General features: G+C 39.6%; 57 protein-coding genes (1 of these 57 running past the window's edge). 29 read left to right on the forward strand and 28 right to left on the reverse strand.

Annotation, left to right across the window (positions count from 1 at the left end):
* Positions 1 to 92 precede the first annotated feature (92 nt).
* Both dnaK and JMN32_RS10755 read right to left on the reverse strand, forming a co-directional pair.
* The gene (dnaK, locus tag JMN32_RS10750; protein ID WP_202856340.1) at positions 93 to 2,015 is read right to left on the reverse strand and encodes a molecular chaperone DnaK; all 1,923 of its coding nucleotides are present in this window, start codon (positions 2,013 to 2,015) and stop codon (positions 93 to 95) included.
* A 176-nt stretch (positions 2,016 to 2,191) separates the two neighbouring features.
* Positions 2,192 to 2,839: a collagen-like protein gene (locus JMN32_RS10755; RefSeq protein ID WP_202856341.1), complete on the reverse strand. Its 648-nt coding sequence runs from the start codon at positions 2,837 to 2,839 to the stop codon at positions 2,192 to 2,194.
* Between the two features lie 243 nt (positions 2,840 to 3,082).
* Here JMN32_RS10755 and JMN32_RS10760 point away from each other — a divergent pair, with 243 nt between their 5' ends.
* The 3 genes from JMN32_RS10760 to JMN32_RS10770 are packed head-to-tail and all read left to right on the forward strand — an operon-like array spanning position 3,083 to position 5,663.
* A complete protein-coding gene (locus JMN32_RS10760) occupies positions 3,083 to 4,663 on the forward strand; it encodes a peptide chain release factor 3 (protein ID WP_202856342.1) in 1,581 nt (526 codons plus the stop codon).
* 20 nt (positions 4,664 to 4,683) lie between these two features.
* The gene (locus JMN32_RS10765; RefSeq protein ID WP_202856343.1) at positions 4,684 to 5,364 is read left to right on the forward strand and encodes an RluA family pseudouridine synthase; all 681 of its coding nucleotides are present in this window, start codon (positions 4,684 to 4,686) and stop codon (positions 5,362 to 5,364) included.
* Positions 5,364 to 5,663, forward strand: coding sequence for a DUF6787 family protein (locus JMN32_RS10770; RefSeq protein WP_202856344.1), 300 nt, complete (start codon positions 5,364 to 5,366; stop codon positions 5,661 to 5,663). Before JMN32_RS10765 ends, JMN32_RS10770 begins: the two co-directional genes overlap by 1 nt.
* A 221-nt stretch (positions 5,664 to 5,884) precedes the next feature.
* Here the strand turns inward: JMN32_RS10770 and atpC are convergent, their stop codons facing one another.
* From atpC to JMN32_RS10830, 12 genes are all read right to left on the reverse strand, one after another.
* Positions 5,885 to 6,133: an ATP synthase F1 subunit epsilon gene (gene atpC / locus JMN32_RS10775; protein WP_202856345.1), complete on the reverse strand. Its 249-nt coding sequence runs from the start codon at positions 6,131 to 6,133 to the stop codon at positions 5,885 to 5,887.
* 79 nt (positions 6,134 to 6,212) lie between these two features.
* Entirely contained in the window at positions 6,213 to 7,721 is a 1,509-nt protein-coding gene (gene atpD / locus JMN32_RS10780; RefSeq protein WP_202856346.1) for a F0F1 ATP synthase subunit beta, read from the reverse strand.
* A 128-nt stretch (positions 7,722 to 7,849) separates the two neighbouring features.
* A complete protein-coding gene (locus tag JMN32_RS10785) occupies positions 7,850 to 9,064 on the reverse strand; it encodes a sensor histidine kinase (protein WP_202856347.1) in 1,215 nt (404 codons plus the stop codon).
* 113 nt (positions 9,065 to 9,177) lie between these two features.
* Positions 9,178 to 10,455: an ABC transporter permease gene (locus JMN32_RS10790; RefSeq protein ID WP_202856348.1), complete on the reverse strand. Its 1,278-nt coding sequence runs from the start codon at positions 10,453 to 10,455 to the stop codon at positions 9,178 to 9,180.
* Complete coding sequence (locus JMN32_RS10795) at positions 10,452 to 11,363, reverse strand: ABC transporter ATP-binding protein (RefSeq protein ID WP_202856349.1); 912 nt, start codon at positions 11,361 to 11,363, stop codon at positions 10,452 to 10,454. The genes JMN32_RS10790 and JMN32_RS10795 overlap by 4 nt, the downstream gene beginning before the upstream one ends.
* A gap of 174 nt (positions 11,364 to 11,537) precedes the next feature.
* Positions 11,538 to 12,431 carry a hypothetical protein gene (locus JMN32_RS10800; protein ID WP_202856350.1) on the reverse strand — a complete coding sequence of 298 codons (894 nt, stop codon included), beginning with the start codon at positions 12,429 to 12,431 and terminating at the stop codon, positions 11,538 to 11,540.
* Between the two features lie 112 nt (positions 12,432 to 12,543).
* Positions 12,544 to 13,656 carry a molecular chaperone DnaJ gene (gene dnaJ, locus JMN32_RS10805; protein WP_202856351.1) on the reverse strand — a complete coding sequence of 371 codons (1,113 nt, stop codon included), beginning with the start codon at positions 13,654 to 13,656 and terminating at the stop codon, positions 12,544 to 12,546.
* Between the two features lie 20 nt (positions 13,657 to 13,676).
* Positions 13,677 to 14,303 (reverse strand): nucleotide exchange factor GrpE, encoded by a 627-nt coding sequence (locus tag JMN32_RS10810; RefSeq protein ID WP_202856352.1) that lies wholly within the window; start codon positions 14,301 to 14,303, stop codon positions 13,677 to 13,679.
* A 117-nt stretch (positions 14,304 to 14,420) separates the two neighbouring features.
* On the reverse strand, positions 14,421 to 15,413 hold the full coding sequence (gene obgE, locus JMN32_RS10815; RefSeq protein ID WP_202856353.1) for a GTPase ObgE: 993 nt from the start codon (positions 15,411 to 15,413) through the stop codon (positions 14,421 to 14,423).
* Positions 15,414 to 15,421: 8 nt separating this feature from the next.
* The gene (locus JMN32_RS10820) at positions 15,422 to 16,006 is read right to left on the reverse strand and encodes an adenylate kinase (protein ID WP_202856354.1); all 585 of its coding nucleotides are present in this window, start codon (positions 16,004 to 16,006) and stop codon (positions 15,422 to 15,424) included.
* Positions 16,007 to 16,052: 46 nt separating this feature from the next.
* Positions 16,053 to 16,580: a hypoxanthine phosphoribosyltransferase gene (gene hpt, locus JMN32_RS10825; protein WP_202856355.1), complete on the reverse strand. Its 528-nt coding sequence runs from the start codon at positions 16,578 to 16,580 to the stop codon at positions 16,053 to 16,055.
* A gap of 83 nt (positions 16,581 to 16,663) precedes the next feature.
* Entirely contained in the window at positions 16,664 to 17,596 is a 933-nt protein-coding gene (locus tag JMN32_RS10830; RefSeq protein ID WP_238354432.1) for a zinc-binding metallopeptidase family protein, read from the reverse strand.
* Positions 17,597 to 17,709: 113 nt separating this feature from the next.
* Here JMN32_RS10830 and upp point away from each other — a divergent pair, with 113 nt between their 5' ends.
* From upp to JMN32_RS10845, 3 genes are all read left to right on the forward strand, one after another.
* The gene (gene upp / locus JMN32_RS10835) at positions 17,710 to 18,354 is read left to right on the forward strand and encodes a uracil phosphoribosyltransferase (protein ID WP_202856356.1); all 645 of its coding nucleotides are present in this window, start codon (positions 17,710 to 17,712) and stop codon (positions 18,352 to 18,354) included.
* An 8-nt stretch (positions 18,355 to 18,362) separates the two neighbouring features.
* On the forward strand, positions 18,363 to 19,316 hold the full coding sequence (locus JMN32_RS10840) for a calcium/sodium antiporter (RefSeq protein WP_202856357.1): 954 nt from the start codon (positions 18,363 to 18,365) through the stop codon (positions 19,314 to 19,316).
* 72 nt (positions 19,317 to 19,388) lie between these two features.
* Positions 19,389 to 19,799: a hypothetical protein gene (locus JMN32_RS10845; protein WP_238354433.1), complete on the forward strand. Its 411-nt coding sequence runs from the start codon at positions 19,389 to 19,391 to the stop codon at positions 19,797 to 19,799.
* On the opposite strand, the gene sdaAA is transcribed toward JMN32_RS10845, so the two are convergent.
* The 3 genes from sdaAA to rho form a co-directional block, all read right to left on the reverse strand.
* Positions 19,796 to 20,710, reverse strand: a complete 915-nt coding sequence (gene sdaAA, locus JMN32_RS10850; protein ID WP_202856359.1) for an L-serine ammonia-lyase, iron-sulfur-dependent, subunit alpha — start codon at positions 20,708 to 20,710, stop codon at positions 19,796 to 19,798. The two genes, JMN32_RS10845 and sdaAA, sit on opposite strands and share 4 nt — an antisense overlap.
* 68 nt (positions 20,711 to 20,778) lie before the next feature.
* On the reverse strand, positions 20,779 to 21,585 hold the full coding sequence (locus tag JMN32_RS10855; RefSeq protein WP_202856360.1) for a sulfite exporter TauE/SafE family protein: 807 nt from the start codon (positions 21,583 to 21,585) through the stop codon (positions 20,779 to 20,781).
* Between the two features lie 113 nt (positions 21,586 to 21,698).
* Positions 21,699 to 23,369, reverse strand: coding sequence for a transcription termination factor Rho (rho, locus tag JMN32_RS10860; RefSeq protein ID WP_202856361.1), 1,671 nt, complete (start codon positions 23,367 to 23,369; stop codon positions 21,699 to 21,701).
* A 325-nt stretch (positions 23,370 to 23,694) separates the two neighbouring features.
* Here rho and serS point away from each other — a divergent pair, with 325 nt between their 5' ends.
* Complete coding sequence (gene serS / locus JMN32_RS10865) at positions 23,695 to 24,969, forward strand: serine--tRNA ligase (RefSeq protein WP_202856362.1); 1,275 nt, start codon at positions 23,695 to 23,697, stop codon at positions 24,967 to 24,969.
* On the opposite strand, the gene JMN32_RS10870 is transcribed toward serS, so the two are convergent.
* Complete coding sequence (locus JMN32_RS10870; protein ID WP_202856363.1) at positions 24,962 to 25,696, reverse strand: tryptophan-rich sensory protein; 735 nt, start codon at positions 25,694 to 25,696, stop codon at positions 24,962 to 24,964. The two genes, serS and JMN32_RS10870, sit on opposite strands and share 8 nt — an antisense overlap.
* 243 nt (positions 25,697 to 25,939) lie before the next feature.
* Here JMN32_RS10870 and JMN32_RS10875 point away from each other — a divergent pair, with 243 nt between their 5' ends.
* Both JMN32_RS10875 and JMN32_RS10880 read left to right on the forward strand, forming a co-directional pair.
* Complete coding sequence (locus JMN32_RS10875; RefSeq protein WP_202856364.1) at positions 25,940 to 28,084, forward strand: prolyl oligopeptidase family serine peptidase; 2,145 nt, start codon at positions 25,940 to 25,942, stop codon at positions 28,082 to 28,084.
* Positions 28,085 to 28,130: 46 nt separating this feature from the next.
* Complete coding sequence (locus JMN32_RS10880) at positions 28,131 to 28,592, forward strand: GNAT family N-acetyltransferase (RefSeq protein WP_202856365.1); 462 nt, start codon at positions 28,131 to 28,133, stop codon at positions 28,590 to 28,592.
* On the opposite strand, the gene JMN32_RS10885 is transcribed toward JMN32_RS10880, so the two are convergent.
* Together JMN32_RS10885 and JMN32_RS10890 are read right to left on the reverse strand one after the other, a co-directional pair.
* The gene (locus JMN32_RS10885) at positions 28,589 to 28,966 is read right to left on the reverse strand and encodes a DUF1987 domain-containing protein (protein WP_202856366.1); all 378 of its coding nucleotides are present in this window, start codon (positions 28,964 to 28,966) and stop codon (positions 28,589 to 28,591) included. The genes JMN32_RS10880 and JMN32_RS10885 overlap by 4 nt on opposite strands.
* A 134-nt stretch (positions 28,967 to 29,100) precedes the next feature.
* A complete protein-coding gene (locus JMN32_RS10890) occupies positions 29,101 to 29,403 on the reverse strand; it encodes a DUF4286 family protein (protein WP_202856367.1) in 303 nt (100 codons plus the stop codon).
* A 105-nt stretch (positions 29,404 to 29,508) separates the two neighbouring features.
* On the opposite strand from JMN32_RS10890, the gene JMN32_RS10895 reads away from it, so the two are divergent.
* Complete coding sequence (locus JMN32_RS10895) at positions 29,509 to 30,984, forward strand: MltF family protein (protein ID WP_238354434.1); 1,476 nt, start codon at positions 29,509 to 29,511, stop codon at positions 30,982 to 30,984.
* Positions 30,985 to 31,036: 52 nt separating this feature from the next.
* Entirely contained in the window at positions 31,037 to 31,486 is a 450-nt protein-coding gene (locus JMN32_RS10900) for a hypothetical protein (protein ID WP_202856368.1), read from the forward strand.
* On the opposite strand, the gene JMN32_RS10905 is transcribed toward JMN32_RS10900, so the two are convergent.
* Genes JMN32_RS10905 through JMN32_RS10920 form a run of 4 tightly spaced genes read right to left on the reverse strand, consistent with a single transcriptional unit; the run spans position 31,475 to position 35,118 of the window.
* Positions 31,475 to 32,812, reverse strand: coding sequence for an FAD-dependent oxidoreductase (locus tag JMN32_RS10905; RefSeq protein ID WP_238354435.1), 1,338 nt, complete (start codon positions 32,810 to 32,812; stop codon positions 31,475 to 31,477). The two genes, JMN32_RS10900 and JMN32_RS10905, sit on opposite strands and share 12 nt — an antisense overlap.
* 2 nt (positions 32,813 to 32,814) lie before the next feature.
* Positions 32,815 to 34,083, reverse strand: a complete 1,269-nt coding sequence (gene kynU / locus JMN32_RS10910; RefSeq protein WP_202856369.1) for a kynureninase — start codon at positions 34,081 to 34,083, stop codon at positions 32,815 to 32,817.
* A 28-nt stretch (positions 34,084 to 34,111) separates the two neighbouring features.
* Positions 34,112 to 34,591 (reverse strand): methylated-DNA--[protein]-cysteine S-methyltransferase, encoded by a 480-nt coding sequence (locus JMN32_RS10915; protein WP_202856370.1) that lies wholly within the window; start codon positions 34,589 to 34,591, stop codon positions 34,112 to 34,114.
* A complete protein-coding gene (locus tag JMN32_RS10920; RefSeq protein ID WP_202856371.1) occupies positions 34,591 to 35,118 on the reverse strand; it encodes a 3-hydroxyanthranilate 3,4-dioxygenase in 528 nt (175 codons plus the stop codon). The genes JMN32_RS10915 and JMN32_RS10920 overlap by 1 nt, the downstream gene beginning before the upstream one ends.
* A gap of 165 nt (positions 35,119 to 35,283) precedes the next feature.
* Here JMN32_RS10920 and JMN32_RS10925 point away from each other — a divergent pair, with 165 nt between their 5' ends.
* Both JMN32_RS10925 and JMN32_RS10930 read left to right on the forward strand, forming a co-directional pair.
* Entirely contained in the window at positions 35,284 to 36,072 is a 789-nt protein-coding gene (locus tag JMN32_RS10925; RefSeq protein WP_202856372.1) for an SDR family oxidoreductase, read from the forward strand.
* 43 nt (positions 36,073 to 36,115) lie between these two features.
* A complete protein-coding gene (locus tag JMN32_RS10930) occupies positions 36,116 to 37,558 on the forward strand; it encodes an aldehyde dehydrogenase (RefSeq protein ID WP_202856373.1) in 1,443 nt (480 codons plus the stop codon).
* 18 nt (positions 37,559 to 37,576) lie between these two features.
* Here JMN32_RS10930 and JMN32_RS10935 read toward each other — a convergent pair whose 3' ends face one another.
* Together JMN32_RS10935 and JMN32_RS10940 are read right to left on the reverse strand one after the other, a co-directional pair.
* Positions 37,577 to 38,326: a tetratricopeptide repeat protein gene (locus JMN32_RS10935; protein ID WP_202856374.1), complete on the reverse strand. Its 750-nt coding sequence runs from the start codon at positions 38,324 to 38,326 to the stop codon at positions 37,577 to 37,579.
* Position 38,327: 1 nt separating this feature from the next.
* Complete coding sequence (locus JMN32_RS10940) at positions 38,328 to 38,906, reverse strand: RNA polymerase sigma factor (protein WP_202856375.1); 579 nt, start codon at positions 38,904 to 38,906, stop codon at positions 38,328 to 38,330.
* 277 nt (positions 38,907 to 39,183) lie between these two features.
* On the opposite strand from JMN32_RS10940, the gene JMN32_RS10945 reads away from it, so the two are divergent.
* The 4 genes from JMN32_RS10945 to JMN32_RS10960 all read left to right on the forward strand — a co-directional run bounded on the left by JMN32_RS10945 (position 39,184) and on the right by JMN32_RS10960 (position 45,643).
* Positions 39,184 to 40,875, forward strand: a complete 1,692-nt coding sequence (locus JMN32_RS10945) for a C1 family peptidase (RefSeq protein WP_202856376.1) — start codon at positions 39,184 to 39,186, stop codon at positions 40,873 to 40,875.
* 112 nt (positions 40,876 to 40,987) lie between these two features.
* The gene (locus tag JMN32_RS10950; RefSeq protein ID WP_202856377.1) at positions 40,988 to 41,533 is read left to right on the forward strand and encodes a hypothetical protein; all 546 of its coding nucleotides are present in this window, start codon (positions 40,988 to 40,990) and stop codon (positions 41,531 to 41,533) included.
* A gap of 49 nt (positions 41,534 to 41,582) precedes the next feature.
* Positions 41,583 to 44,480, forward strand: coding sequence for a CHAT domain-containing protein (locus JMN32_RS10955; protein WP_202856378.1), 2,898 nt, complete (start codon positions 41,583 to 41,585; stop codon positions 44,478 to 44,480).
* A 101-nt stretch (positions 44,481 to 44,581) separates the two neighbouring features.
* Entirely contained in the window at positions 44,582 to 45,643 is a 1,062-nt protein-coding gene (locus JMN32_RS10960; protein WP_202856379.1) for a hypothetical protein, read from the forward strand.
* A 75-nt stretch (positions 45,644 to 45,718) separates the two neighbouring features.
* Here JMN32_RS10960 and JMN32_RS10965 read toward each other — a convergent pair whose 3' ends face one another.
* Complete coding sequence (locus JMN32_RS10965) at positions 45,719 to 46,138, reverse strand: nucleoside-diphosphate kinase (protein ID WP_202856380.1); 420 nt, start codon at positions 46,136 to 46,138, stop codon at positions 45,719 to 45,721.
* 191 nt (positions 46,139 to 46,329) lie between these two features.
* On the opposite strand from JMN32_RS10965, the gene JMN32_RS10970 reads away from it, so the two are divergent.
* The 12 genes from JMN32_RS10970 (at position 46,330) to JMN32_RS11025 (ending at position 56,603) form a co-directional block, all read left to right on the forward strand.
* Positions 46,330 to 47,358 carry a DHH family phosphoesterase gene (locus tag JMN32_RS10970; RefSeq protein WP_202856381.1) on the forward strand — a complete coding sequence of 343 codons (1,029 nt, stop codon included), beginning with the start codon at positions 46,330 to 46,332 and terminating at the stop codon, positions 47,356 to 47,358.
* Complete coding sequence (locus tag JMN32_RS10975; RefSeq protein WP_202856382.1) at positions 47,359 to 48,306, forward strand: FKBP-type peptidyl-prolyl cis-trans isomerase; 948 nt, start codon at positions 47,359 to 47,361, stop codon at positions 48,304 to 48,306.
* Positions 48,307 to 48,309: 3 nt separating this feature from the next.
* Positions 48,310 to 48,786: an FKBP-type peptidyl-prolyl cis-trans isomerase gene (locus tag JMN32_RS10980; protein ID WP_202856383.1), complete on the forward strand. Its 477-nt coding sequence runs from the start codon at positions 48,310 to 48,312 to the stop codon at positions 48,784 to 48,786.
* Positions 48,787 to 48,792: 6 nt separating this feature from the next.
* Positions 48,793 to 49,377 (forward strand): non-canonical purine NTP diphosphatase, encoded by a 585-nt coding sequence (locus JMN32_RS10985; protein WP_202856384.1) that lies wholly within the window; start codon positions 48,793 to 48,795, stop codon positions 49,375 to 49,377.
* Between the two features lie 4 nt (positions 49,378 to 49,381).
* Positions 49,382 to 49,999, forward strand: coding sequence for a uridine kinase family protein (locus JMN32_RS10990; RefSeq protein ID WP_202856385.1), 618 nt, complete (start codon positions 49,382 to 49,384; stop codon positions 49,997 to 49,999).
* Between the two features lie 54 nt (positions 50,000 to 50,053).
* A complete protein-coding gene (locus JMN32_RS10995) occupies positions 50,054 to 50,419 on the forward strand; it encodes a hypothetical protein (RefSeq protein WP_202856386.1) in 366 nt (121 codons plus the stop codon).
* A gap of 93 nt (positions 50,420 to 50,512) precedes the next feature.
* Positions 50,513 to 53,524, forward strand: a complete 3,012-nt coding sequence (gene secDF, locus JMN32_RS11000; RefSeq protein WP_202856387.1) for a protein translocase subunit SecDF — start codon at positions 50,513 to 50,515, stop codon at positions 53,522 to 53,524.
* A 158-nt stretch (positions 53,525 to 53,682) separates the two neighbouring features.
* Positions 53,683 to 54,207, forward strand: a complete 525-nt coding sequence (locus tag JMN32_RS11005; RefSeq protein WP_202856388.1) for an STM3941 family protein — start codon at positions 53,683 to 53,685, stop codon at positions 54,205 to 54,207.
* Positions 54,208 to 54,662: 455 nt separating this feature from the next.
* Entirely contained in the window at positions 54,663 to 55,043 is a 381-nt protein-coding gene (locus tag JMN32_RS11010; RefSeq protein ID WP_202856389.1) for a hypothetical protein, read from the forward strand.
* Positions 55,044 to 55,172: 129 nt separating this feature from the next.
* Positions 55,173 to 55,568, forward strand: coding sequence for a transposase (locus tag JMN32_RS11015; protein WP_202856390.1), 396 nt, complete (start codon positions 55,173 to 55,175; stop codon positions 55,566 to 55,568).
* Between the two features lie 37 nt (positions 55,569 to 55,605).
* Positions 55,606 to 55,995, forward strand: coding sequence for a hypothetical protein (locus tag JMN32_RS11020; protein WP_202856391.1), 390 nt, complete (start codon positions 55,606 to 55,608; stop codon positions 55,993 to 55,995).
* A 2-nt stretch (positions 55,996 to 55,997) separates the two neighbouring features.
* Positions 55,998 to 56,603 (forward strand): transposase, encoded by a 606-nt coding sequence (locus JMN32_RS11025; RefSeq protein WP_202856392.1) that lies wholly within the window; start codon positions 55,998 to 56,000, stop codon positions 56,601 to 56,603.
* A 305-nt stretch (positions 56,604 to 56,908) separates the two neighbouring features.
* Here JMN32_RS11025 and JMN32_RS11030 read toward each other — a convergent pair whose 3' ends face one another.
* Positions 56,909 to 57,671: the 3' portion of a TrkH family potassium uptake protein gene (locus JMN32_RS11030; protein ID WP_202856393.1), read on the reverse strand. The gene runs 692 nt beyond the window's last position; only the last 763 of its 1,455 coding nucleotides appear in the window; its start codon lies off the right edge, out of view; it ends in the stop codon at positions 56,909 to 56,911.

A 57,671-nucleotide genomic window follows, 5' to 3' on the forward strand; every position in this document is an offset into this window, starting at 1 on the left:
CAATTCTAAAAACATCTAAATCTGTTGAAAAAGAAAACCGTCCCAAAATGACTTTTGAGACGGCCTCCTTAACCTTAATTCAAGTAAGCAGATTACTTTTTATTGTTATCGTCTACTTCTTCAAATTCTACATCAGATACATCTCCTTCAGATCCTGCATCTGCCTGACCTTCAGCATTTGCTCCTGCTCCCCCAGCCTGATCAGCACCAGAAGCTGCATACATTTCCTGAGCCGCACCTTCCCAGGCTTTGTTTAGGTCTTCCATAGCTTTTTCTATGGCATCAACATCCTGAGCCTGATGTGCTTTCTTCAATTCTTCAAGAGCACCGTTGATTTTAGTCTTGTTATCATCAGAGAGCTTCTCTCCATACTCTTTCAACTGCTTCTCAGTTTGGAAGATCAATGAATCCGCAGCGTTGATCTTGTCGATCTTTTCTTTTGCTTGCTTGTCAGCTTCAGCGTTGGCCTGAGCTTCCTGCTTCATTTTTTCGATTTCTTCATCGGTCAAGCCTGAAGAAGCTTCGATTCTGATTTTTTGCTCTTTACCTGTACCTTTATCTTTTGCAGAAACATTCATGATACCATTAGCATCGATATCGAACGTTACTTCAATTTGAGGCACACCTCTTGGAGCCGGTGGAATTCCGTCAAGATGGAATCTACCGATCGTTCTGTTATCTCTCGCCATTGAGCGCTCTCCTTGTAGTACGTGAATTTCTACAGAAGGCTGATTGTCAGCGGCAGTTGAAAATACTTCAGATTTCTTTGATGGAATCGTAGTGTTCGCTTCTATTAATTTGGTGAACACACCTCCCATAGTTTCGATACCTAAAGAAAGTGGAGTGACATCAAGGAGAAGTACATCTTTAACTTCACCAGTAAGTACACCACCTTGGATTGCAGCACCAATAGCTACTACTTCGTCAGGGTTCACGCCTTTTGAAGGTTTTTTCCCGAAGAACTTCTCAACCTCTTCCTGGATTTTTGGGATTCTTGTTGAACCACCTACCAAGATTACTTCATCAATGTCAGAAGGGCTAAGGCTTGCATCTTTAAGAGCGACCTTACAAGGCTCCATGGATCTTTTGATCAGATCATCAGCAAGCTGCTCAAATTTTGATCTTGTTAGTTTCCTTACCAAGTGTTTTGGCACACCGTCAACGGGCATGATGTATGGTAAGTTGATTTCAGTTTCAGTAGAGCTTGATAACTCTATTTTAGCTTTTTCTGCAGCTTCTTTCAATCTCTGAAGAGCCATAGGGTCTTTTCTAAGATCTACATTCTCGTCATTTTTGAATTCGTCTGCCAACCAGTTGATAATTACCTGGTCAAAATCATCCCCACCCAAGTGAACATCACCATTGGTTGATTTCACTTCAAATACGCCATCACCAAGCTCAAGGATTGAGATATCAAAGGTACCACCACCAAGGTCATACACAGCGATCTTCATATCCTTATCTTTCTTGTCAAGACCATAAGCTAAAGCAGCAGCCGTAGGCTCGTTAATGATCCTTTTTACTTCAAGTCCGGCAATTTGACCAGCTTCTTTAGTGGCATGACGTTCAGCATCATTAAAATAAGCAGGTACGGTAATTACCGCCTCTTTAATTTCTGTTCCCAGGTAATCTTCAGCAGTAGACTTCATTTTCTGAAGGATCATTGCTGATATTTCCTGAGGTGTATAGTGTCTGTCTCCTATCTTAACTCTTACGGTATCATTGTTACCTTTTTCAAGAGAGTATGAAACAGCTTTGCGCTCTTCGCTTACCTCAGTGTACTTTTTACCCATAAATCTCTTTACAGAGCTGATGGTGTTATGAGGGTTAGTAATAGCTTGCCTTTTCGCAGGATCTCCCACCTTTCGCTCACCTTTTCCATCGTCAAGAAAAGCGACAATCGAAGGAGTTGTTCTTCTACCTTCGCTATTTGGGATTACCACAGGCTCATTTCCCTCCATCACGGCAACGCAAGAGTTGGTTGTTCCTAAGTCAATTCCAATAATTTTTCCCATGATAAATTCTTATTTATTAATATTCAGTTTCAAAAGATTTTATTCGTTATCAATAGTTTATCAATGGTTATGCCAAATGAAATAATGTGACAGATTGGCAGTGTTGGCGGTGAATATTAATTAAAAAAGCCCTGCTCAAATATTTGAGCAGGGCTTTTTTAATTATGTTTCTTGATTTATAGTTTTTCAAAAACTATAACATCTACCTCTCCTGAAACATTAAGCGCGTTACCGGTTTCGTTAGATGCAGCAGCCATAGTAAAAGAAAATTTGAATTTTAAATTATTTGTGGTTTCATCAAAGTTGTAGTCAGTAATTTCAGCAGTTGTTGGAGTTCTGAAAATTTGCTGAAATACTTTCAGATCAGTAGTGACAATATTTTTACGGAAGTAGAATGAAGATATCTTAAATGTTTTGCTTTCACTTTGCGCATCCGTTACATCAAAACTTATTTGCATATATGAGTCTTGATAAACATCGTCTGGAGCGCTTAAAAAGCGTTCAACTTTAAAATTGTAGTCAGTGCCTTTGGTAACAATATTATAGCTTGCAAGGTCATCCACCGCAGTAAATTTGAAGTCGGATGTATCTTTAAATGCAATCTCATCTGAGCGGGTTCCATCCAGAAATACCCTGATATTGCCATATTTAACAAGCTCATCAAACCCTACACCATTTTCGCCATCCACACCGTTTTCGCCATCTACTCCGTTAGTGCCATCAGCTCCATCTGTCCCGGCAGGGCCGGGTTCCCCATCTTCGGCACAATTAACCAGTGAAATGCTCATTATTACAACAAAAAATAAATAGAATAACTTTTTCATAAAGTAATTAATTAAAAAATTAGAAAAAAACTTACTTGATTAGATGTAATATGGGGGCTGCAAATTTAAATAAAAATAGAGAAAAATATAGATGACTTAACTTTTTTGAATGTCCATAACAGATTATTTGGCTGAAAGTCATTAATATATGGAAGGATATTGGCAATTGAGATGCTTAGAAATTCTTTCAGAAACCTAAACTTAAAAGTAAACATGTAACTTTGCAGCTTCGAAATTTATAATATGGCATTAAAAGAAGAAATAGCAAAGCGAAGGACATTTGGGATTATCAGTCACCCGGATGCAGGAAAGACAACACTAACAGAAAAACTGCTGCTTTTTGGAGGAGCGATACAAACTGCCGGGGCGGTGAAGTCAAATAAAATAAAAATGCATGCCCGTTCTGACTGGATGGAGATAGAAAAGCAGAGAGGTATATCAGTGGCTACTTCCGTCATGGGCTTTAACTATAATGGGAAAAAGATAAACCTGCTGGATACCCCTGGTCACCAGGATTTTGCCGAGGATACTTACCGTACGCTAACTGCTGTTGACAGTGTGATCATGGTAATTGATTGCGTAAAGGGTGTGGAGATCCAGACAGAAAAGTTAATGGAGGTTTGTCGTATGCGTAAAACCCCCGTGATATGCTTTATTAATAAGCTCGATAGAGAAGGGCGTGATCCATATGATTTGCTTGATGAGATTGAGGAGAAACTTGATATTAAGGTAAGACCTTTAAGCTGGCCAATCAGTATGGGTAAGACTTTTAAGGGTGTTTATAGTCTATATAATAAAACGCTACATCTTTTTCAACCTAGTAAAACTAAGGTGGAAGGGGATGGTATGACCATAAAAGATATCAATGACCCATTTATTGATAAGGAAGTAGGGGAGAGCTATGCTAATCAGCTTCGAGAAGATGTAGAGCTGATAGAAGGTGTCTATCCTGAGTTTGATGTTGATGAATATTTGGCAGGAAATGTTGCCCCCGTGTTTTTTGGGAGTGCAGTTAATAATTTTGGAGTTAAAGAACTTTTAGATTGTTTTATTGACCTAGCTCCGGCTCCAAAATCAAGGGAGACCGAAGAAAGAGTTGTCGCTCCTGATGAAAACAAATTTTCAGGTTTCATTTTCAAGATCCATGCAAACATGGATCCAAATCACCGGAATAGAATTGCCTTTATTCGAGTGTGCTCTGGAAAATTTGAAAGAGGGACTAATTATTATCATGTGCGGGCTGATAAAAAAATCAGATTTTCGAATGTAACGGCTTTTATGGCTCAGGAGAAGGAATTGGTAGATGAGGCGTGGCCGGGAGATATCGTTGGTTTGTATGATACCGGTAACCTAAAAATAGGTGACACTATTACGGAAGGAGAGAAGGGAGTTTATAAAGGTATACCCAGTTTCTCACCAGAGATATTCAAAGAAGTGGTGAATAAGGATGCTATGAAAACCAAACAGTTGGAGAAGGGTCTTAATCAATTGATGGAGGAAGGTGTAGCTCAATTGTTTTCATATGAGCTAGGGTCCAGAAAGGTTGTGGGAACTGTTGGAGCACTTCAATTTGAGGTAATTCAGCATCGCTTGAAGCACGAGTATGGTGCCTCTTGCGATTTTATGCCTATGAACTTGTACAAGGCTTGTTGGATAAGTAGCAAAGATAAAAAGGCGCTCAATGCATTTGTTGATTCCAAATACAGACACATTGCCAAAGATAAAGATGGAAAACTTGTCTTTATGGCAGAGTCACGTGCCTGGCTTACCATGGTGCAGGACAATTTCCCTGATATAGAGTTTCATTTTACATCGGAGTTTTAAATAAATTAGAGAAGAGGTTCATGCTTACCAAAAAAGATATATTATATGAAGACAATCACCTGTTGGTTGTTAATAAACCAGCAGGACTGCTCGTTCAGGGAGATAAAACAGGGGATGTAACACTTGCTGAAGAAGGTAAGGCCTATATTAAAAAAGAATACAATAAGCCTGGAGCGGTTTTTCTAGGCGTTATTCATCGGCTTGACCGCCCAGTAAGTGGTACTGTAGTAATGGCCCGAACCTCTAAAGCCCTTGAAAGAATGAATAAGGCTTTTAAGGAACGACAAATAGAAAAAACCTATTGGGCAATAACAACACACCGCCCTCCCAATACTCAGGGAGAGCTTGTTCATTGGCTAAAAAAGAACACAAAGATTAATAAAGCGGTTGCCTCTAATAAGCAGGTCAGTGGCTCACAAAAGGCCATATTGAATTATAAGTTGATCGGTCGTATTGCTGAATATTATCTACTCGAGATTAAGCTGATGACTGGGCGGCCACACCAGATTAGGGTACAATTGGCGAAAATCGGCTGCACTATTATGGGAGATGTGAAGTATGGAGCTAGTAAACCCAGCAAGGATGGTAATATTTATTTACATTCCAGATCAGTTTCTTTTGAGCATCCTGTGAAGAAGGAAAAAATGTCCTTTACCGCGCCGGTGCCAAATGATCAGATTTGGAAACTATTTGATAACTAATGAGGAAACCCGGCTGGTTAGATAAGTTGGAAAGGAGATGGAATGTGACAACAATCCAGGCTATTGTTATTTTAATTGTTTTTGCGTGCACTGGCTTTACTGTATTGTTTTTAAAGGAACCCATTTTATCACTAATAGCAGAAAAGGAAGATAGAAATTGGGTCTTTACCTTGTGCTATTATTTACTTATCCTGCCTGTTTATAACACCATTCTACTGGTTTATGGATTTCTGTTTGGTCAGTTTAACTTTTTCTGGGAGTTTGAGAAACGAATGTTCCGCAGAATGTTTGGGAAGTAGAGACTCTTCTGGTATTGCGGTTCAATAAGGTCGGCTCATGGTGTATGGGGCTGTTTTTTATGTGCTTCTTCTGGGTAGAACTTAAAAAGTTATTAGGTTTGGTGATTTCGCTGAGAAAACAATTAATGCCTCCATGTAAGGACTGATGCTTTGTAAATAAAAAGGCTGTTTAGATGTTTCTCAACTTCTAAACAGCCTTTTCAAAGCTTTATATTAAAAATTTACTCTCCAATCAAACCGTCGGCGAGTAAAACTATTTTATTATTAAGCACCTCGACAACACCCCCGGATATTTCCACGTTGTGTTTCCCTTCTTTGTTTTGATAAGTCACAGTACCCTTGCCTAGGCTACTTACTAAAGGGGCATGGTCATTTAAAACTTGAAATGAGCCGTCAACACCTGGAAAAGCAATAGCATTGACTTCTCCTTCATATACTTTTTTAGCAGGTGTAACTATTTCTAAAAACATATGACAAAATTTGGTTTAATGGTCCGTTAAAAGACCTGATAAAAAAGTGTGAGGTTAATCACCTCACACTTACCAGAATTTATTTTTTGGTTTCAGCGAGCATTTTCTCACCTTTCTTAATAGCATCTTCAATTGAACCCACAAGGTTAAATGCCATTTCAGGAAGATGGTCAAGCTCCCCATCCATAATCATGTTGAAGCCTTTGATAGTATCTTTGATGTCAACAAGAACACCAGGGATACCTGTAAACTGCTCTGCAACGTGGAATGGTTGAGAAAGGAATCTTTGTACCCTTCTCGCTCTGTGTACAACTTCTTTATCTTCATCAGAAAGTTCGTCCATACCAAGGATGGCGATAATATCCTGAAGTTCTTTATATCTCTGAAGAATCTCTTTAACTCTTTGCGCGCAGCCATAGTGCTCATCACCTAGTACATCTGCACTAAGAATTCTTGAAGTAGAATCCAATGGATCCACAGCAGGATAGATACCTAGCTCAGAAATCTTTCTTGAAAGTACCGTTGTAGCATCAAGGTGAGCGAAGGTAGTAGCAGGAGCAGGGTCAGTCAAGTCATCCGCAGGTACATAAACAGCCTGTACGGAAGTAATAGATCCCTTTTTAGTTGAAGTAATTCTTTCCTGCATAGCACCCATTTCTGTAGCCAATGTAGGCTGGTAACCTACCGCAGAAGGCATACGACCAAGAAGAGCTGATACCTCAGAGCCTGCCTGAGTGAAACGGAAGATGTTGTCAACGAAGAAAAGAATATCTTTTCCTTGCCCTTCCCCGTCTCCATCACGGAAGTACTCTGCAAGGGTAAGACCAGACAATGCTACTCGAGCACGAGCACCAGGAGGTTCATTCATCTGACCAAATACGAAGGTTGCTTTTGATTCTTTAAGTTTTTCCTGATCAACAAGACTAAGATCCCATCCGCCTTCTTCCATAGATTTTGTGAATGCTTCACCGTAAGTTACAATACCAGATTCGATCATCTCACGAAGAAGGTCATTACCTTCACGGGTTCTTTCACCTACACCAGCAAATACTGATAGACCAGAGTATGCTTTCGCAATGTTGTTGATTAACTCCTGGATAAGTACGGTTTTACCTACACCTGCACCACCGAAAAGACCAATTTTACCACCTTTTGAGTAAGGCTCGATAAGGTCAATTACTTTAATACCTGTGTAAAGCACCTCAGTTGAAGTAGAAAGGTCTTCAAATTTAGGAGCTTGTCTGTGTATTGGTAGTTTTGTGTCGCCGGAGGGTTGTGCAATACCGTCAATGGCTTCACCAATTACGTTGAACAGTCGGCCCTTGATATCATCACCTGTAGGCATGTTAATAGGAGCGCCAGTATCAATAACTTCCATTCCTCTGATCAAGCCTTCGGTACTTTCCATGGAGATGGTTCTTACTCTGTCTTCTCCAAGGTGTTGCTGGCATTCCAATACCACTTTTTGTCCGTTTGCTTTGGTTACCTCTAATGAATCAAGGATATTAGGTAATTTAGCACCCTCAGCATCAAAGCTAACGTCTACTACGGGGCCGATTACCTGGGTAATTTTACCAATATTTGCCATCTTTTATTGTTTTATAGAAATGATTTAGTGCCTCGATAATTTCAGTCCGCAAACCTACACGTAAATTATCCATAAAGCAAAGCTAAGGTGCCTTTTTTAAGTCTAAAGTTAATCTAATGGCTTTTGGCTCAGGTGTGTAATACAATACGGAAGGTAGTGCCTTGGTTTTCTTCTGATGATTTGACAAAAATCTTTCCTTGGTGATAAATTTCAATGATCCTTTTTGCAAGTGTCAGGCCCAAACCCCAGCCGCGTTTTTTTGTGGTAAAACCTGGGCTAAAGACTTGTCTTATTTTAGATTTTGGTATTCCTTTTCCAGTGTCTGTTATATCCACAAACACACGATGGTCACTACCTTTTAATATATAGATGTTGATTGACCCTGAACCACTCATAGCATCAACGGCATTTTTGCATAAATTTTCGATTACCCACTCAAAAAGAGGGGGGTTGATCATAGCAGTGATCTGTGGTGTTAATGAGTCAACAGTCATGTTGACTTTTGGGGAGATTCTGGGCTTTAAGTAATCAATGATATTTTTGATCAGTACTTCAACATTTTCCTCAGAAAGCACTGGTGTGGAGCCAATGTTGGAAAACCGCTCAGTAATTACCTGCAATTTTTTTATGTCTTTATCTAGTTCGTCAAACAGATTCTTATCTTCTATCTGAGCCTGATCTTTGAAGTATTCTACCCAGGCCATTAGAGATGAAATAGGGGTGCCTAGCTGATGGGCGGTCTCCTTAGCCAGGCCAACCCATACGCGATTTTGCTCAGCGGCTTTGGAGTAGTTGAATATTAAATATACTATAAATGCAAATAACGAAATGACTGATAGCTGTACATAAGGGTAATAGATTAGTTGGGTAAGTAGAAATGAGTTTTTATAGTAGACATACTGGACTTCGTATATTTCATTGGTATTCGGGTCTTTTAACCTGACCTCTATGGGATCATAAGTGTCTCTCATTTCTTCCAACTCTTCATACAATTGTTGATTCATTTGCACCTGAGATGCAGAAGAATCAATTTCTATATTACGATGTCCTGTAATTTCTCCATTTTCAGTAATTAGTATAGTAGGGATGGAGTTATTTTCAAATAATATCTGGTCAGTGATAAAGTATATGTTATTATCAAGGCTTTCATTTGCTGTATATTCCAGCGCCTTAGCAAAAAGTTCGATTTGTTTTCGCTCTCGTTCCTTTAACTGGTCAACTAGTATGTCTGTATAATATATGGAGGCAACGCTTATAAGTACAGACACTACTAAAACGATCCACTTGATCTTGGATTTATTGTAATAGATATCAATGCCAGTTGCTTTGTTTGTTTTAGCCATAGATGCCCCTAAAGTTGATCAAAATAAAATAAAAAAACCGGATAATAAACATTATCCGGTAACGACAGGCTGTCTTTGCAATTGTTCTGGTTGGTGTAGTTCATTGATATTTGTTAGTTCTTCATCATGAACCACTTGGCCAGGGTTTTGTAATTTACCTTAACACCATGCATAAGGATACCTACCCTGTAAATCCTGCCAGCCATCCAGGTGGTGAATATAAATCCAAGCACCAACAAAACCATGGATAGTGCCAGTTCCCAGGCAGGAACACCAAATCCGATACGGCCCATCATAGCGATAGGTGAAGTGAATGGAATAATAGATAGCCAGAAGCTAACGTTCCCATCGGGATTGGTAATAATGCTTTGCATACCTATGATGCCCGCAATGAGCGGTATCATGATTGGAAACATGAATTGCTGCGCTTCTGAAGGGGAGTCTACAGCAGAACCGGCAGCAGCAAATAAAGCGCCGTATAACATATACCCCCCGATAAAGTAAAAAATAAAGGTGAGGATAATCTTTGTAAACGGAATATTAGCAAGCAAACGCAAAAATTTTTCTGATGTTTCGACATCTGCTCCTTGTATGGCAGCCTCATGAGGTATTTCTAAGCCCAGCAGGCCTAATACTGTTGTAGATAAAATAGCTATGAGTACTACCCAAATTAGCACCTGGAAAAGGCCTACTGACGCTACTCCCAATATTTTGCCAAGCATCAACTGGAAAGGTTTGACAGTTGAAATGATTACTTCTACAATTTTGCTGCTTTTTTCTTCAATTACGCCTTGCATTACCTGTCCCCCATAGGCAAACATGAAAATGTAAATTAGAAATCCTGTAAAATAACCTATGGCAAATGAAATTCCAGCATCGCTTTCCTTTTCCTCTCCTTCTGCGATGTTTACAGATCGCAGGTCTACCTTGGTTTTTAGTTTGTCAAGTACTTCTTTGTCAATATTGTAAACTTGGAGCTTGTCATCCTTTATTGCATCCTCTATCTCATTTTCAATATCTCCAATGGTGGAGAAGCTCGGGTTACTTTTGGCATAAAGAACGAAGCCTTTCGGGGACTCAATGTTAAACTCAGGTATATATAATAGACCGTAATCTTCAGATTCAGCAAAGGCTGTTTTTGCTGTTTCCAGATCTCCGGTGACTTTAACGAACTCATACTTATCTGTGTTTTCAAAATTGAATGAGCCTTGTTGGTCCAAAACATGGATTACCTGAGCATTTGCATTCTCAGATTCTTTTTTCATCACATAACCTATCCCACCTATTAATGCAGGAAAAATCAGAGGAACAAGAATGGTTGCTATTAGAAATGACTTTTTCTTAACTCTGCTCAGGAACTCTCTTTGTATAATTAGAAACGTTTTGTTCATTTGTTACCTCCTACTTTAGAAATGAATATTTCGCTGATACTTGGAATTTTCTCAACAAATGAGTGAACTTCCGTGACTGCAACAAGGCTTTTGAGTAATTCATTTGGGCTTGTTTCACCAGCTATTTTCACAATGCTTTTATAAAAATTTTCATGTAGTAAGTTGTTGTCGAGTACTTTAAAGCTATCAGGAAGTGACCCATTGAGTGCTCCCTGATGTTCCACTATGTATGTGTTTGATTTGTAGGAGTGCTTGATATCCTTTTTAGAGCCTTCCAGTATTAACTTTGAGTTATTGATCAGGGCTATATGGTCGCAAAGCTCTTCTACTGACTCCATTCGGTGAGTTGAAAATATAATAGTACTACCTTTATCACGAAGTTCGAATATTTCTTCCTTTATCAGGTTGGCATTTACCGGATCAAAACCTGAGAATGGTTCATCGAGAATAATAAGTTTTGGCTCATGAAGTACAGTTGAAATAAATTGTATTTTTTGTGCCATACCTTTTGAAAGATCTTCCACTTTCTTGTCCCACCATTCGTAAATTCCGAGCTTTTTAGTCCATGCCTTGCTTCGGAGGATAGCCTCCTTTCTGGTTAGGTTTCTGAGTTGGCCAAGATACACCAACTGTTCACCAACCTTCATTTTTTTATATAGACCCCTTTCTTCAGGCAGGTATCCTATGATAGAAATGTGTTCTGGGCTTAGTTTTTTTCCATTAATGAGAACTTCCCCCTCATCAGCATCTATGATCTGGTTGATAATCCGAATCATAGTTGTTTTTCCTGCACCGTTGGGGCCTAATAACCCAAAAATGCTTTGAGAGGGAATACTCAGGCTTACATTATCGAGAGCGGTATGATTGGAGTACCGCTTAGTGATATTTTTTGCAATAAGTGCTTCCAAAATTCTTGTGGTTTAGTTTCTGTTTCAGAATCAATGCTTTACAAACAGTGAATATATCCATAGATAAGATGAATCCAATGACGAAGCTATCACAAATGGGTAAGAAGGTGAAAGTAAACTATAGGGAGCGGTTATATACTCTGCTAAAAAAATATAAATGGGAGGTGAAAATTTTTATTTCTTTTCTTTGAAAACAATGCTGCCCATGCTTACATCCAAGTTGAAAGACAGCAGGTTGTCTGCATTTTCATCATAGGCCTCATTCACGAATACATTGTCGGAAAGCTTCTTGAAGGATTTGGTGAGTTTTACTTTGCAGAGCCAGGAGTCATTTACAGATACTATAACGGGGATTTCATCTTCTGGGAGCATAATCATCAGGTTGCCGGCTCCAACGCTGCCCTTTATTTCACTTCTTACCTGGGGTTTGTCACTGAAATCAAGAAGGAGATTGCCAAAACCAATATCTGCAACAACGTGCTTGGACTTTGAAAGATTAAGCTTTTTTACATTTACCGAGCCGAGATCAACCTTTACATAAAAGGTATCCATTACTATCTGATTCTTGACGCCCGATAAGTACCCAATATTAACATCTGCACTACCTGTATGTATTTTTAACTTTCCTATGGAAAGCCCTGAAAGGTCTATATCGGCTTCTCCAATCCCGTATTTGAGATTTAAATTGTAACTTTTATTATCGGTAAGATAAACCTTCCAAAGCTTTTTGGTAGACTCATTTGATGAACCAAACATGCGATAGGAGATGGACTGACTAAGCCCTTCTGATTTGTCATCTTCAAGAGCCAGTTTTATTGTGCAGGTTTTATTTCTTATAGATTTATCAAAAGAGTGAGAATAATTGTCATAATTCTGATCACTATATACGTTGAGAAGCTCAGTGCTTTTACTTGGCTTTAATAAGCAGGAGCCGCTATTGACACTAAAGTGAAGATCAACTCGCTCTACGGTTTTAATATCTTCAACCGAAAACTGTTTTTTAACCTGTGAAAACGAAAGGGTAGTACTGATGATCCCTGCACCCAGTAAAAAAATTCTTCTCCGCATAGTGTGTGTAAATACGGTATTTGTTTTTGTTGAGTTACAAGACATTAGAAAATTATCAATAAAAAAAGCGACAAATAGCAAATTTGTCGCTTTCTTCCAATTTCATCTTTTTTTATTCAAAAAACTCTCTCATTTTTCCGAAAATACTTTTTTCGCTTTTTCCGGGTTTTGGGTGGAAATTAGCAGAGTCACGCATACTTTCAAGTTTTGCTTTCTCATCTGAGGAGAGGTGTTTTGGGGTCCATACATTTACATGTATAAGCTGATCACCTTTGCCATACCCGTTAAGGTCTTTAATACCTTTACCTCTTAGCCTCAGTATTTTTCCGCTCTGAGTTCCAGGTTCTATTTTAATACGTGCTTTGCCGGATATTGTAGGAACTTCTACAGATGTGCCTAAAGCAGCGTCAATAAAGCTGACATAAAGGTCATAAACTACATTGTTTCCCTCGCGGATCAGCTGATCATTTTCCTTTTCTTCTATTACGATAAGGAGGTCTCCAGCTAAACCACCTCCTGGGGCCTCATTACCTTTGCCAGACATGGAAAGCTGTATTCCGTCAGATACGCCACCAGGTATTTTTACACTGATAACTTCTTCTTTAGGTACGAGTCCAGAACTATCAACACCAGGAGGTCTGTGATCTATAATCTGCCCTGACCCGTTACATGAAGGACATGTGCTGGTTGATACCATTTGTCCGAGCATTGTGTTTACGGCCTTACGTACCTGGCCACTACCATGACAGGTAGAACAGTTTTTGAAAGTAACACCCTCGGCTCTAACGAGCCTGTTTACCTTTATTTTTTTCTCAACACCCTCAGCTATCTCTTCCAGTGTGAGTTTTAGTTTAATACGAAGGTTTGATCCTTTCCGCTGCCTTCTGCGGCCGCCACCGCCACCGAAGAAACTCTCAAACGGGCTGCCACCACCACCAAAGATATCTCCGAATTGAGAGAAAATATCATCCATGTTCATGCCGCCGCCGAAGCCACCGCCGTTCATGCCTGCATGACCAAATTGATCATATCTCTGTCTTTTCTCAGGGTTGCTTAGTATTTCATAGGCTTCAGCAGCTTCCTTAAATTTATCCTCAGCCTCAGCATCATCTGGGTTTTTGTCTGGGTGGTACTTGATGGCCACCTTTCTGTAAGCCTTTTTTATTTCTTCCTGAGAAGCGGATTTATCCACTCCTAAAATCTCATAAAAATCTCTTTTCGCCATAAACTTGAATTTTCTCGCTCTTAGTTTCCTATAACTACTTTGGCGTATCTGATAACTTTATCCTTTAACATATAGCCTTTTTCTATAACATCTACCACCTTGCCTTTCAGGTTCTTTTTAGGTGCTGGTATTTGGGTGATGGCCTCATGGTATTCTGAGTCAAAGTCCATTCCCTCTTTACCTTCCATTGCTTTCAGGCCTTTTTGCTCTAAAACTTTTTTAAATTTATTCTGTATGAGTTTTACACCCTCCTTAACAGCATTAAGGTCAGTGCTTTTATCTTCAAATGATTTTTCAGCTCTTTCGAAGTCGTCAATCACAGGTATCAAAGCAGTCATCAGGTCCTCATGAGCTGTTTGTACCATGTCCAGCTTTTCCTTCGCTGTTCTTCTTCTGAAATTTTCAAATTCAGAGTAAAGGCGTAGGTACTTGTCTTTGCTTTCTGCCAATTCGTCTTTTAGACGTTTCAGTTCATTGTCAGCAGTATCACCTTCACTTGAATTTTCTTCTTCAGGCTGGTTCTCGACTTGCTCTTTTGTTTCATCAACATTTTCAGGTTTTTCACCCATTTCAGCAGCTTTTGCATCTTGCTGAGTTGATTCCGTGGTATCTTTCACTTCGTTTTCTTCTATATTCTCCTTGTTCATAGCTAGTTATATACCTTTACCTTGTACATTATTCAAATTGATTGACAATTACTCTGCCAAAACACAAAGTTATGTCAAAATGACATCCTATTGAAATTAACTATCTGTTGATTGTGGTTATTTGTTCAAGTGCTTCCAGAGGAGGTCCTTCAATTCTACAAGTCCGGTTTGAGTAACAGCAGAAATGAAAACGTGTGGAAGCTCCACGGGTAATTCCTCCTTCATTTCACTCATTAGCTCTTCATCCAGAAGATCTGATTTAGATATGGCCAGTATTCTGTCCTTATCGAGCAACTCTGGATTATATTTTTTTAACTCTCCCAAGAGTATCTGATATTCTTTAATGATGTCTTTAGCATCAGCAGGTATCAAGAAAAGTAGTAGGGAGTTACGTTCGATATGTCGCAAAAACCTAATTCCAAGACCTTTTCCTTCTGCCGCTCCTTCGATAATACCAGGTATGTCAGCCATGACAAAGGACTTGTAGTCACGGTAGCTCACTACTCCCAGGTTTGGGGTTAATGTAGTAAAAGGGTAATCAGCAATTTCAGGTTTGGCGGCAGAAAGCACAGAGAGCAATGTTGATTTTCCTGCATTTGGAAAGCCCACAAGGCCTACATCTGCAAGAAGCTTTAATTCTAAAACTATCCATTCTTCTTTTCCTGCTTCTCCTGGTTGAGCAAAGCGAGGGGTTTGGTTGGTGGCTGTTTTGAAATTTTCATTGCCCAGGCCTCCACGGCCTCCCTCGGTAAGAATTACTTCCTCACCATCCCCGGTAATTTCAAACAGTTTTTTCCCGCTTTCGAAATCTTTGACTACGGTACCTAAGGGAACTTCCAGAATAATGTCTTCTCCCTGGGCACCACTTCGCCGTCCTCCTTCACCAGGCTTGCCATTTCCGGCAATAACATGCTTTTGGTATTTAAGATGCAATAATGTCCATAGTTGAGTATTTCCTTTGAGGATAATATGGCCACCACGACCGCCATTACCACCATCAGGGCCACCTTTGGGAACATGTTTTTCACGCCTGAAATGGACGGAGCCAGCGCCTCCAGCTCCTGATCTCGAGCAGAACTTTACGTAATCAATAAAGTTAGATGAAGACACTCGCTTGTTTACTTTTCTATTTTGAGGGAATCAATGACATCACAGATGTTATTAAAGATATCATCAATAGACCCTACGCCATGTATGCCGTTAAATTTATTCTGATTCTTGTAGTATTGAGAAACAGGTAAAGTTTCTTTTAGGTAAACCTGGATACGATTATCTATTTTTTCTTCGTTCTGGTCATCGACCCTTCCTGAAATCTTTCCTCGCTCCAATAATCTTTTCTTAAGCTCTTCAAAAGGAACCTCCAAGGAAATCATGCCTGAAATAGGGTTGCCTTTGCCATTCATTAGCTTATCAAGTGCTTCTGCCTGATTGATTGTACGGGGAAAGCCGTCAAAGATAAAACCGTTAGCCTCAGAGCTATTTTTGATCTTATCATCTACCATGCCTATTACCACTTCATCAGGTACCAGAAAGCCGTCGTCCATATATTTTTGGGCGCTTTTTCCTAATTCTGTACCTTCGTTTAGGTGCTTTCTGAATAAATCTCCGGTTGAGATATGCTCAAGATTATATTTACTAATGAGCTTTTCACTCTGGGTGCCTTTTCCAGCTCCGGGAGGGCCAAATAGTACTATGTTTAGCATCACATGTTTTTTTAAAAGGGTTTAAATATAATGGAAAATTAGGGGATTACTCCTTGAGTTGGTAAATGTCTTTTAAATTTCTCCCCAATCCATCATAATCCAAGCCATAACCTACAACAAATTTTTCAGGAATGTCAAAGCCTATGTACTTTAACTTTTCTCCTGATACATTTGTCTTGGGCTTTTGAAGAAGTGTAATCACTTCAGTGGAACTTGCCCCAAGGGACCTGAATTCCTCAAGTATTTTTGCTATTGTCCGGCCCGTATCGATAATGTCTTCAATGATGATTACGTCCTTGTTGAAAATATTTTCATTGAGGCCGATCAATTGCTTAACATTACCACTACTCTCCATTTCTTCATAAGAAGCAACTTTAACAAATGATATCTCGCAGGGAATATTAATTTCTTTCATTAGGTCAGCGGCAAACATAAATGACCCGTTTAGAATTGCTACGAAAAGGGGCTTCTTGTCTTTATAATCACTATTGACCCTGGTCGCAAGATCCTGGATTCGTGCAGTGATTTCTTCGCTGCTGATAAATTTTACAAACTCTTTGTCTTTGACTACCATAAGTAAAATAAAAATGCCTTCTGTAGAACAAAAGGCATGCAAATATAAAAATTATATTGGAATAGGAACTGAAAAAGCAAAAATCAAAGATTCTTCATAAGTACTTTGTAAAGTTCAAGCATACAAACGATGTCATGTTTATGTACTTTTTCTTCTGGAGAGTGTACGTTTTCTTCTGGGGCACCTATGAAGCACCAGTCAAAAGGGTAAGGCGATATTTGAAGCTCTCGTCCATCACTAGAGCCACTTGCTTCCACTTCCAGTTGATAAGGAATTTTTGAGTCGTTTGCTATTTGTACAATACGCTTAATGTAAGATTTTCTAGGTATGTTTCGGTCTCGAATAGAGATCACTACACCCTCTCCCGGGTAAACCCCATCGGTTACCCAGGTGATGTCTGAGATCAAGCCTTGAGTTATCTGCCACTTTTCATAAATAAATCTAACTAAAAAAGGAATGGACCCTCCGCCATGCTCTTCCCAGCAGCTAAATACCAATACTCCATTTTCTAGTGTTTCAGCAAGCTTTAATAGGTTGTATACTCCAAGCCTGTTGTCGAGGTAGCAACTAGTAACTTCAGTTTTGGTCTCTTCAAATTCACACTTGAAAACAAGGTCCGTTCCTCGGTCAATTGCACGGGCAAATTTATAAAATAGCTGATGGTCTTTATTTACTTCCAGTTCGCACTCAATTGGCCCAAGGCTATCTTCCCCAACAAGTTTATAACCACTATGAGCTTCCGGGCCACCAATGGCTACTAACTGGTTTTGATAACGAACTGTAAAACCAATGGAATCCATGTGAGCAAATGCAGCTGTTTTAGGCGTTCCAAACTTTAAGATAATACAGTCCTGGAGCCCGTGACCATGAAAAATTTCGGGCTGGCAAACCCATTTATCTTTTTCGCGATCTACAAAGTCCAGGATAAAATCTTTCATTCCTAATTCATTTCCTGATGGAGCATGTATTTGACATAGTTGTTTCAGCAAATTGATGTCAGATAAATGGGGCTTCATTAAATATTGCTATTAAAAGATTGGAATCTATTGTTATTTTTTAATTTTCGTTAAATTTAGATTTAAAATTAACTTAGGCCTAATTTTTTTCGAATCCTGCTTCTTTATTTTTAATGTTAAAAGTACTCAATCAGTCCAATTCAGCTGCTAATCATTTCCTGTTTGAAATGAGGCATATAGATACCCAGAAAGATCGCGCGAAATTTAGAAATAACCTCAGAAGGTTAGGAGCGGTGATGGCATATGAAATATCAAGGACATTAAAATATGCTAAGACAACAGTGACAACACCTCTTGATACCATGGAGGTTGAGTTATTGGCCGAACAGCCTGTTTTAATCTCCATATTAAGAGCGGCCCTGCCCTTTTCTGACGGTTTTGTAGAAATGTTTGATCAGGCTGATGTAGGATTTGTAGGAGCCTACAGGAAGGGGGGAGGAGAGGAGATTGTGGTTAATTTTGAATATATGGCTACCCCGTCGTTGGATGGCAGAGTAGTTATCGTGGTGGACCCCATGCTGGCAACAGGTAAATCTGCTGTGGAATCGATAGATCATTTACTCAATAATGGCAAGCCAAGTCATATTCATATAGCAGCCGCTGTTGCTGCACCGGAAGGAATTGATTATCTTTCAAGGATGTTGAAGGTTGAACATACCATTTGGACCGGTGCTTTGGATGAAAAGCTCAACAGTAAATCCTACATTGTGCCCGGGCTTGGTGATGCCGGAGATTTGTGTTTCGGACCGAAATTATAAATTAACACATGCTGCTGAATATATTAATGTTAGTTGTGGGCCTGTTTGTCCTCATAATAGGGGGTGACTTTCTTGTAAAAGGCGCATCAAGTATAGCATTAAGGGCTCATATATCTCCATTGGTGGTGGGGCTTACCATAGTGGCTTTTGGCACATCTGCACCTGAGCTTCTTATTAGTATAAAGGCAGCTTTGGATGGCAGTCCGGATATGACCATGGGAAATGTGGTAGGGTCAAATATTTGCAACCTTGCGCTTGTGCTTGGTGTGACTGCTACTATTGGTGTAATCAAAGTCAACTCTGATAGTATCAAGATTGATTGGCCGGTAACCATGGGGAGTTCATTGCTGCTCTACTTTGTGGTGAAGGAAGATGCTGCCATGATCAAAACTTATGAGGGGATCATATTCATTGTACTTCTTGTTGTGTATACAGTCTTTATTATAAGAAAATCACGCAAAGAAACTAAGGCAAGAAAAGCTTTGGAAGAAGAAATGGAGGACGTTGCCCCATCCAGTTATATTGGGAAAGATGCATTTTCTATTTTAGTAGGGTGTGCAGGGTTATATTTTGGCGCAGATTGGTTTGTGGGAGGAGCAAAAAACCTAGCGTTGTTTTTGGGAGTAAGTGAGCGTGTTATAGGTATAACAGTGCTTGCATTGGGAACAAGCCTGCCCGAGTTAGTTACCTCTATAGTTGCCTCAGTTAAAAAGGAGACTGACCTTGCTTTGGGTAATTTAATGGGATCGAATATTTTTAATATTCTTTCTATCCTTGGCATAACGAGTATCATCAAAGATATACATGTTAGCGGTGAGATAATAAAACATGATATGGTGGCTATGATAGGGGTTACACTTCTTGTGCTACCCATGATGCTTTATAAAAGGAAAATGGGTAGAGTCTCTGGGGCCATTTTGCTCGCGATTTATATTTTTTACACTTATACGGTTATAACATAATTTACTGAAGCCAGGTTGATTTTTGCAATGGAAGAATTGGTATTGAAGGCCCTTACGATTATCTTATTAACCATGCTGAAGTTTATTTTCGGCCCTACACTTGGGTATGCCGGGGGATTTAGTTTATTATCTACAATTCTTATCACTATTGTGGGTATGATGTGTAGTGTTTTGTTGTTTACTTTCCTAGGGAAAATTTTGCGTGAAAAGGTACTTGTTAAACTATTTGGGAGTAGGAAAAAATTCACCAAGAGAAACAGGCGGTTTGTTGCGATCTGGAAAAAATACGGTTTGCCAGGTGTAGCTTTTCTTACCCCTCTACTTCTTACCCCAATAGGGGGAACACTACTCTTGGCCAGTTTTGGTAGTTCTAAGCGAGAAATTGTGATTTCTATGTTTCTGAGTGCAGTATTTTGGTCATCCTTCTTTTCTATATTGATCTATACCCTAGGCCCTGAAGTTATGTCGATTTTTTCCCGTTAGTTCTTTTTGTCGTTGTCTTCGTCAGGAAGCATTTCAATATCTTGTATCAAAACACTTTTTGATATATTTTTTCCGGTAATAGTTGCTGCTAACCCTCCAAGAGCGGTTTCTTTATAGCGGTTTTCCATACTTTGTCCAACCTCAGCCATTGCATCTACACATTCATCCACTGGAATAACACCACTCACGTTGGCCAGTGCAATTTGTGCCGAAGAGTTCGCGATGGCTGCTGCACTTGCATTTCGCACTACACACGGCACCTCTACAAGGCCGGCAACGGGGTCACAAACTAGTCCCAGCATACATTGTATAGTAATGGCAACCGCATTGAAAACCTGATTTATATTACCTCCAAGGCAGTATACAATAGCTCCTGCTGCCATGGCGCCGGCACTGCCGGTTTCTGCCTGGCAGCCACCTACTGCACCTGCCAGCGATGCCTTTTGCTCTATAACCAGAGCGATGCCTGCCCCAACCAATAGGCCTTCAAGTATTTTGCGGTCTGGCAGGTTATGGATTTCCTGTAAAGTATATAGTGTGCCAGGTAATATGCCTGATGCTCCGGCAGTAGGAGCAGCTACAATTCTGCCCATACATGAATTCACCTCTTTTGCGGCAAGAGCCCTGGAAATAAGGTTTTGAAACTCTTTCGAGAGTACAGCCAAGTCGTGTTTGAATACTTTTTTTGCCCCGTTGTTGATCATTCCCGACCGAGAGGTCATATCCTCTTGCAAGCCAGTCTCAACTGCGTTTTTCATAACTTCATAGGCTTTGCCTAGTCCTTCCCATACCTGTTGCTCACCCCGGCCTTTCTGTTCCTTTTCATATTCAAGTACAGGCTCAAAAAGATTCATATCGTGCTCTTCGCAATAGGCTTTCCAACCATTAAAATCTGAAAATAAGAAACTCATAATTCGCGTGTTTTTTCAAAGTTAATCAGTAACTCCAACAAAAACAGAATTTGAAAACAAAAGGTTTTTTAGCCCCAAAGCTCAAACACTTTCCGAAGGAGGACTAGTGATATAACAATGGTAAAGACTATGGAAATAGTTCGGGATGATAGCCGATCACTAAGACTCGTGCCCAAGGGAGAGGATATTATTACGCCGATAGATAGGGGAATAGCAACGGGAAGTAAAATATAGCCCAGGTGGGCATAGGGTATATTTGAAGATGGTGTATTTAACAGGTTTAGTATAGTAAGCATAAAGGCAATGCCAAATATAGCTCCAAAAGATATAGATTTAGCCTTTTTTATATCCATTTTGAGCCATAAATTAAGCATAGGGATGATTATAGATCCGCCACCCAGGCCTGTTATTGAGGATACTATTCCAGCCGTAATGCCTGTGATGGTTAATCGGGCCTTGCTCTGAACCTCGTCGTAATGAAAAGGCTTACGAAGTTTGTAGATGGTTCTGAAAATGATATATGCCAGAAATATAATAATTATAAAATTGTAAGTGTCTTTGGAATACTCTTCGCGTAACACAAAAAAATGTAGTACAAGTGATGCAGAAATAACAGCAGATACTGTCACCCATAACATGTCTTTAGGGTATACCTGTTTTTTCCTCCACATGGTAAGGTTATTCACAAATGCGGAGCACATGGTGGCAAAAATGGTGTTAGCGATGGTGAACCGTACCATTTCTTCATCCGGCATGTTCATATATTGAAGTGCCAGAGGAATGACTACAATCATAAGAAAGCCTGTGCCAATACCCGTAAGACCTGCTATAAAACCACCTACTAGTCCGGCAAGAGATAGAAGAAAGTAAACCATGAACTTTTTCTGACTGATTATAAATTAAGATGCCATCTCGTGTACGTGATGGCATCTTAATAAAATTTAGGATTTACTTAAAACCCGGTAGTTTGATATTTGGGCAATGAATATTATCCATTCATTGAAATAAGGAACTCTTCATTGTTTCGAGTGCCTTTCATTTTAGAAAGTAAGAATTCCATAGCCTCGTTAGAGTTCATGTCAGACATAAACTTGCGTAGAATCCATACTCTTTGAAGTTCTTCCTCAGACATGAGAAGGTCTTCTCTACGAGTACCAGAAGCCGGTACATCAATGGCAGGGTAAACACGTTTGTTAGATAGTTTTCTATCCAGCTGAAGTTCCATGTTACCTGTTCCTTTGAATTCTTCAAAGATAACTTCATCCATTTTAGATCCTGTTTCTATCAGGGCCGTAGCAATAATAGTTAAAGATCCACCATTTTCTACATTTCGTGCCGCTCCAAAAAACCTCTTAGGTTTGTGAAGTGCATTAGCATCAACACCACCCGACAATATTTTTCCAGATGAAGGTACTGTAGTGTTGTACGCACGTGCCAGTCTGGTAATAGAGTCTAACAAGATCACCACATCATGACCGCATTCTACCATTCTTTTTGCTTTTTCCAGTACCATGCTGGATACTTTTACATGCCTTTCCGCTTGCTCGTCAAAAGTTGATGCTACAACTTCAGCTTTTACGCTCCTTGCCATATCAGTTACCTCTTCAGGGCGCTCATCGATCAAAAGTATGATCAGGTAGCACTCAGGATGGTTTTCTGCAATGGCATTAGCAATTGTTTTCAAAAGCACTGTTTTACCTGTTTTGGGCTGTGCTACAATCATACCCCTTTGGCCTTTTCCAATTGGTGCGAAAAGATCCAAAATTCTGGTAGAGTAGTTATCAGGGCGTGTGCTTAGGTTTATTTTTTCTTCAGGGAAAAGTGGGGTAAGGTATTCAAAAGATACCCGGTCGCGAATTTCTTCAGTAGTTTTTCCATTTACACTTACTACTCTAAGCAGGGCAAAATACTTTTCGCCTTCTTTGGGAGGTCTGATCTGACCTTTTACGGTATCTCCTGTTTTGAGACCAAACAGTTTGATTTGAGAAGGAGAAACATAAATGTCGTCTGGGCTGGCTAGATAGTTATAGTCAGAAGAGCGAAGGAAACCATAGCCATCTTGCATGATTTCGAGTACACCTTCGTTTTCTATTACGCCATCAAAATCCTTGACATTATTTTCTTTTCTTTTATTTCTGTCGTCTTTTCTTCTGTCGTCTTCGCCTCCTCTTTCAGGTTTATCCTTTGCCTTGGTATCGCGAGAACTCTCCTTATCTTCTTTTCTTTCTCTCTTTCTCTCTGGCTTTTCAGGCTTATCACCTTTAGCCTCTTTTTTGCCCTTGTCAGAGTCAAAAGAAGTTACGCTTTCATCAACTTCAATATTGAAGGATTCCAATAGCTCCTCAGAAGATAGCTCTTCTTCTTTTTTATTGTTTTTCACTTTTACATTCTCTCTTTTTGGAGGTCTGCTGGGTGCTTTATCTTCTTTCTTTTGATCTACTTTTGATCTGCTATCCTTAGATTCCTTAGGTTGCTCAGGTTTCGATTCGGGTGTTTTCTTTTTGGGAAGCTGGTTTTCTGGTGTGACGGCTTGTTGGTCGAGTATTTTATAGATTAGCTCCTGTTTGGCTAGCTTCTTGTAATTTTTCAGGCCTAGTTCCTCTGCTATCTCCTTCAATTCTGAAAGAAGCCTAACATTCAATTCTTCAATCGTGTACATAAATTGTCAATTGTGAATTCCTTAATATTTTAATTGAATTATAACTTTGATTAACATGATGCGTATTAATACGAGATATATGCATATCCCTTTTGCCTAAGAGTGGCTCGCTGTCTATTCAAGATGGTGTTTGATTATGAAATAAAGGCTTAAATGAATCGGAATGAGTCTAAAGCCTTCTTTTAAATATTATTTGATATTGCAATAATATATGAACCGTTGGCAATAGTCAAACTTTTGCTTATAAATAATCATTAACCGGTTTAAAAAGTTCAGTTTTACTTCAAAAATACATTATTTTGCATCGATTTTAACGAAAACGGATATGCTACAACTTGCTTATATAAGAGATAACAAAGAAAAAGTGGTTGACGGCCTTAATAAAAGGCGATTTGCCAAGGCTGCCGAAATCATTGAGGAGGTAATTGCTCTGGATGATCAAAGGAAAAGTACACAAGCTAAACATGACCAGGTGCTTTCGGAATCAAATGCTCTTTCTAAGCAAATTGGCATGTTGATGAGAGAAGGGAAGAAAGAGGAAGCGGAAGGAGTTAAAGCTAAGACGGCAGACCTGAAAACTGAAGGTAAAGAGCTGGGTGAAATTTTAAGCAACTGTGAAGACAAGCTTAAAGAACTGCTATATCTAATCCCTAATGTTCCTAATAATAATGTGCCAGAAGGTGGTGGTGCCGATGACAACGTAGTGGTATATGAGCATGGAACTACCCCTGAGCTGCCAGAAAATGCTGTACCACATTGGGAGCTTATAAAAAGCTACGATATCATAGATTTTGATCTCGGTAACAAAATTACGGGAGCGGGTTTTCCTGTTTATAAAGGTAAAGGAGCAAGGCTTCAGCGTGCTATGATTAATTTTTTCTTAGATGAAGCTATTAAGGAAGGGTACGTGGAAGTGCAGCCACCGATTGTGATTAATGAAGATAGTGGATATGGTACAGGGCAGCTTCCAGATAAGGACGGTCAGATGTACCATATAGGAGAGGAGAATTTCTTTTTGATTCCTACAGCGGAAGTGCCTATTACTAATATGTATAGGGATGTGATTGTGGATGTAAAAGATTTACCGGTTAAACATGTGGGTTTTACTCCTTGTTTCAGGAGAGAGGCTGGTTCTTGGGGTGCACATGTGCGTGGGCTTAACCGTCTTCATCAGTTTGATAAAGTTGAAATAGTTGAGATTCATCATCCGGATAATTCATATGATGCGTTGGACAGAATGTGCAAGCATGTTCAGGGTCTTTTAGAAAAGTTAGGGCTGCAATATAGGGTGTTGAACTTGTGTGGAGGAGATATGGGATTTACATCTGCACAGACATTTGATATGGAGGTTTACTCTGCAGCTCAGAAAAAGTGGTTAGAAGTAAGCTCTGTGAGTAACTTTGAAACCTTTCAGGCAAGCAGGCTTAAGCTAAGGTATCGCGGAGATGATAAAAAGATGCATTTACTACATACATTGAATGGTAGTGCTCTTGCTTTGCCAAGAATACTGGCTGCAATACTGGAGAACAACCAAAGTGAGGAAGGGATTAGGATACCTGAAGTTCTTGTGCCTTACACGGGTTTTGATATGATCAGGTAAGTGTCTTTTTATAGCGGTAGTGCAGTGCTACCCAAGCATCGAAAATGATAGCAAGGATACATGCAATTATAATTGGTTGAAAGACTGGTTCGATGTCTGTTCTTTTTATGATGATGCCAATCAATGCCCATATCATAACAAGAGCAAAGGCAATATCCTGGTATTTTTTACTGATCAAATATACAAGAAGTTGGGTGGCAATAATCATAGCGATAACCCAGTTTTCGGGGGATGTCGATGAAAAGCCATAGGCTGATAGCAAAGCTGCAGTATTGGCAATGGTGGCAACGCTTATCCAGGCGAGGTAAATACTAAAAGGTTTGTGTACGAGCCATTTTTCTCTTGTTGAGTTTGGAGGCTTGGTGTGGATTTTTACATATATCATAGAAAGTATTACCAAGAGAAGGATCATGATGATTAGGGACCACTCTATAAGTAGATGGTGCCAGGTCAGTATCCACGAGCTATTAAGCAGGCATGTTATTAAAAACAGCCTTGAGATAGACTCTGCTTTTTTACTATCTCTTGAAATAAAGGGGGAAATGCAAAAACCTGTTAGAAGTAAGTAAATAACAGTCCATATAGAAAAAGTAATACTGGCTGGAGTAAAAAGGTTCGGGTACATAGATGCTACCTGTCCTGTACTCATGCCATTAATGGGAAGAATGTTAGCGAGTGCATTGACTGTTATGACAGTTACTAAGCCTAAAATATTAAGCCATTTCATAGCGTGTCCCTTTGCTTTAATTTAAATATACTCAAATATTTTGGTGATAGACGATGAAGTCCGATATAACATATATACCTTTTATCATTTATTTAAGGCGCTGATATTGCAATTATTTTAATTTAGCAATGGATGCATCTAGCATTACACTCAGCCTTACCGAAATAAGTACTGAATAATGGTGCTGGTTAAGAAACCAGACAGCAAACTGATGTAAGAAGTCGCCTAAAATGAATTTAAACCATGAAAAACCTATTTAATATTATAGTTTTAATGAGCGTTCTGATTTCATGTTCTAAAGAGGAGGAGGGAAAAGAAAGCTCTCTGCCTTACCCTGAAACTGCAAAAGTCGATACTGTGGATGTCTACTTTGGAATGGAGGTTCCAGACCCTTATCGCTGGTTGGAGGACGACAGGTCTGAACAAACAGCTCAATGGGTTAAAGCACAGAATAATGTGACCTTTTCATATCTCAACAACATTCCGTTTAAGAATAAGGTAAAGCAAAGGCTGGAAGAACTTTTCAATTATGAAAGGCTATACGCACCTGCTAAGCATGGTGAGTACTATTATTTTTATAAAAATGATGGACTTCAAAATCAAAGTGTTCTATATAGGAAAAAAGGTATGGATGGGGAGCCGGAGATCTTTATAGATCCTAATACCTTTACGAAAGATGGTACGATTTCTTTGGCAGGTACCAGTTTTTCAAAGGATGGGTCTTTGTTTGGCTATTTGATTTCTGAAGGAGGGTCTGACTGGAGAAAAGCAATTGTCATTGATACTGAAACAAAACAGCAGATAGGTGACACATTGAGAGATATTAAATTTAGCGGTATTGCCTGGAGTGGTAATGAGGGATTCTATTATAGCAGCTATGATAAACCTAAGTCTGGTTCATTGCTTTCAGGTAAAACACAGTACCACAAACTATTCTACCATAAAATGGGGACCCCCCAAAGTGAGGATAAGATGATTTTTGGAGGGGATGAGCAGCCCAGAAGATATATAGGATCTTATCTGACCGAGGATGAGAGGTTTCTTGTAATCACAGCTGCACAAAGTACGAGTGGAAATGAGCTTTATATCAAAGACCTTTCTGATCCTAATTCAAGCATTGTTACAATTATTGATAATTTCGATAATAACCATTACGTTTTGGATAATGAAGGTTCGCGCCTTTTGATACAGACTAACCTTGCGGCGCCTAATAATAGACTGGTAGAAACCGATATCGCCAACCCTACTTCTGAAAACTGGAAAGATGTTATTCCTGAGACTAAAAATGTATTGTCAACTTCAAAGGCTGGAGGTAAAATCTTTGCTGACTATATGGTTGATGCAAAAACTGAGGTAAAACAATATGATATGTCAGGGAAGCTTGAACGTAATGTGCAACTTCCGGGGATAGGAACGGCACGGGGGTTTAGAGGTAGAGAAGATGAGACCGAGTTATATTATACATTTACATCATTCACCTACCCATCAACTATTTTTAGCTATAATATTGCTACCGGAGAATCAGTATTGTATGAGCAACCGGAGGTAGACTTTAACCCGGAAGACTACGAAACAAAACAGGTCTTTTATGAAAGTAAGGATGGTACGAAAGTTCCGATGTTTATTGTTCATAAAAAGGGTATAGAGCTAAATGGTAAGAATCCTACATACCTGTATGCTTATGGTGGCTTTAATGTGAGCCTTCAGCCAAGTTTCAGTACATCTCGTATTGTTTGGTTGGAAAATGGAGGGGTATATGCACAGCCCAATATTAGAGGAGGAGGAGAATACGGAGAGAAGTGGCACAAGGCAGGAACTAAATTGCAAAAACAGAATGTATTTGATGACTTTATAGCGGCAGGGGAGTACCTGATTAAAAGCAAGTATGCTTCTAATGATTATTTAGCCATTGCAGGAGGGTCTAACGGAGGGCTCCTGGTGGGGGCTACTATGACCCAGCGCCCGGATTTAGCTAAGGTTGCATTTCCGGCAGTAGGTGTGATGGACATGCTCAGGTATAACAAGTTTACAGCAGGAGCTGGCTGGGCTTCTGATTACGGTACAGCGGAAGACTCTAAGGAAATGTTTGATTATCTGTACGGCTATAGCCCTGTACATAATGTTAAAGAAGGAGTTGCGTATCCTGCGACACTGGTAACTACTGCTGACCATGATGACAGGGTTGTTCCGGCTCATTCCTTTAAGTTTATAGCAAACTTACAGAAGAAACATACGGGAGATAACCCAGTTTTGATAAGGATCGAAACAGATGCAGGTCATGGTGCAGGAACTCCAATTACTAAAACTATTGAACAGCAGGCTGACATTTATTCTTTCGCTTGGTACAATATGGGAGTAATCCCACCTTTAGAGAAATCAAACCAATAATTTTTCAGGGTCTGAGTTTTCGGACCCTAATCAAAAACTAAATGAAATGACGATAAGAGAAGGAAAGAAGGAAGATCTCCCGAGAGCTCTCGAACTTATAAAAGAATTAGCCGATTATGAAAAGGCCCCGGATGAGGTGACTAATACAGTTGAACAGATGGAAAAGGATGGGTTTGGCGATAACCCTATATATGGAATATTTGTTGCAGAGAATGACAACCAAGAGATTGTGGGTATTGCTATCTATTATTATAGGTACTCTACCTGGAAGGGAAAGAGGATTTACCTGGAAGATATTGTCGTAACTGAGAGCGAGAGAGGAAAAGGTACAGGTAAGCTATTATTTGACAGGATCATTCAACAGGGAAAAAAAACAGAATGCTCGGGAATGGTATGGCAGGTGCTAGACTGGAATGAACCAGCGATTAACTTTTACAAAAAATATTATAGTGCCACTCTTGATGGAGAATGGATAAATTGCAGCATTAGCTTTTCAGAAATCTCTTAAACTAAGACGCCAAATTCAAATGGAATGTCCACCATTTCTTCGAGTTCGTGTCCCATATCTTCCATATCTTCGTCATATTGGTTGTATTTCCACTTAACAGTGACATCATTGCCAAATATGTAAAACTTGTTCAACTCAAAAAGTATCTCAATGAGCATTTTAAAAGAAGATGTGTTAAGATAGTCTATCTCAAGCTCAAGAACGGTTTTATTGCTAGGTTCCTGAAAATAATTTCTTAGCCAACCAGTCATTGCTTGATGAAAAGGCATTGTATCTTCCATGAAAGATCTTCCCTCTATCAGCAATCGACCGGAATCACCATCGAAAAAGATCTTTGGTGAGTCTTCTGTTCTTTCGAAATATAGAGCTTTCATAACCTCAAATGTATAATTCTTATAAGCATGCGAAGTTACCGCATAAGCTAAAGTAGCATATTTAAAGATAATATGCTTAAAAACTCTTTATTTTAACTATTATTGTTTCTAAGTTGGCGAAAAGATTGAGAGTATTAGACTTCTTCCAGTAGTGTCCTAAATGCCACATGCTTGTCTTTGTATCTGGCACGATGCTCCTCAACAAGCTTTGGTGCATGATTATCAAGATACTCAACTACTTTGTCGACTGTGTGAGCAAAGTATTGTACAGAGTACGATACACTTTGCTCTTGTTCATGGCTTAATACTTTAAATATCTTGTACTCAACAAATATACCAGTATCCATAACAGCGGGAATATGTGTGCTTTTCATCCAGTTAAGCCATTCTTCCTCTACATCTATATCGATACCTATTGTTACATTATATAAAACCATTAGTATTTTTTTTCGTGTACAATATCTGCTAAAGCCTATTCAGGTTAATGCGGTAGATCAACCTAAGCTTTTATTGTAGCAAAATTATCATTATTTTCATTAATCATGATCTTTCAAATAGATAAAACCAGATTGGTATTACGTATTTCAATGCTTTTAGCTTCATGCTTACTAATATTTGCATGCCATAGATCTGGAAATGAAAGTACAGGTCCCAAACCTTCTGAAGAGCCCATTGTACAAGTGGTTGATTTTGACCTTAAAAAAATCAAGGAACGCGGCTCACTAGTAGCTATTGTTGATAATAGCTCCACAGGGCTTTTTTTGTACAAAGGGCAACCAATGGGATATGAGTATGATCTATTAGCTCTTTTTGCGAAGAAAATAGGAGTGACCCTTGAAATAAAGTCGACAACTAGCATTGATAAAGCTTTTGAAATGCTAAATGCAGGCGAGGGCGATGTAATTGCTTATTCACTTACTGTAACCAAGGCCAGAAAGAAAATTGTAGCTTTTACTGAAAACCACTACACTGCAAGGCAGGTGCTTATACAGAAAAAGCCAAGAGGCTGGCGAAAAATGACCCGGGAGCAGCTTGAAAAGTCGCTGGTTAGAAATCAGGTGGAGTTGATAGGAAAGGAAGTGCACGTGAGGAAAAGCTCGTCATATGAAGAGCGATTACAGAACCTTTCTCAGGAGATTGGCGGGGATATCATCATTATTGAAGATCAGGATAGTGCAGAAACAGAGGAATTGATCCGCCGAGTGGCGCAGGGCACTATTAAGTATACCGTAGCGGATGAAACCGTAGCTTTTGTAAATGCTGCTTACTACCCCCAAATTGATGTAAGAACCCCTATAAGCTTCCCTCAGCAAATAGCTTGGGCGGTGCGAAAAAATGCCCCTGAGCTCCTGAATGAGATTAATGCATGGATGAAGCAGTTAAAAAAACAGGCCACCTTTAATGTTATTTATAAAAAATACTTTAAAAGCCCTCGTGCTTCTCTAAAAAGAGCGAAAAGTGATTTTTCGTCTCTCGGGGGTGAAAAGATCAGCGTTTATGATGACATAATCAAAGAAGCTGCTGATAGGCTGGGGTGGGATTGGAGACTGCTCGCTTCACAAATTTATCAGGAGTCTCATTTTAATCCAGAGGCAAAATCATGGGCTGGAGCTATTGGATTAATGCAACTTGTGCCAGAGACTGGACATAGGTTTGGTGCTGATGACCTCTATGACCCTGAACAAAGTATAAGGGCAGGGGTTAGTTATCTGAGGTTTTTAGATAAGTTGTGGGCCAAGACAGTTGAAGACGAAAGCGAACGTGTAAAGTTCGTTTTAGCCAGTTATAATGTGGGATTAGGGCATGTTGTAGATGCCAGAGAATTAGCCAAAAAACATGATAAGAATCCTCAAAAGTGGGATGGTAATGTTGAGTATTATTTGTTAATGAAGTCCAAACCTGATTTTTTTCGTGATCCGGTGGTTAAATCAGGGTACTGCAGGGGTGAGGAACCTGTTAATTACGTTCGTGAAATTTTAAGTAGGTTTGATCAGTACAAACAACTAATTTCTAGTTGAGATGTCGTGAAAATTTTTATATTTAGGATAAGCAATTCGTCAAATGAAAAATATGGATAAGTCAAAGATGGATGATCTCTATACTGAGTATACCCAGGTTCGTTTTCTGGATATTAATAAAGAGCAATTCATCTATATCGCTCATTTGTTGCCCTCGTGTCTTATCGTGATGAGCGATGGCTTGTTAGATAGGGAAGAGTGGGTTACATTAAAACGGCTTTCTAAGATTTTGGGAGATGAATTTGCCACTGAAGATCTTGGTCTGGAAGAGAAGGAAGAGAACCTTATGCTTATCTACAAGGCTGAGATCAGGTATCTGCTTAAAAATAGAGAAAAGTGGGAAGCAAAGTTTATTGCTGCCTTAAGAGATTATTTGGCCAATAACGATGCCTCCAAAGAGTTTTTAAATGAAACTATGGAATTGTTTGCTTCTCAGGAGCAGGATACTGAAAAGGCTGAATATCGCACCTACAAAAGATTGAAAGAGGAGTTAAACCTCTAGTTTTTCAACAATATTTTTAAAGTCCAACTCCTCCCAGGTGTTTTCAATGTCGGGAGATCTCATCACCTCATCCATTATCTCTTTTTGCCTTCTGCCAATATTTAGTGCTTCTGAATAGCGTATATCCTCATTAAATGTAACCATGGAGTATAAAGGAGTCCATTTTTCCGGATAAAGCTCATGTAGCCTAGCCTCGATCTTTTTTCTGAGTAAAAAGTCTTCGTCAGCTACGAGATCCCTCATTTCAATAAAATTCTGAAGAGCAAGGTCGGAAATAGCATCGACATCTGGTTTTCTGGTTTCATTAAACTTTTGTAAGACTACATCCCAATTATCCTGATGTTGATCCAACAGTGCATTCAGGATACGACAGTCTTCGAAGCCACTATTCATACCCTGACCGTAGAATGGTACTATTGCATGTGAGGCATCACCTATAATTAATGTCTTGTTTTTAACCCAGGGATAGGATTTTACGGTAACGAGAGATGAGGTAGGGTTAGTCTGAAAGTCATCAGCTAATGTTGGCATTAACTCGTAGGCATCCGGGAACACTTCTTTGAAAAATTGCTCTACATCATCACGGGTTTGCAAAGTGTCAAATGACGGCTGCCCGTTGAATGGGAAAAATAAAGTAACGGTAAAGCTGCCATCCAGATTAGGTAGAGCGATAAGCATATAATTACCTCGAGGCCAGATATGTAAGGCATTCTTATCAATTTTAAAGCCATTGTTGGGTGCAGGAGGTATGCTTAACTCCTTGTACCCATGCTCTATATAGTATTGAGAAAAATTGAAGCGATCAGTACGCTGCATAAAACCTCTCACCACGGAGAATGCTCCGTCTGATCCTATGATTATATCTGCACTTTGTTCAATTTCTTTTCCATTGACATCAAATGAAAGGAGGTTTTTCTCAAAATCTATTCCTGTACACAAATGATCAAAGTGTATTTTGACTCCGAGTTTTTCTGCTTCATTCATCAATAATTCATTGAGGCCACCTCTTGAAATAGAGTTAATAGCCTGGCCCAGCCGTCCATAGGGTTGAAAAGTAAGGGAGCCTTTATGGTCGTGCATCATCCTGCCTTGCATGGGAATAACCATTTTTTTTGCAGCCTCATTTAAACCAACCTCTTTCAGAGGTCGAAGTCCACGATTGCTTAATGCAAGGTTGATGGAGCGGCCTGCATCAGCACTGCCTTTGCGCATATCTCTACGGCGCTCATATAGGTCTACCTTATATCCTCTTTTAGCCAGGTAAATAGCCATTAATGAACCAACAAGCCCGGCGCCAACGAGGGCTATCTTTTCTACATTTTGCATGATTAAAATATTACTTTTTTTAAGATGTCATAAAAGTTAAAAACATCTTCAAATGTGTTATACAAGGGGACAGGTGCTACACGAATAACATTAGGCTCCCTCCAGTCAGCTACTACACCTGATTGGGTGAGATGTTCAAAAATGGCTTTTCCGTTATGGGTTACAAGCAATGACAATTGACATCCTCTGGCATTGGGTTCTGTGGGGGTTATCATTTGCAGAAAACCCTCATCTTGTAATTCTTTAAGTAGTGATTCGAGATAGCCTGTCAGTTTAAGACTTTTTTCACGAAGTGCCTCCATGCCCGCTTCATTGTATATCTCAAGGGCGGCTAAGTGGGCAGCGCTGCTAAGTACATTAACATTACTCAACTGCCAGCCATCTGCTCCTTCCATAGGTTTAAAGCCTTTTTCCATTTTAAACCTTTCCTCTTCATTGTGACCCCACCAGCCTGCGAATCGAGGTATATCCGGATTGTTGCCATGCTTCTCATGTACAAAAATACCACTCACTCCTCCAGGGCCAGAGTTAAGATACTTGTAGCTACACCATGCAGCGAAGTCCACCTCGTGTTTGTGAAGTTCGAGAGGAACATTGCCGGCCGCATGAGCAAGGTCAAAACCCACAAAAGCACCAGCTTGGTGACCTGCCTCAGTAATTTTTTGGATATCGAAAAACTGACCTGAATAATACTGTACACCGCTAAGCATTACAAGTGCCAGGCTGTCTTTATGTTCTTCAATTTTGCTTATTATATCTTCTGTCCTTAGCGTGTGTTCACCTTTACGAGGTGAAATCTCTACCAGTGCCTCATTGTAGGGCAGTTTGTGAAACTTTATTTGACTTTCCACAGCATACTGGTCTGAGGGGAAAGCTCCGGATTCGATAAGTATTTTGTGCCTGGTTTTGGTTGGGCGATAAAATGAAACCATCATCAGGTGTAAGTTTGAGGTGAGGCTATTCATAGAGACCACTTCTGAAGGGAGAGCACCTACTATTTTTGCCAACGCCTCTTTACTGAATTTATGATAATGAAACCAAGGGCGCTTTTGAGAGTGAAAATGCCCTTCCACACCTAGGGTAGCCCAATCATCAAGCTCTTCATTTATATAAGTTTTTGTGCTTTTGGGTTGAAGCCCTAAAGAGTTGCCCGTGAAATAAATGACGTCTTTCCCTTTGAGCTTTGGGATATGAAATCTGTTTCTAAATGCTTTGAGAGGATCTTCGTTGTCCAATTGCTGTGCGTAAGCCAGCGTATTTTTATTGCTCATTTGAAAATTGAAATCGTTTGCGTCAATATTAGGCAAAAATTTTCATCTGTTCACTGCGTATAATACCTTCGTGTTTTAAGAGCCATTCCTTTTTCTCTAAACCTCCGGCAAAACCTACTAAACTCCCGTCTTTTCCTATAACCCTGTGGCAAGGTACTATTATGGGGATCTTATTTTTGCCATTGGCAGTACCTGCAGCCCTAATACATTTGAGATCGCCAAGGCGGATGGCCAGTTCGCTGTAGGAAATGGTTTTTCCAAAAGGAATCTTTAGTAATTCTGACCATACTCGGTTCTGAAAATCAGTCCCAGTTAGTTTTATTGGAATAGAAAATTGTTTGAGATTTCCCTGAAAATACGCATCCATTTCGTTTATGCACTGATTGATTAATGCATTTTCAGAGTAATCATTCCGATTGTCTTCTGTAAAGCAGGCCTCTGTAATGGCTGCATTATCTACCGATATCTTGATCCCACCTATAGGAGATTGGTACACGGCAGTTTCCATTAAACAAAGCGTTCGTCTACCTCCATAACATGGCCGCAACTATCGCAGGTCCGCATTTCTTTAGAGCTATAAAACTCTTTAAAGCGCGAAAGGAAATCCTTCTCAATGTTTTTTAACGGAAAATATGTTTCGTGTAGTTTGTGATTGCAGTTGTCACAAAACCACATGAGTCCATCAGTGTGTTGCTCCTCTCGAACTCTTTCAATGACTAACCCAACTGAGTTGGCAGGTCTGATGGGGGAATGAGGTACCTTAGCTGGGTGTAAATAGATATCTCCAGCCTTTATAGGCACTTCAACAGCTTTTCCATTTTCCTGTATTTTGACAATGATGTCACCCTCCAGTTGATAAAAAAACTCCTCGGTTTCATTATAGTGATAGTCTTTTCTGGCATTTGGCCCGCCGACTATCATTACTATAAAATCGTCAGCTTCAACATAAAGGTTCTTATTCCCAATAGGTGGTTTTAGGATATCACGGTTATCCTCAATCCACTTTTGAAGGTTAAAAGGTCTTTTTATAGCCATAAAGTAATTTTTAAAATTATGCGTATCTGGTTATTAAGCCTAATTGATTAAATGTCATTAACTATTTGAGTGTTCATCTCAGCCAAATAACTGACATTATGGACATTTCTCTTTAAATTTAGCGAAAATTAAAACGATACAGATACAGGATTCTAACAAAATCAAATGGATTTAAAGCTAAAGGATAAAAGAGCAATAGTATGTGGCAGCACTCAGGGTATAGGCAAGGCAATCGCATTTGAGCTAGCCTTATTGGGAGCAAGTGTTACCTTGGTTGCCAGAAGTGAAGAGAAACTACAAAAAGTACTGGATCAGCTTCCATTGACTCAAGGGCAGGAGCATCACTACATATGTGCGGATTTTGATGATCCAGATAGACTTAAAACGGCCATTGATCAATATCTGATCAAGGGGAATAATGTTCAGATACTGGTAAATAATACAGGAGGCCCTGCAGGTGGCAAGGCAATCGATGCAAAACTTGAGGAGTTTGAAGCTGCGTTCAGGAGGCATTTGATCTGTAATCAAATTCTTACTCAGGCAGTAACGCCATTTATGAAACAAGTTGGTTATGGTAGGGTAATCAATATTATTTCTACTTCAGTAAAATCACCACTGCCTGGGCTTGGGGTATCTAATACAATTCGAGGCGCTGTAGCAAACTGGGCCAAAACACTGGCTACGGAGCTTGCGCCATATGGAATTACAGTTAATAATGTTTTGCCGGGTGCTACCAGCACAGTAAGGTTGGAGAGTATTATTCGAAGCAAAGCGAAAAAAACAGATGTTACTGAAGAGGATGTGATGAAAGCCATGAAGAAGGAGATTCCGGCAGGTAGGTTTGCAACTCCTGAGGAGATAGCAGCTGCAGCCGCTTTTCTGGCTACACCGGCAGCTGCATATATTAATGGGATAAACCTACCGGTTGATGGTGGCAGATTGAGCTGTCTGTAATTATCACTGCGGAAGAAAGTTTCTTATTTACAGAATTACAACAATGAAAACAATACAGAACTATATCAACGGGGAGTTAGTGGAGCCTAAGTCAGGGCAGTATTTGGATAATTACAACCCTGCTGAGGGAAAAGTATATAGTTTAATACCCGATTCTGACAAATCAGATGTTGAGGAGGCTGTTAAAGCTGCTAAAGCGGCGTTTCCCGAATGGTCTTCCATGCCCATACAGAAGCGCTCTGATATCCTCAACAAAATTGCTGATCTCATTGATAAGAATCATGACCGTCTGGCTGAAGCCGAATCGGTCGATAATGGAAAACCATTAAAACTTGCTCAGCGAGTAGATATACCTCGAGCATCCAGCAATATGCGTTTTTATGCAACGGCTATTTTGCACTTTGCTTCCGAGTCGCACCACATGGATGGAGAGGCTGTTAACTATACCACCAGAACCCCGGTGGGTGTGGCAGGCTGTATTTCTCCATGGAATTTGCCTTTATATCTGTTCACCTGGAAAATCGCTCCGGCACTAGCTGCTGGTAATACTGTTGTGGCTAAGCCTTCCGAGGTAACACCTATGACGGCTTATCTATTTTCAGAACTGTGTATTGAAGCAGGACTGCCCAAAGGCGTGTTAAATATTGTTCATGGCCTGGGTGCCAAGGCTGGTCAGGCCATTATTGAGCACCCGGACGTACCCATTATATCCTTTACCGGAGGTACGACTACTGGTAAAAACATTGCAGCTACGGCAGCTCCAATGTTTAAGAAACTTTCTCTAGAACTGGGAGGCAAGAACCCTAATATCATTTTTGAGGATTGTGACTTTGAACAGGCGCTCAATACTTCGGTACACTCTTCTTTTGCTAATCAGGGGCAGATATGTCTTTGTGGATCCCGTATTTTTGTTCAGGAAACTATTTATGAGAAGTTTTTAAATGCCTTCGTAGAAAAAGTAAAAGCATTGACAATAGGAGATCCTTTGGAGGACGGCACAAAAGTGGGAGCGGTAGTTTCAGAATCTCACATGGAAAAGGTAATGTCATATATTAAGCTGGCTCAGGAAGAAGGAGGGAAAGTTGTAGTTGGAGGCAATAGAAAAAAGCTTGAAGGCCGATGTTCCGAGGGGTATTTTTTGGAGCCGACGATCATTACCGGTTTGAGTCATCAATGCCGGACAAATCAGGAGGAGATTTTTGGGCCCGTGGTAACCATCATGCCTTTTAAAGAGGAGAGTGAGGTACTTGAGTATGCCAATAGTACGGCTTATGGACTGGCAGCGACCATTTGGACAGAGAATCTTAAACGAGCACACCGTGTGGCACATCAACTTAAGAGTGGCATCATATGGGTAAATTGCTGGTTGGTTAGAGACCTGCGAACACCTTTTGGAGGAATGAAACAATCAGGTGTAGGGCGTGAAGGAGGGTGGGAGGCTCTCAGGTTTTTCACCGAACCGAAAAATATTTGCATCAAATTATAAGGTTATAAGGGAGCCGGTCTAGTTACCGAGTTCCCTATATAATACTTCCGCCTGAGATTTAAACATGTGATCTGGGTGTTGGGTAATTAGAGTAAGTTGCTCCTGAGCTTTTTTACTCTCACCTAATTTGAGATATGTTAAAGCCAGGTACCACTCTGAAACTTCCCTATATAATCCAGTTGCATTTTTAGATGTTTCTTTAAGCCATTTCTCTGCTTGTTCAGCTTCACTAACTGCTAGATAGGAAATCCCGAGGTATGTTTTTATGGCATTGTCCTGAAGGTTTTCATCGATATGGCTTTCAAAGTAAGCTATGGCTGCCCTATAGTTTTGCTGATTGTATGCGCTAAGGCCCTTTTCTTGTAAGCTTTGCGCATCAGACCTTTGAGAAATTATATCCTCATAAGGTTGGAAGTAGGTAGCAAATAGTTCTTCGTTATTTGGTTGTGCTACATTTTGTAAAACCAGATAGCCTATTGGGATCATTAGAACTAAAATAACTGCTGCGACAGAGAGTATACGTTTTATAGGAATAACCTTAGCAGATTTCCTTCCTGAGATTTCTTCCTCCCAGGTTCCTAGTTTTTTCATAAACTCCTGCTCACCAAATGATCTGACTTCTGACATTACATGCAGATAATCTTCTACCTGTTTATTAAACTCAGCATCATCGGCTCTTCTTTTGTCGAACTCTTCTATCTCATGAGTGCTGAGTTTTCCCTTATGGTAGGCATCTATTAATTCTATATCTTTTTCTTCCTGCTCCATATTAATGACCTGTTTTGGCCTCTATTAGCTCTTCACGAATTTTTTTCAGACAAAGGCATTTTTTCTTTTTTACTACCCCTTCATTCTTGTATCCAAGGTTGGAAGCAATGCTCTCCATTGAAAAATTTTTAAAGTAATACATGAGTAGAATAGACTTGCATGGCTCTCCCAGCTTCTCAAGGATTTTCTTTACTATCCCCCGCTGATGAGCCTCTTCCTCAACCCTTAAAAGGTCACTACCTGCAGTCTCTATTTCCGGGATTTCATCCAATTGCACCTTGTGTTTACGCTCTCGAAACAGTTCTCTGACCAGGTTTTTACCTATGCCAAACAGGTAGGTGCTTATGTTGCTTTTTAATGCAGTTATTTTTTCATCTTTCACATTAAAGTAGAAAATGGTAAAACTCTTTTGGTACAAATCTAAAGCTTCGTCTTTTGTGATGCGGTGGTGGGCCATGAACCATTTTAGGAAACCAGGCCTGTTGATCTCATAAAGCTGGCGAAGAAAATGATCGTCTCCCTGCTTTACCAGCAGAATAGCATCATCTGTTGCTGTGCCATTAGTTTGTACTTCTTCCATCCGTTAGTGCGTACCGGTATAAAAAGGTTACCATACTTCAAGAGGCCAAGATAGACAAACTTTACTTCCTTGAAAAGAGGATAAATCCCCAAAGGCAAGATACCCATCTTGTAAATACTTTCCTATGCCCAATCTATAGGGCATATTGCCGAACTTTTCATCACTCACAAGGATGCATCTGGGAGATTAATAGCTTGTTAAGATAGTTTTTCAAAAATTTAGCAAAAGTGGTAACCGATTTTGATTTGAACTCACCAATGACTAAAAATCAAATATTATGAAAAAAATAAATGAATTTCTTTATTTAATTATAGTTGTTGCTTTTCTTCTGTTTTCGTGTGATGAAGAATTTGAAACTCCGCCGGATGTCACTACATCAGAAAACTTTGTTGATTTAAGGCCTCAACAGTCATCCCTTAAAGATCAGGGAAATAGAACTACATGCATTGTTTTTGCAGGTGTTGCGGCAACGGAAGCTGCATACAAGCGTATTGGCTATGGCGAAGTGGACCTGTCAGAAGAGTTCATAAATTTTACCAGGAAGAGTTTTTATCTACATCCTATTTGGAGCGACATTGTTGGTCGTGGAGAAGATGCTATAGAAACCCAACTTGGTCATACTGGTGGTGGAGGAGGCACTGGAGTAGTGGCCGAACTGACTAAAGGCTTCAAGATCCCTATTGAATCAACAATGCCCTACCAGTCTTCAAATACTTATTATCAGAATAATTATCAAACCCTTGGAGATATAACAGCCAAATCTGAGGCTGGGGAGGTTCTAAAGCAGCGAGACTATAGCAATTTCAATCTTGACCCAGAAATACTTACAGATACTCAGTTGAGAGCTGAAAAATATTACAGTGTAGCACAGTACCGGGACATTGATGATCCAAAAGATCCTGCAAAAATAGAAGCCGTTCTGAAGCGAGGTAATGAGGTAGTTTGGGACTTTGCAGGAGCGGTGCCATGGGAAACCGGAGGTATAGATGAAGATGGAATATGGCAGGCATGCAGTTCCTGCACGCTGATGGGACACTCTATGCTTATTGTGGGTTTTGATAAACGTGATGCTGATCCGGATAACCATTATTTTATAGTAAAGAATTCCTGGGGTGCCGGATGGACAGCAACCGGAGGTGAGGGATATACCTATATATCATATGATTATTTGAGAAACTATGGTGTGGCAGCTAGTTACATCGTATTGGCGAACCCACCCTCCAAATGGCCGGAAATAGCGTTTATTGGTCGTTGGAAACTTGATTATGATGGATTTAAAGGGGAGCTTGATATTTATCATCTTCCAGGTATGGCGCAGTACACGTTTGAGTATAACGCAGGGGCAGGGGTGATACCAGAGGTATATGATGATTATAGAATTGGAACTTTCTATGATAGTGAAGGAAAGGCATACAAGGTTAACGGAGCAGTCTCGGGCAATCGTATTGAGTTCTATTTTGATCTGGCTACACCACTTCAAAAGTGGGATGAAAAGCTGGGGCGTAAATTTGTCTATTACCTTGACCAAAACAATTTTATGGCAGGTCAGCATACTGATGGTGATGGCAAAACTTATGGTGGGTATGCCCGAAAGACTGGTTTTATAAGTGGAGGGAATAAAACCCCCAGACCTTTCGAAGTTCAGTCTTACATAGATAGTCAATGGGATTTTTATTATGAGAAGGCAACGGGGGTAATTGAGTTTACAGAAGATGTTTCTAACCAAGAAGCAGATTTCTACTTGCTCAATGGAACTTATACTTCGTCTGATGGAAGTATTGTTTCCGCTGCTCAAATCAAAATACCTAAGGCTGAGACTAATCGTGCTTACATACAGGTTGCCAATATTGGAAATGGAGAAGGAGCGGAAAGTTTCATTGGTAAACACTTAAGCTGGGAAGCCGGATTGATAACTGGAAATACACCAGAGACAGGCAACGCACTGCCCTTCTATATGATCAGAAAGTAATGTTGAATGCTCACTTTCAGTCTGTTATTGTTATATGCAGGCTTAAATAATTGCATTCAATAAACCGTTAAGCTATTTTAAGATAATTAAACCAACTAAAACAACTAAACCAATGCGTATTTATTCTTTGTTATTCCTGCTACTTATGATTTTTGCAGGATGCGAACCGGAAGCACAACAAATAGAAAACCAGCTTTTTGTGCATAATTGTACTGTAGACGATAAATGTAATACCGATGATGATCCTTATTGCGATTGTGGAGGCTCTCCCGAATGTGACAGATATTGTCAGCGCCTGGATCCTGCCCTCTTTTCTATAGTACGAGGAGGTAGGATATGCGGTAAAATATTGGGGTGTATTCCTCCAATAGATGCCCGGCAGTTAAGAATAATATTCTTCACTACCAATCCGGCTGAGTCAATTAGCTATATAAGAACTGTTGCTGCAAAAAATAATGAGATTTTTGCCAAAGGAGAGTTAGAATCATTTGATAAACAAAGAAACGAAGCTACTTTTAGATATAACATAGCGGCAGAGGAGCTAATGGAACAGGAGCTTGTAGTTAGCATAACGGCCTTTACAAAAGAAAAAGAAGGTGAGCTAAGTATGACTATGGAGTCAGAACCATTCCCAAAAGGTCACTTTGCATTTAAATGATTAGATCTTGATTTTAGAGAAAGTAATTTTATTAGTTAAAAAGTCCGTCATGTGCGGACTTTTTATGTTATCAAGCGTGCTTACAGTTTATGGACAGGAAGCCCGATTAGATTTCATGGGGCAGGTTGATTCTACCATGGATAGGTATTATTTTGAAAATGCTGATAGTGCATTGTATTATCTGAATAAGCTTTATCGTAAAGCAGTAGATAATAGGTGGAGTAGTGGAGTTCTCTATGTACTATTGAATAAGGCTTATGTAGCGGAGCATCATTTTATGATAGATTCGCTGGATATATTTTTGGATCAGGGGGACAGCATATGTAACCAGTATCGCAATGACACGGAAACTATAGACCCGGATAATAATTTAATAGCTGAAGTATCCTACATGAGGGGGATGTATTATTATTACCAGGGAGATTTTCTTAATGCTTTACTTAGTTTTAAGAAGACCATTTTTGATAAGGATATTCTCCAAATCTCGGATTCGCTACAAACGTTTAACGGTCTTGTCAATATTAGCCAGTTAGCTATATTCAATTCAGACTATGGAAGGGCGATGCAGTTTGCCAATATGGCAAGTAAAACACTTCCTATGCAGTACCCCTCTTATACTTCGGTAAGGGACTATGATTATCAACGGGCCTTTATTGATGCAGTGAAATCAAGAATACAGTTTTTACAAAACCAGCCAGGTAAGAATATCAATATCTACAGGGGGATAAAAAGTAGCTTAAAACAATCCATTGAGAGGATAAAACATAAGGAAAATGAAGCCGGTACTCATAATTTGTTTCTTAAGCTCTATACACAATTGGCAGACGTATATGTTGCGCTTGAAGATTACGATAGTGCTTTAGTGCATATAAATAAAGGTATGCTGTTAAGCAAAGGGGCGGATAAAGAGCAACAAATAAAGTTTCTTTATGAAGCTGCCAATGTTCATTTAAAAAAAGGTGATGATAAGACGGCAACTAAACTGGTAAGGGAAGGGCAGGATATTGCTTTAAGGGATTTTGATGAGCGAAATAGGTTTATTGCACGAGCCTATTATGAAATGGGAAATATACATGCTTCAAGAAGTGAATGGACCAGGTCACTATCAGCTTATCAACAGTCTCTGCTTCAATTGGTAGATTCTTTTTCAAATCATGATGATCTCTTTGCGTTACCACTGTTGCAGGGTAATATGCTTGAAAGCGAAGTGCTGAAGGTTCTTTTGCTTAAAGCCCAAACGTTTTATCGATGGTATAATGATAAACCTGATAATAAAAAAGCCTTGTTTGCAGCAGTTGAGACATATGAAAAAGCTGTCGAACTGATTGATAAGATAAGGATGAGCTTTCAGGATGCCGACTCCAAGCAATTCCTTTCTTCAGTTACTTTATCATCATATGAAGAGGGTATACAAGCAGCAACACTGGCTTATCAGGTTACATCAGATACAAAATACTTTGAAAAGGCATTCTATTTTGCAGAGAAAAGTAAGGCCAATCAGTTGGTTCAAGTGGTGAAAGATATATCATCAAAATATTTTGCGGGTATTCCCAAAGACATAATTGAACATGAGAACCAACTTAAGGGGCGGGTATACTACTGGAAGCACACTTTGCAGGATTCAGATGATGCCGATTTTAAAGTAAAGGCTCAGAAAAATCTGCTTGAAAGTAAAGAAAGATATGAAAAGTTTATAAAAGGTCTGGAGAAGGAGTATCCTGAATATTATCAGGTGAAGTATACCTCAAAAACCATTGGTATTCATGATATAAGAAGTGAGCTGGCTAAGGGTGAGGTGTTGATAGAATACTTTTATGGAGATCAACACCTATATGTTTTTGCGATTTCAGCTAACGATACTTTCCTTGAGTTAGTGCCTGTTGATTACAGTATGCACAAGAAGCTTTATTCTTTTCTTGACCTGTTAAAAAAGCCAGGTGTAGAAAAGTACGATTTGGAACAATATGAAATTAAAGCGAAAGAGCTTTATGCTATTCTGCTGAAGCCTGTAGAGAAGGCCATGCCTAAAGAAAATGGACATTTACTTATTGTAGCTGATGGCCCCTTAGGATATTTACCCTTTGAAGCGTTGATAGCATCTGAAATTTCTAACGAGAGTTTAGATTTTGTAATTAACAAGTACAGTGTTTCATATGATTATTCAGCGACGCTCAGACATGAAAAGAAACGTATTCAAAGAGATGGAGAAAACAGGCGCTACGTTGGGTTCAGCCCGAGTTATAATTCAAAAGAGTCTTTTTTAAGTGACTTAAAGTTTAACCATATGGAAGTAAAGCAAGCTCAAAGTTACTTAGGAGGGGAGGTTTTTGATGGAGAAAATGCAACTGAGTATAATTTTTACAATAGCTCATCTGAAGCATCTGTTATACACCTTTCTTTACATGCCAAAGTTGATGACGATCACCCATCAGCGTCAGCACTTTATTTTTATAATGCCTCTGTTTCGGGGCAGACAGGGGCAGATGAGGATAATATTCTATACCTGTATGAGCTTTATAGTATATCATTAAAGGCCAGACTAGCTGTTTTAAGCGCGTGCGAAACAGGCACAGGCTTATATGCAAGAGGTGAGGGTATTATGAGTTTAGGGCGGGCATTTCAGTATGCCGGATGCCCAAGCGTTGCTATGAGTTTATGGCAGGTTAATGATAAATCTACCGCATCCATTATGGGCGAGTTTTTCCAAAACCTGGAAAGAGGAATAAGCAAAAGTGAGGCGTTAAGAAAGGCCAAGCTATCATTTATCAATGATCCTAAAAATAAATACTTCACCCACCCATACTATTGGTCGGGATTTGTTTTGATGGGCGATGATCAGCCCATTTCTTCTCCATCACGGCTAATGGAAGTTTTGCTTGTATTTGTGGTGCTGATAGCTACAACCTTGATAGTTTACATCAAAAAATACAGAAAAGGATCTGCCTGATAATCTATGTCTTAGGTGTTTTGATTGAAAAGATACTGTTAAGTTGGTAACCTATGGTTTTGCGGCTTCACTAACCACCAAATCATTAAATCAACTTAATTATGAAAAAACCTAAAATTAAATCAACATGTAACATTTCCATTTTAGTAATGGGGGTATTATTTTTCTCCATGATATCGTGCCGAGAGGATGTATTGAATGATCAGACTCAGAATAGTAATCAATTTGCTCAAAACCTGTCTGGAGAAAAGCAGAATCAAAGTGCTCGTTTGGGCAAGGGTATATGTTTCCCCGTGGTTGATCCTGGTAGAATTGTAAGGAGAACTTTAGTCTTACGCTGCGATGACACATGGGGTGAATGCAACCGCTATTATACCGAGTGCTTACCTTGGCTTGATCCTTGTGCTTTGATTCCTTGCGGAATCGAATGGAGAGACCCCTGGATTATATATGATAAGTTCAGAGAAACGCCTGAGGTTTTCGATTCATTTCGGGATGCCGGTCAAATTAAAATTGACCCCTCCACTACCAGAGCTTATTTCCCTGTAAATGGAAGTGTGCTGGGTATGCAGTTTTACCAGGAATGGGAGCATTCACTATCCAAAGACAAACTGCATTTACGCACTGCCCTTTTACTTGATGAAGAAACGGCCAATGATTATGGCTTAGAGGGTGATGTTTTACCAGCGGGTATTTATCCGGTTATTTACAACGAGAAGAATAATACATTTAATGCTTTTGCTGCAGTTAGTAAATTCCCTGTTGAATATGACAGGCCAATTAATCAGATCATTCCAGCATACTTTGATGGTACTTTAAATTCGCTTCTCAAAGACTTTTATATTAAAGAACAACCCGAATCCGTATTAATTGAAACGGACCTGGAGAAGTATACGGTTGAACCAAACATTTCCAAAAACATTGCCGGAGTATATGCAGCCTCATCAAACCTTTATGATCTGAGCCTGATATTCAAAGGTGACCCAAACCCACAGTCGAGTAAATACGGCACGCCAACGAAAATTTTGGTTGAAGGAGAAATTTGGTTGAATGAAGAGATAGCTAAACTTTTAAATATTGAGCCATTCTTAATTAGACCTGAAAATGTTCATCAGGCGTATGATGAGAAGGAGGATGTTTTAAGAGTGACTATTTTAAGATAAGGTAAATAATAAAGATGCCACTCTTTAACCGGAAAAACCGGATTGGAATGGCATCTTTATTATTCTTAGTAATGCTTAAAACTTCTCAGTCTCAGCAAAGAAGAAGTTTCCTTCAATAGTTGCATTTTCATCAGAGTCGGAGCCATGAATAGCATTAGCTTCGATTGACTCAGCAAATAATTTTCTGATGGTGCCTTCAGCAGCTTCTTTAGGGTTAGTAGCTCCGATTAGTTTTCTAAAGTCCTCAACAGCATTGTCTTTTTCAAGGATCATAGGCACTATAGCGCCTGAAGACATGTAGTTAGTAAGGTCTTCATAAAAAGGACGCTCTTTGTGAACGGCGTAAAACTGTCCCGCTCTTTCTTTTGACATGTAGGTTTTTTTCATTGCTACAATTTTAAAACCTGCCTCTTCTATCATTTTGATGATAGCTCCAGTGTTGCCGGCACCTACGGCATCAGGTTTTATCATTGTGAAAGTTCTTTTTCCAGCCATAATTTTCTTCTGATTTTGAATTTGCCGCAAAAGTAGTAGAATATTTCTTATTAAATGATCTTAAAAGTGTTAAATGTTATGCATTCCGATAATCAGAGAGAGGTATTTTGTATTTGACCGATTTTATTATCAATTTTGCCGTTTATTAAAATATTAGCCCCATTATCAAAGAGAGGGCGAATTTAGAAGGAATGCAGAATCTGGAAGCTTTTAAAACGGTCATCAGTAGTCCAAAGAAGGTGGTAATTACCACTCATCATAAGCCTGATGCTGATGCACTTGGGTCCTCGTTAGGATTAGCAGGGTATTTGAAAAAGAAGGGACATGAAGTGTCGGTCATTACACCTACCGATTATGCTGACTTCCTTACCTGGATGAATGGCAATGGTGAGGTCATCATATTTAATCAGGGTAATGAGGAAAAATCTGAGCGACTGATCAAAGAAGCCGATATGGTTTTTTGTCTGGACTTCTCAAGTTTGAACAGGATCAATGAGCTTGGTGAAATGGTGAGAGAGTCAAAGTCTATTAAGGTACTCATAGACCACCATCTTGAACCGGAGGAATTTGCTGATTTCGTTTATTGGAGTACCCAAGCTGCAGCTACTGCAGAACTTGTATATGATCTGATTTGCGATTTAGGAGACAGACAGCTTATAGATAAGCACATTTCAGAAAGTCTTTATGCGGGAATAATGACAGATACTGGTAGCTTCAAACACCCTAACACCACCAAAAATGTATTTAATGTTTGTGCACAGTTGGTGGAGCTTGGTGCGGACACAGCTAAAGTTTCCAAGCTGGTTTATGATACCAATTCGCTGGATAAAGTGAAGTTCCTTGGATATGCTTTAAACGAAAAACTTAAAGTACTTGATGGGTTTAATACAGCTTATTTTGCTATTTCTGCGGATGAGTTAAAAAGATTTAACTCGAAAACCGGAGATACTGAAGGTCTGGTTAATTATGCTTTGTCTATTGAGGGGATAAAGTTTGCCGCAGTGATCATAGATAGGACGGAAGCTGTGAAAATGTCTTTCCGTTCCATAGGTGATTTTTCTGTTAATGAATTTGCAAGAAAGCATTTTGAAGGTGGTGGGCATAAAAATGCTTCAGGAGGAAAATCAGACCTTTCTTTTGAAGAAACAGTGAAGAAATTTGAGAATGTTCTCAATGAATATAAAGACGAATTAAGTACAAAAATTAAAACCTACGCTTAAATGATTAATACATTCAAAACCCTAGTGGCATTATTGGTAGTAGTGGCTTTACAATCATGCAATGACCCAGAAAAGAAAACTGCTTCCGGGATGACCTACAGCCTCGTAAAGGAAGGCGATGGTCAGCCTATTGAGGATGGTCAGTACTTGCTGATGAATATGGAATACAAAGATGATAAGGATTCTGTATGGATGACCACTGCAGAGCAGGGTGTTCCTATTGTGGTGCCTAAGAATGACTCTGTATGGAGTAGCAGCGAGGGTAGTATTGAGCAAATTTTTAATGAGCTTTCAAAAGGTGATAGCGTTACCTTCACTATTTCAATTAAAGACTTTTTTGACAAGACAGTAAAAGCTGAGATGCCCGCCGAAGTAAGTAAAGAGGGAAGCCTGACTTTCAAAGTAGGTGTGCAAAATGTGCTTAGCCAGGAAGAGTTCATGACATGGCAGCAGGAAATGATGGCTAAGCAGCAGAAAAAGCGTGAAGAGGAAGCGGAAGAGCAATTAACTGCTGACGTTGCAGCTATCGAAAGCTTTCTTAAAGAGAATAATATTGAGGCTGAAAGAACGGAGTCAGGTATATTCTATGTTATGAAGGAAGAAGGTGCAGGGGAGCAGGCAGCATCTGGTGATACCGTAAAAGTGAACTATGCAGGACACGTATTGAATGGTGCATTTTTCGATACCAATGATGAGGCTTTGGCCAAAGAAAAAGAATTGTTTAATGAGCAGCGAGCAGCACAGGGTGGATATGATCCTTTAGAGTTTGTGCTTGGACAGGGAAGAGTGATCAAAGGCTGGGATGAAGGTATAGCATTGCTTAAAGAAGGTGGTAAAGCCACATTATATATTCCATCACCATTGGCATATGGCCCACGTCAGAGAAGTGCTGAAATCGTTGCTAATTCCATTCTCGTATTTGATGTGGAGTTGGTAGAAGTTAATTAATAAATGAATAGATATTTAATTTACCTAGTAACACTGCTGGTTATTGCCGGCAGTGTTTTCAGTTGTTCAGATGATGATGAACAGGGGCTTTCTGTTCAGGAGCAGTTTGAAAAAGAAACAGCTGAGATTGATCAGTACCTGACTGAAAATGGTATAAAGGCCCTTGTGGATTCTGCATCAGGGCTTCGTTACGTTTTGAAAAATGATACCATTAGCGAGCACCCACAGCCAAAAGATGTTATAGTGTTTAACTATGCAGGACGGTTTTTGTCTGATGAGGTATTTGAGGAGGGTGATTCTCTAGAGGTTACGTTGGGTAGTCTTATACCCGGTTTTCAGAGGGGGTTACAGTTATTTTCCGAGGGGACTTCAGGTACATTATTTATACAATCATATTATGGTTATGGTAAAACAGGTCAGGGGCCTGTTCCGCCAAATACGCCCTTGATATTTGAAGTTGACCTAATAGAGGTAAAATAGACAGTTATGGAAATCTGTTTTGCCACTAATAACACCAATAAAATTAATGAAATAAAACGTCTGCTCCCCGACCACATAAAGTTGGTGGGTTTGCAGGACATAGGCTGCACTGAAGAGTTACGAGAAGATCAAAAGACTCTTGAAGGTAACTCTCATCAAAAGGCGGACTATATTTATAAGAACTATAAAGTGCCATGCTTTGCAGATGATACTGGCTTGGAAGTGTTTGTATTGGATGGTGAACCTGGTGTCCGGTCGGCACGGTATGCAGGGGATGCCCGAAGTAATGAGGACAACATCAACCTGCTGCTTAAGAACCTGAAAGGGCAGGAAAACAGGAATGCTCAGTTCAGAACAGTAATTACACTTATCCTTAATGGTAAAATCAGGCAATTTGAGGGAATAGTGAAGGGTGATATTATTGAAGAAAGAGTTGGCAACGAGGGCTTTGGTTACGATCCGGTCTTTATACCCAAAGGGTATAAAAAAACCTTTGCTCAAATGACAATTGAGGAAAAGAATCAAATCAGCCATAGAGGTATTGCTATCAGAAAACTTATTGAGTACTTATCAACGCATATAAAAGACTAATTTTGTGAATCCGTTTATTATAGGCATTACCGGGGGAAGCGCCTCAGGCAAAACCTTATTTTTAAATAGCCTGTTGCGCGAGTTTGAGAAAAAGGATGTATGTCTTATCTCGCAGGATAATTATTACCTGCCCCGAGACCAGCAACCACTTGATGAGAACGGGGTGAAGAATTTTGATACCCCTCAGTCCATTGATGCCAAGGCTTTTGCCGCTGACATTAGAAAAATAAAAGCTGGAGAAGGGTTTTCAAGGCTTGAATACACTTTTAATAATCCTAATGTAGTGGCACAGATGTTACACTTTGATGCTGCACCTATAGTGGTTATTGAAGGGCTTTTCGTTATGCACTTTCAGGAAATTAATGATCTTCTCGATCTTAGATTGTTTATCTCCGCGAAAGATCACGTAAAGCTTAAGCGTAGGATTGTCAGAGATAAAGTGGAAAGAGGTTATGACTTGGATGATGTACTTTACCGGTTTGAGAAGCATGTTATGCCTACCTATGAAAGATACCTGGAACCCTTAAAAGATGAGGCAGATCTGATTATACCAAACAACAAAAGCTTTGATAGTGCGCTGAATGTGCTTTCAGGCTTTTTTAGGTCTAGGTTGAATATGTAAGCCTCTTCTTGTTTTATAAGGTATAATCATTACTTTTGTGGGTCCTGAAAAAGAATGAATAAGCAACGCCACATATCAAATTACAAGCAAACCATCGGGATTGTTATTGGCATTGTAGCTGCTATTGTGATACTTGTATCACAATCATTCTACTACGATTATATGGCAAGCACCGAGGGAGGTGTTAAAACCGAAATTGGTAGTGAACCCACGGGTGAACAGCAGCCGGATATCCTAACTATAGGGAAGGATGCTGTTACAACCGTAGTACAGTTCACTATTACGCAGGTGCTTCAGTTTATTGCTGACTTACAGCTGGCCAATAGTGATGAAGTACAGATAGAATTTGATCAGAAGGTAGAGCTCAATACCTTCTTTAAGACACTTTTTCGTTTAATTATATCCCCAAACGCCCCGTAGACTAGTTGGCGTACTTCTATTTTTATTTATCACATTCTAGCAATGTGATACTTTCATAATTCTTAAAAAACCTAACTATAAATATTTATTACAATGCGAAATAAAGGTGCAGTAGTATTTTTAACTATCATTATTACGTTGTTGTGCGTCTATTATCTGTCGTTCACATTTGTGGCGAGAAATATTCAACAAGACGCTATTGACTTTGCAACGGACGAGTCTGGCATCGTTGATCTTAGCAAGAAGCAGTCATATCTGGATTCGGTTTATAATTTGCCTGTTTATAATCTGTTTGGTGCAGAGTTTACTTATAAAGAAGTAAAAGACACTGAGTTAAGCCTTGGATTGGACTTGCAAGGTGGTATGCATGTGACTTTGGAGGTTTCTCCAGTTGACATCATTAAAGGTCTAAGCGGAAATAGCCAAGACCCGGCTTTCCTTTCAGCCATAGAGAAAGCCAAGGAAAAGCAGAGAAACAGCCAGGAAAGATTCTCGGATCTTTTCTACGAATCTTATCAGGAAACCACAGAGAAGCCACTGGCTGATATATTTGCAACAGCGGCCAACCGTGGAAGAATTAGTCGAAGTGACAGTGATGATGCTGTAATGGGTATCATTTCAAAAGAAATTGAGGATGCTATTGACAGGTCATTCATCATTTTAAGAACAAGGATTGACCAGTTTGGTACTTCACAGCCTAACATCCAAAGGTTGCAAGGTACAGGTAGGATCCAGATTGAAATACCGGGTGCAGATAACCCTGAGAGAATCAGAAAACTTCTACAAGGTGTAGCTAAATTGGAGTTCTGGGAAGTGGCAGAACTAAGTGAAATTAACAACTCACTAGTAGCTATTAACGATATGCTTGTTAAGGAGCAGAAAGCCAAAGCGGAACTAAATGCTTCTGACTTGAAATCTGAAGTAAATGAAAGTGATGTAACTGAGCAGGAAGATCTTGGTGATGCACTGGCTGCGGATTCAACAGAGGAAGTGGCGAGTGATCTTGATGCAGCTCTTAGTGGTGATACCACAGCTACTGATCAACTAGACTCATTAGTTAACAATGAAGTATCTCCATTATTTGCCTTAATTAAAGCTCGTGACGGACTAGTTTATGATGTAAGTGATACTACTGTAATTGGAAAAATATTAAGAAGGGATGATGTTCAGTCTATTCTTCCAAGAACCGTGAAGCCACTATGGGAGGTAAAACCCACAGTCAATGAACAAACAGGAGAAGAGTTTCTTCAGTTGTATTTTGTTAGAAAGGGACGTGGAGGTAATGCAAAGCTGACTGGTGAAGTAATTACAGATGCGCGTCAGGACCTTGACCAGTTTAGCCGTCCGGCGGTAAGCATGCAGATGAATGCTTTAGGTACAAGAGTTTGGGCTAAAATGACTGCTGATGCTGCTAATCAGACTCCAAAAGGAAGGATCGCTATTGTATTGGATAACCTTGTATACTCAGCACCTTATGTAAACGGAGAGATCCCTAACGGTAGCTCTCAGATATCTGGTAACTTTTCTATTGAGGAGGCTAAAGATTTGGCCAACATTTTGAAGGCGGGTTCATTACCTGCACCAACTCGTATAGTTGAGGAGGCTATTGTTGGACCTACACTAGGTAAAATTGCCCGCGATCAGGGTATCATTTCTATAGTTTCAGGTTTGGTTATCGTGGTACTTTTCATGATTGCATACTATGCTAAAGGTGGTTTTGTGGCCAATATAGCTTTGGTTTTCAATGTGTTCTTTATTTTGGGTATTCTGGCTCAATTTAATGCTTCATTAACCTTACCTGGTATGGCTGGTATACTTTTAACCATTGGTATGTCGATAGATGCTAACGTACTTATTTTTGAGCGTATCAGAGAGGAATTGAATAATGGTGTGACGCTGAAAGCGGCCATTACTGATGGATACAAGAAGGCATTTAGCTCTATTGTGGATGCCAACGTGACTACTTTGCTTACTGCAGTTATTCTATATGTGTTAGGGCAAGGGCCAGTTAAAGGGTTTGCCATCACCTTGATGATTGGTATAGTTTGTTCATTCTTCTCGGCAGTATACATAACCAGAGTTATTATTGAGTGGATGGTGAGAAAAGGTGACGAGAGCAAAGTATCGTTTAAAACACCGTTGTCAAAAAATATGCTTGCTGACTTTGGGATAGATTTTATGGGGAAAAGAAGATTGGCTTACCTTGTTTCGGGAGCCGTCATTGTAGTTGGTTTGGCTATTGTTACCGTGCAGGGACTTAACCTTGGTGTTGACTTCAAGGGTGGTCGTTCGTACATCGTTAACTTCGAGAATCCGGTGGCTGCTACTGATATGAAGCTATCACTATCAGAATCACTTGCAGGAGCAGGTACAGAGGTTAAAAACTTTGGTAGCAACAATATAATGAAAGTGACTACATCATACATGGTAGATGATGAGTCCGATACAGCTGATGAGGAAGTGAAAAATGCGGTTATTGGCGGTATAGAATCATTTACCGGCCAGAAGTATGTGGCTAATAGCTCACAGGTAGATGCTGAACACTTTACCATTTCAGGGTCATCAAAAGTGGGGGCTACTATAGCTGATGACATCAAGAGTTCTTCGTACGAGGCAGGTATATTCTCTATCGTTATCATTTTCCTTTACATTTTGATCAGGTTTAGAAAGTGGCAGTTCAGTACAGGTGCTATAGTGGCTGTTGTTCATGATACTCTGTTTGTTTTCGCCATGTTTGGTATAGCAGGCCTATTTGGTATTCGTTTCGAAGTAGATCAGGTATTTGTTGCAGCTTTGCTGACGGTTATTGGTTACTCCATTAACGATACCGTGGTTGTATTTGACAGGATTCGTGAATACCTGAACTTGGGAACAAGTAATGATAGAATTAAAGTATTTAACTCAGCGATAAACACTACACTAAACAGAACCTTAATGACATCTATCACCACCTTAATTGTGGTATTAATATTGTTCATTTTTGGAGGTGAAGTATTAAGAGGGTTCTCCTTTGCCTTATTAGTAGGTATAATCGTGGGTACGTACTCTTCAATCTTTATTGCATCTCCAGTAGTAGTTGATCTGGATAAGAAGAAGATTGGGTAAGTAAATTAGATAATAATGAAAAAGCGGATGCCTGAACAAGACATCCGCTTTTTTGATTTTAATGGGTTTCTTTCCATACTTGGATTACTTACTTGTCTCTGAAGGTTAGCAATAACTTATCCAGTGATGGAAATACGGTATGTTTATTAACTTACAAAATGCAAGAAATCAAATTATATAAATCCCCCTGGAAAGCTATAAAGCTTCTTCTGTTGTCATCAGTTTTTGTGATAGGAGGCATATGGCTCTTAACTTCAACTTCAGCTCCAAAATGGGTTGGGTGGGTGTCTGTTTGCTTTTTTGGTTTAGGTTACCCGATTGGAGTGTTCCATTTATTTGACAGAAGACCTCAAATCATAATCAATGAAATTGGCATTTATGATAGAACGACCAATCAAGACTCCATCAATTGGGAAATAATACAAAATGCTTATATGACTAATGTTCATGGACAAAAGTTTATTTGTTTGCAAGTGGATGAGTCTTATGAACCTTCAAAGAAGAAAGGGAAATGGCATAAAAACTTTGCTCAACTCAATAAATCTTTGGGGTTTCAGGAAATAAATATTTCACTGGGGCAAATAAAAATAGATGAAACAAGGTTGATGGATTTTATCAATGCAATGGCTTGTGTAGATAAGACCGAGAGAGTAAAAAAGATAAAAATGATCGAGAAACTCTGAAGAACTTTACTCAAAAGCCTTAGGCTACGTTATTCATCAAGCGGTTCGATTCGATGAGGCGCTACGAAAACCGATCAGCAATGATCGGTTTTTTGTTTTATGCCATTCTAAAACTACAGCGTCATCCTGAACGAATCCCGATGAAAACCAGAATCTTTAATGCATTGTGACTGTCCCCTTGAGGGAGGTGGCAATGCTATTAAGTTAAGGAAAAAAAGCCGATCAAGCTGGACTTGATCGGCCGTCTCTTTTATCTTCGAGACATAATAAATATATCGAGATATGAATTTAAAGAAAGAAAATGAGATGGTGAAGAACTCTGGAGGTTCTTCAAAAAAAAACTCTTTGATTTTTTACGAGACCCCGAGAAAATTTCTCTCTATAAACAATCTTCCGGGGATTTTAGCAGGTTATCAGCTTTATCCTTTGAAGTAGTTGTAGGCAGCATCCTTAATTTGTTCAAAGAGTCTGTAGAATTTAACCTTCAGAATATATTGCCCTCGCTCTCTGTCAGAGCAGTTACAGGTAGTGCTTTTTCGCAGGCGCGTTACAAGGTCAAACCTGAAGTTTTTCGTGACCTTCTGGAGTTTTTCAAAGAACCATACTGTGGTTTGGAAAAGAAACTTTGGAAAGGCCACATTCTTCTGGCCGGAGATGGAAGTACATTAAATTTACCTGCATCCAAGGATATTGAAGCTTACTTTGGGGTTCATTCAGTCAACCAATTAGGAACCAAAAGATATTTGGCGCGGGCTCTGCTTATCTATGATGTCCTTAACAACTTTATAGTCAGCGGACATATCTCCTCAATGAAAACCGGTGAAAAAACCTTCTAAGGGAGTGGTTGTCCACTGCTTTAATAAATGATAACCCCCCATCTAGCGCAAGCGTCCGTGGCTGTTGCACAACTCAAACTTAGCATAAAAAGTCACTGGTCATTTCATAAAATGGGGCTATTTTAATGCATGCAAGGACGAAAAAGCTATCAAGAGAAATTATTTACCTCTTTTCAACTCTCTGATCGAATTCCGGAAGAAAATCTTTACCGTCAAATATTAAAACTGATTGACTTTCAGTTTTTGTATCGTAAAACTGCTAAATACTATGGTAAGGAAGGACAGGCCAGTATTGATCCCGTGGTTTTCTTTAAACTGATGTTGGTTGGATATCTGGAAAACCTTTCCTCTGACCGAAAAATAATCCAATCGGCCTCCATGCGGATGGATGTTTTATTTTTTCTAGGTTATGATATAGATGAACCTCTTCCCTGGCATAGTACGCTTAGCAGGACGAGAAAACTTTACGGGGATGATGTTTTTTTGAGTCTTTTTCAAGAAGTATTTAAAACAATGTATTCATAAGGGGATGCTCTCAGGAAGAAGACAAGCCGTAGACAGTATGCTAATCAAAGCCAATGCATCCATGGAAAGTCTAATTGAGAAAGAAATCATGGCCGATGCGGCCACATATAGTGCTGAATTGAGAGATAATGAAGAGGATGACACCGACAAAATTAAAACCATGCCCATTACTAAGACTAAAGACGATCGATTTGGAAAAGACAAAAAGCGCAACAACAAAACCCACTACAGCCCCACTGATCCTGACTCTCGTATAGCAACCAAACCAGGTAAGCCTTACCAACTAAACTATTTAGGCCAGGTTTGTGTGGATACAGAAAGCCACGTAATCACACATGCACAAGCTTTTCATGCAGATAAAAGGGATAGCCAATGCTTGGAAGAAGTTCTTCTCCAAACAAGGAAGAACCTTAAAAAGAAGGCTTAACTATGGAGGAAGTTCTGGCAGACACTAACTATAGCAGCACCGAAACGCTTGAAATGCTGTTAAAAATGGGGCTGACAGGCTATATTCCCAATTTTGGAAGGTTTAAACCGGACAGGGCAGGGTTTACTTACATTGAAAAACACGATCATTACATTTGTTCTCAGGGCAAGCTACTGAAATACAAAGGGTTAAAAAAGAGCCATTCTCTTAGTAAGCAGTATATAAGTAGTACATCAGATTGTAAAGATTGTCCCATTCGCTCATCTTGCATAGGAAAGTCAAACCAGAAAATGATCACTGAAACGCTTTCCAGACCATTGTTTCAACAAATGGATCAACGTGTTAAAAGTCGAAAAGGCCAGCGAATGAAAAAGAAACGGCACAGCTCAGTTGAGCCCGTCATAGGCACGTTGGTGAATTACTTAAACATCAAACAGCTGAAAACCATAGGATTACTAAGTGCTAATAAATGTCTTATCATGTCCGCCATCGCTTACAATCTTAAAAAGCTTATCAAGTTCAAACAACCCTCACCTCCTGATTGGGCAGCTATGATAATAGCTAATTTGTCAGAAAAAAAATGCTGCAGTATTTATACAAGATTTTAATGGATCACAGATCATACTATCTGTTAAATGCAGCAATTTAATAAACTGTAGAAGCGAAACTCACTTATCTCACGCATACCGAATCATAGCAGTACCAGTTGTGCAACAGCCACGTCCGCTTGTGCTTTATTGTAATAGCTATTTATTGAAGCGAATTTACCTGCTCCTTACTATTCCAACTTTTCAAAAACCTCAATTACACCCAAATCAGCTAGTAAAAGGTTCGATATTTATCCTCATGGGGCTTGAACTTAGAAAACACCATGATTTTAATGGAATAAGTTGCGTTGATGACGGAGTTCATCCTAATACTTCTGCCAGAAATTCATATTGAAGAGCATTAATACCGTGAACAGCTCTAACCTGCCCAATAGCATCAGGAATGACAGTACCCATTTGCCAAAAGGGGTGATACTATAGAAATTGTCTACGGGACCTACCTCTCCTAAACCAGGTCCAATATTACCTAGTGAAGTGGCTACTGCACCAAGGGCCGTATCAAATTCCACTCCGGTAAAGGAGAGCAAGAATACTCCTACTGCATAAACCAGCATGTATATCATGACGAAGGCTAACACATTGTAAGTAATGCTCCGACTTACAGCAGCACCGTTGAGCCTTACTGGGATGACGGCTGAGGGGTGGAGTTGTCTGCGCATTTCCAGGAAACTGTTTTTAAATAATAAGGTATGTCTTACCACTTTAATGCCACCTGCTGTGGAACCAGTTGATCCCCCCACAAACATCAATAAAAAGAATACTATAGTCAGGAATGGCGCCCACTGAGTATAATCAGCGGTAACGTATCCCGTAGTGGTTATGATAGATACTACTTGAAAAAGAGAGTCACGGAATGATTTTTCAAACCCCTCCCATTTAGAAGAAAAGACAAAAAAGGAAATAGAAAGAGAAAGTAACAGGACTAGAATCAAATAGTTTCTAAACTCCTCGTTGGCCCACGCTTTTTTGAACTTTCCTTTTAGACCAAAGTAGGTAATGGTAAAGTTTGTGCCTGCCAAAAACATAAAAACGATGATCACATACTGAATATAGGCAGAGTCATAATAG

The sequence above is a fragment of the Fulvivirga marina genome (assembly GCF_016775155.1).
Lineage (GTDB): Bacteria > Bacteroidota > Bacteroidia > Cytophagales > Cyclobacteriaceae > Fulvivirga > Fulvivirga marina.

Bases quoted from the DNA above. Each gene is read 5' to 3' on its own strand.
- dnaK (WP_202856340.1), bottom strand. From the start codon at position 2,015: ATGGGAAAAATTATTGGAATTGACTTAGGAACAACCAACTCTTGCGTT.
- JMN32_RS10755 (WP_202856341.1), bottom strand. From the start codon at position 2,839: ATGAAAAAGTTATTCTATTTATTTTTTGTTGTAATAATGAGCATTTCA.
- JMN32_RS10760 (WP_202856342.1), top strand. From the start codon at position 3,083: ATGGCATTAAAAGAAGAAATAGCAAAGCGAAGGACATTTGGGATTATC.
- JMN32_RS10765 (WP_202856343.1), top strand. From the start codon at position 4,684: ATGCTTACCAAAAAAGATATATTATATGAAGACAATCACCTGTTGGTT.
- JMN32_RS10770 (WP_202856344.1), top strand. From the start codon at position 5,364: ATGAGGAAACCCGGCTGGTTAGATAAGTTGGAAAGGAGATGGAATGTG.
- atpC (WP_202856345.1), bottom strand. From the start codon at position 6,133: ATGTTTTTAGAAATAGTTACACCTGCTAAAAAAGTATATGAAGGAGAA.
- atpD (WP_202856346.1), bottom strand. From the start codon at position 7,721: ATGGCAAATATTGGTAAAATTACCCAGGTAATCGGCCCCGTAGTAGAC.
- JMN32_RS10785 (WP_202856347.1), bottom strand. From the start codon at position 9,064: ATGGCTAAAACAAACAAAGCAACTGGCATTGATATCTATTACAATAAA.
- JMN32_RS10790 (WP_202856348.1), bottom strand. From the start codon at position 10,455: ATGAACAAAACGTTTCTAATTATACAAAGAGAGTTCCTGAGCAGAGTT.
- JMN32_RS10800 (WP_202856350.1), bottom strand. From the start codon at position 12,431: ATGCGGAGAAGAATTTTTTTACTGGGTGCAGGGATCATCAGTACTACC.
- dnaJ (WP_202856351.1), bottom strand. From the start codon at position 13,656: ATGGCGAAAAGAGATTTTTATGAGATTTTAGGAGTGGATAAATCCGCT.
- JMN32_RS10810 (WP_202856352.1), bottom strand. From the start codon at position 14,303: ATGAACAAGGAGAATATAGAAGAAAACGAAGTGAAAGATACCACGGAA.
- JMN32_RS10820 (WP_202856354.1), bottom strand. From the start codon at position 16,006: ATGCTAAACATAGTACTATTTGGCCCTCCCGGAGCTGGAAAAGGCACC.
- hpt (WP_202856355.1), bottom strand. From the start codon at position 16,580: ATGGTAGTCAAAGACAAAGAGTTTGTAAAATTTATCAGCAGCGAAGAA.
- JMN32_RS10830 (WP_238354432.1), bottom strand. From the start codon at position 17,596: ATGAAGCCCCATTTATCTGACATCAATTTGCTGAAACAACTATGTCAA.
- upp (WP_202856356.1), top strand. From the start codon at position 17,710: ATGTTAAAAGTACTCAATCAGTCCAATTCAGCTGCTAATCATTTCCTG.
- JMN32_RS10840 (WP_202856357.1), top strand. From the start codon at position 18,363: ATGCTGCTGAATATATTAATGTTAGTTGTGGGCCTGTTTGTCCTCATA.
- JMN32_RS10845 (WP_238354433.1), top strand. From the start codon at position 19,389: ATGCTGAAGTTTATTTTCGGCCCTACACTTGGGTATGCCGGGGGATTT.
- sdaAA (WP_202856359.1), bottom strand. From the start codon at position 20,710: ATGAGTTTCTTATTTTCAGATTTTAATGGTTGGAAAGCCTATTGCGAA.
- JMN32_RS10855 (WP_202856360.1), bottom strand. From the start codon at position 21,585: ATGGTTTACTTTCTTCTATCTCTTGCCGGACTAGTAGGTGGTTTTATA.
- rho (WP_202856361.1), bottom strand. From the start codon at position 23,369: ATGTACACGATTGAAGAATTGAATGTTAGGCTTCTTTCAGAATTGAAG.
- serS (WP_202856362.1), top strand. From the start codon at position 23,695: ATGCTACAACTTGCTTATATAAGAGATAACAAAGAAAAAGTGGTTGAC.
- JMN32_RS10870 (WP_202856363.1), bottom strand. From the start codon at position 25,696: ATGAAATGGCTTAATATTTTAGGCTTAGTAACTGTCATAACAGTCAAT.
- JMN32_RS10875 (WP_202856364.1), top strand. From the start codon at position 25,940: ATGAAAAACCTATTTAATATTATAGTTTTAATGAGCGTTCTGATTTCA.
- JMN32_RS10880 (WP_202856365.1), top strand. From the start codon at position 28,131: ATGACGATAAGAGAAGGAAAGAAGGAAGATCTCCCGAGAGCTCTCGAA.
- JMN32_RS10885 (WP_202856366.1), bottom strand. From the start codon at position 28,966: ATGAAAGCTCTATATTTCGAAAGAACAGAAGACTCACCAAAGATCTTT.
- JMN32_RS10890 (WP_202856367.1), bottom strand. From the start codon at position 29,403: ATGGTTTTATATAATGTAACAATAGGTATCGATATAGATGTAGAGGAA.
- JMN32_RS10895 (WP_238354434.1), top strand. From the start codon at position 29,509: ATGATCTTTCAAATAGATAAAACCAGATTGGTATTACGTATTTCAATG.
- JMN32_RS10900 (WP_202856368.1), top strand. From the start codon at position 31,037: ATGGATAAGTCAAAGATGGATGATCTCTATACTGAGTATACCCAGGTT.
- JMN32_RS10905 (WP_238354435.1), bottom strand. From the start codon at position 32,812: ATGCAAAATGTAGAAAAGATAGCCCTCGTTGGCGCCGGGCTTGTTGGT.
- kynU (WP_202856369.1), bottom strand. From the start codon at position 34,083: ATGAGCAATAAAAATACGCTGGCTTACGCACAGCAATTGGACAACGAA.
- JMN32_RS10915 (WP_202856370.1), bottom strand. From the start codon at position 34,591: ATGGAAACTGCCGTGTACCAATCTCCTATAGGTGGGATCAAGATATCG.
- JMN32_RS10920 (WP_202856371.1), bottom strand. From the start codon at position 35,118: ATGGCTATAAAAAGACCTTTTAACCTTCAAAAGTGGATTGAGGATAAC.
- JMN32_RS10925 (WP_202856372.1), top strand. From the start codon at position 35,284: ATGGATTTAAAGCTAAAGGATAAAAGAGCAATAGTATGTGGCAGCACT.
- JMN32_RS10930 (WP_202856373.1), top strand. From the start codon at position 36,116: ATGAAAACAATACAGAACTATATCAACGGGGAGTTAGTGGAGCCTAAG.
- JMN32_RS10935 (WP_202856374.1), bottom strand. From the start codon at position 38,326: ATGGAGCAGGAAGAAAAAGATATAGAATTAATAGATGCCTACCATAAG.
- JMN32_RS10940 (WP_202856375.1), bottom strand. From the start codon at position 38,906: ATGGAAGAAGTACAAACTAATGGCACAGCAACAGATGATGCTATTCTG.
- JMN32_RS10945 (WP_202856376.1), top strand. From the start codon at position 39,184: ATGAAAAAAATAAATGAATTTCTTTATTTAATTATAGTTGTTGCTTTT.
- JMN32_RS10950 (WP_202856377.1), top strand. From the start codon at position 40,988: ATGCGTATTTATTCTTTGTTATTCCTGCTACTTATGATTTTTGCAGGA.
- JMN32_RS10955 (WP_202856378.1), top strand. From the start codon at position 41,583: ATGTGCGGACTTTTTATGTTATCAAGCGTGCTTACAGTTTATGGACAG.
- JMN32_RS10960 (WP_202856379.1), top strand. From the start codon at position 44,582: ATGAAAAAACCTAAAATTAAATCAACATGTAACATTTCCATTTTAGTA.
- JMN32_RS10965 (WP_202856380.1), bottom strand. From the start codon at position 46,138: ATGGCTGGAAAAAGAACTTTCACAATGATAAAACCTGATGCCGTAGGT.
- JMN32_RS10970 (WP_202856381.1), top strand. From the start codon at position 46,330: ATGCAGAATCTGGAAGCTTTTAAAACGGTCATCAGTAGTCCAAAGAAG.
- JMN32_RS10975 (WP_202856382.1), top strand. From the start codon at position 47,359: ATGATTAATACATTCAAAACCCTAGTGGCATTATTGGTAGTAGTGGCT.
- JMN32_RS10980 (WP_202856383.1), top strand. From the start codon at position 48,310: ATGAATAGATATTTAATTTACCTAGTAACACTGCTGGTTATTGCCGGC.
- JMN32_RS10985 (WP_202856384.1), top strand. From the start codon at position 48,793: ATGGAAATCTGTTTTGCCACTAATAACACCAATAAAATTAATGAAATA.
- JMN32_RS10995 (WP_202856386.1), top strand. From the start codon at position 50,054: ATGAATAAGCAACGCCACATATCAAATTACAAGCAAACCATCGGGATT.
- secDF (WP_202856387.1), top strand. From the start codon at position 50,513: ATGCGAAATAAAGGTGCAGTAGTATTTTTAACTATCATTATTACGTTG.
- JMN32_RS11005 (WP_202856388.1), top strand. From the start codon at position 53,683: ATGCAAGAAATCAAATTATATAAATCCCCCTGGAAAGCTATAAAGCTT.
- JMN32_RS11015 (WP_202856390.1), top strand. From the start codon at position 55,173: ATGCAAGGACGAAAAAGCTATCAAGAGAAATTATTTACCTCTTTTCAA.
- JMN32_RS11020 (WP_202856391.1), top strand. From the start codon at position 55,606: ATGCTAATCAAAGCCAATGCATCCATGGAAAGTCTAATTGAGAAAGAA.
- JMN32_RS11025 (WP_202856392.1), top strand. From the start codon at position 55,998: ATGGAGGAAGTTCTGGCAGACACTAACTATAGCAGCACCGAAACGCTT.